The 57671-nt window shown below is 31.1% G+C and carries 56 protein-coding genes (1 of these 56 running past the window's edge); 50 read left to right on the plus strand and 6 right to left on the minus strand.

What is annotated here, in order from left to right; genetic code table 11:
* The first annotated feature begins 276 nt into the window (after nt 1-276).
* From CLOBL_RS03855 to CLOBL_RS03880, 7 genes are all read left to right on the plus strand, one after another.
* On the plus strand, nt 277-1116 hold the full coding sequence (locus tag CLOBL_RS03855; protein WP_077857808.1) for an ABC transporter substrate-binding protein: 840 nt from the start codon (nt 277-279) through the stop codon (nt 1114-1116).
* Nucleotides 1113-1259: a winged helix-turn-helix transcriptional regulator gene (locus tag CLOBL_RS03860; RefSeq protein WP_077857809.1), complete on the plus strand. Its 147-nt coding sequence runs from the start codon at nt 1113-1115 to the stop codon at nt 1257-1259. The genes CLOBL_RS03855 and CLOBL_RS03860 overlap by 4 nt, the downstream gene beginning before the upstream one ends.
* Before the next feature lie 72 nt (nt 1260-1331).
* Nucleotides 1332-1895, plus strand: coding sequence for a nitroreductase family protein (locus CLOBL_RS03865; protein ID WP_077857810.1), 564 nt, complete (start codon nt 1332-1334; stop codon nt 1893-1895).
* A gap of 180 nt (nt 1896-2075) precedes the next feature.
* Complete coding sequence (locus CLOBL_RS27850) at nt 2076-2216, plus strand: hypothetical protein (RefSeq protein WP_179117677.1); 141 nt, start codon at nt 2076-2078, stop codon at nt 2214-2216.
* An 87-nt stretch (nt 2217-2303) separates the two neighbouring features.
* Nucleotides 2304-2726: a VOC family protein gene (locus tag CLOBL_RS03870; RefSeq protein WP_077857811.1), complete on the plus strand. Its 423-nt coding sequence runs from the start codon at nt 2304-2306 to the stop codon at nt 2724-2726.
* A gap of 352 nt (nt 2727-3078) precedes the next feature.
* Nucleotides 3079-3933 carry an oxidoreductase gene (locus tag CLOBL_RS03875; RefSeq protein WP_077857812.1) on the plus strand — a complete coding sequence of 285 codons (855 nt, stop codon included), beginning with the start codon at nt 3079-3081 and terminating at the stop codon, nt 3931-3933.
* Between the two features lie 156 nt (nt 3934-4089).
* A complete protein-coding gene (locus CLOBL_RS03880) occupies nt 4090-4962 on the plus strand; it encodes an AraC family transcriptional regulator (protein WP_207652348.1) in 873 nt (290 codons plus the stop codon).
* Nucleotides 4963-5263: 301 nt separating this feature from the next.
* Here CLOBL_RS03880 and CLOBL_RS03885 read toward each other — a convergent pair whose 3' ends face one another.
* Together CLOBL_RS03885 and CLOBL_RS03890 are read right to left on the minus strand one after the other, a co-directional pair.
* Nucleotides 5264-6709, minus strand: coding sequence for a serine hydrolase (locus CLOBL_RS03885; protein ID WP_077857813.1), 1446 nt, complete (start codon nt 6707-6709; stop codon nt 5264-5266).
* A gap of 31 nt (nt 6710-6740) precedes the next feature.
* Nucleotides 6741-7289, minus strand: a complete 549-nt coding sequence (locus tag CLOBL_RS03890; RefSeq protein WP_077857814.1) for a MarR family transcriptional regulator — start codon at nt 7287-7289, stop codon at nt 6741-6743.
* Nucleotides 7290-7572: 283 nt separating this feature from the next.
* Here CLOBL_RS03890 and CLOBL_RS03895 point away from each other — a divergent pair, with 283 nt between their 5' ends.
* From CLOBL_RS03895 to CLOBL_RS03955, 13 genes are all read left to right on the plus strand, one after another.
* On the plus strand, nt 7573-8166 hold the full coding sequence (locus CLOBL_RS03895) for an MBL fold metallo-hydrolase (RefSeq protein WP_077857815.1): 594 nt from the start codon (nt 7573-7575) through the stop codon (nt 8164-8166).
* A gap of 177 nt (nt 8167-8343) precedes the next feature.
* Nucleotides 8344-9171 (plus strand): methyl-accepting chemotaxis protein, encoded by an 828-nt coding sequence (locus CLOBL_RS03900; RefSeq protein ID WP_077857816.1) that lies wholly within the window; start codon nt 8344-8346, stop codon nt 9169-9171.
* Nucleotides 9172-9466: 295 nt separating this feature from the next.
* Entirely contained in the window at nt 9467-10621 is a 1155-nt protein-coding gene (locus CLOBL_RS03905; protein ID WP_009171211.1) for a PucR family transcriptional regulator ligand-binding domain-containing protein, read from the plus strand.
* A gap of 383 nt (nt 10622-11004) precedes the next feature.
* Nucleotides 11005-12516 carry a methyl-accepting chemotaxis protein gene (locus tag CLOBL_RS03910; RefSeq protein ID WP_077857817.1) on the plus strand — a complete coding sequence of 504 codons (1512 nt, stop codon included), beginning with the start codon at nt 11005-11007 and terminating at the stop codon, nt 12514-12516.
* Nucleotides 12517-12919: 403 nt separating this feature from the next.
* Nucleotides 12920-14245, plus strand: a complete 1326-nt coding sequence (locus tag CLOBL_RS03915) for an aminotransferase class III-fold pyridoxal phosphate-dependent enzyme (RefSeq protein ID WP_009171209.1) — start codon at nt 12920-12922, stop codon at nt 14243-14245.
* Between the two features lie 14 nt (nt 14246-14259).
* Complete coding sequence (locus CLOBL_RS03920; protein ID WP_077857818.1) at nt 14260-15411, plus strand: iron-containing alcohol dehydrogenase; 1152 nt, start codon at nt 14260-14262, stop codon at nt 15409-15411.
* A 183-nt stretch (nt 15412-15594) separates the two neighbouring features.
* Entirely contained in the window at nt 15595-16410 is an 816-nt protein-coding gene (locus CLOBL_RS03925) for an ABC transporter ATP-binding protein (RefSeq protein ID WP_077857819.1), read from the plus strand.
* A 2-nt stretch (nt 16411-16412) separates the two neighbouring features.
* Nucleotides 16413-17189, plus strand: a complete 777-nt coding sequence (locus CLOBL_RS03930) for an ABC transporter permease (protein WP_009171206.1) — start codon at nt 16413-16415, stop codon at nt 17187-17189.
* 71 nt (nt 17190-17260) lie between these two features.
* A complete protein-coding gene (locus CLOBL_RS03935) occupies nt 17261-18028 on the plus strand; it encodes an ABC transporter permease subunit (protein ID WP_009171205.1) in 768 nt (255 codons plus the stop codon).
* Between the two features lie 30 nt (nt 18029-18058).
* Nucleotides 18059-19114: an ABC transporter substrate-binding protein gene (locus CLOBL_RS03940; RefSeq protein WP_077857820.1), complete on the plus strand. Its 1056-nt coding sequence runs from the start codon at nt 18059-18061 to the stop codon at nt 19112-19114.
* A gap of 205 nt (nt 19115-19319) precedes the next feature.
* Nucleotides 19320-20687 carry a dihydropyrimidinase gene (gene hydA, locus CLOBL_RS03945; protein WP_077857821.1) on the plus strand — a complete coding sequence of 456 codons (1368 nt, stop codon included), beginning with the start codon at nt 19320-19322 and terminating at the stop codon, nt 20685-20687.
* Between the two features lie 88 nt (nt 20688-20775).
* Nucleotides 20776-22278, plus strand: a complete 1503-nt coding sequence (gene preA / locus CLOBL_RS03950) for an NAD-dependent dihydropyrimidine dehydrogenase subunit PreA (protein ID WP_077857822.1) — start codon at nt 20776-20778, stop codon at nt 22276-22278.
* A gap of 44 nt (nt 22279-22322) precedes the next feature.
* The gene (locus CLOBL_RS03955; RefSeq protein WP_009171201.1) at nt 22323-23546 is read left to right on the plus strand and encodes a Zn-dependent hydrolase; all 1224 of its coding nucleotides are present in this window, start codon (nt 22323-22325) and stop codon (nt 23544-23546) included.
* A 52-nt stretch (nt 23547-23598) separates the two neighbouring features.
* Here CLOBL_RS03955 and CLOBL_RS27855 read toward each other — a convergent pair whose 3' ends face one another.
* On the minus strand, nt 23599-23772 hold the full coding sequence (locus CLOBL_RS27855; protein ID WP_179117678.1) for a hypothetical protein: 174 nt from the start codon (nt 23770-23772) through the stop codon (nt 23599-23601).
* A 182-nt stretch (nt 23773-23954) separates the two neighbouring features.
* Between CLOBL_RS27855 and CLOBL_RS03960 the strand changes: the two genes are divergently transcribed.
* On the plus strand, nt 23955-24719 hold the full coding sequence (locus CLOBL_RS03960) for a zinc dependent phospholipase C family protein (protein ID WP_077857823.1): 765 nt from the start codon (nt 23955-23957) through the stop codon (nt 24717-24719).
* Between the two features lie 230 nt (nt 24720-24949).
* Nucleotides 24950-25819, plus strand: coding sequence for a hypothetical protein (locus CLOBL_RS03965; protein ID WP_077857824.1), 870 nt, complete (start codon nt 24950-24952; stop codon nt 25817-25819).
* A 190-nt stretch (nt 25820-26009) separates the two neighbouring features.
* Here the strand turns inward: CLOBL_RS03965 and CLOBL_RS03970 are convergent, their stop codons facing one another.
* Entirely contained in the window at nt 26010-26903 is an 894-nt protein-coding gene (locus CLOBL_RS03970) for an SDR family oxidoreductase (RefSeq protein ID WP_077857825.1), read from the minus strand.
* Nucleotides 26904-27235: 332 nt separating this feature from the next.
* Between CLOBL_RS03970 and CLOBL_RS03975 the strand changes: the two genes are divergently transcribed.
* Complete coding sequence (locus CLOBL_RS03975; protein WP_242953782.1) at nt 27236-27826, plus strand: TetR/AcrR family transcriptional regulator; 591 nt, start codon at nt 27236-27238, stop codon at nt 27824-27826.
* Between the two features lie 99 nt (nt 27827-27925).
* Here the strand turns inward: CLOBL_RS03975 and CLOBL_RS03980 are convergent, their stop codons facing one another.
* Nucleotides 27926-29071, minus strand: coding sequence for an epoxide hydrolase family protein (locus CLOBL_RS03980; RefSeq protein ID WP_077857827.1), 1146 nt, complete (start codon nt 29069-29071; stop codon nt 27926-27928).
* Nucleotides 29072-29349: 278 nt separating this feature from the next.
* Between CLOBL_RS03980 and CLOBL_RS03985 the strand changes: the two genes are divergently transcribed.
* The 20 genes from CLOBL_RS03985 to CLOBL_RS27865 all read left to right on the plus strand — a co-directional run bounded on the left by CLOBL_RS03985 (nt 29350) and on the right by CLOBL_RS27865 (nt 46472).
* Nucleotides 29350-30204 (plus strand): AraC family transcriptional regulator, encoded by an 855-nt coding sequence (locus CLOBL_RS03985; protein WP_077857828.1) that lies wholly within the window; start codon nt 29350-29352, stop codon nt 30202-30204.
* Nucleotides 30205-30606: 402 nt separating this feature from the next.
* The gene (locus CLOBL_RS03990; protein ID WP_077857829.1) at nt 30607-31392 is read left to right on the plus strand and encodes an electron transfer flavoprotein subunit beta/FixA family protein; all 786 of its coding nucleotides are present in this window, start codon (nt 30607-30609) and stop codon (nt 31390-31392) included.
* A gap of 19 nt (nt 31393-31411) precedes the next feature.
* Nucleotides 31412-32350 carry an electron transfer flavoprotein subunit alpha/FixB family protein gene (locus tag CLOBL_RS03995; protein ID WP_077857830.1) on the plus strand — a complete coding sequence of 313 codons (939 nt, stop codon included), beginning with the start codon at nt 31412-31414 and terminating at the stop codon, nt 32348-32350.
* Between the two features lie 298 nt (nt 32351-32648).
* A complete protein-coding gene (locus tag CLOBL_RS04000) occupies nt 32649-34184 on the plus strand; it encodes an L-lactate permease (protein WP_077857831.1) in 1536 nt (511 codons plus the stop codon).
* A 154-nt stretch (nt 34185-34338) separates the two neighbouring features.
* Nucleotides 34339-35772: an FAD-binding oxidoreductase gene (locus tag CLOBL_RS04005; RefSeq protein WP_077857832.1), complete on the plus strand. Its 1434-nt coding sequence runs from the start codon at nt 34339-34341 to the stop codon at nt 35770-35772.
* Between the two features lie 74 nt (nt 35773-35846).
* Nucleotides 35847-36986 (plus strand): acyl-CoA dehydrogenase, encoded by a 1140-nt coding sequence (locus CLOBL_RS04010; protein ID WP_077857833.1) that lies wholly within the window; start codon nt 35847-35849, stop codon nt 36984-36986.
* 264 nt (nt 36987-37250) lie between these two features.
* A complete protein-coding gene (locus tag CLOBL_RS04015) occupies nt 37251-38267 on the plus strand; it encodes a MerR family transcriptional regulator (RefSeq protein WP_242953783.1) in 1017 nt (338 codons plus the stop codon).
* Between the two features lie 192 nt (nt 38268-38459).
* Complete coding sequence (locus CLOBL_RS04020) at nt 38460-38918, plus strand: hypothetical protein (protein ID WP_179117679.1); 459 nt, start codon at nt 38460-38462, stop codon at nt 38916-38918.
* Nucleotides 38919-39199: 281 nt separating this feature from the next.
* Complete coding sequence (locus tag CLOBL_RS04025; RefSeq protein ID WP_077857836.1) at nt 39200-39877, plus strand: SGNH/GDSL hydrolase family protein; 678 nt, start codon at nt 39200-39202, stop codon at nt 39875-39877.
* Nucleotides 39878-39997: 120 nt separating this feature from the next.
* Nucleotides 39998-40204 carry a hypothetical protein gene (locus CLOBL_RS27425; protein WP_143323835.1) on the plus strand — a complete coding sequence of 69 codons (207 nt, stop codon included), beginning with the start codon at nt 39998-40000 and terminating at the stop codon, nt 40202-40204.
* A gap of 78 nt (nt 40205-40282) precedes the next feature.
* Nucleotides 40283-40978 carry an amino acid racemase gene (locus tag CLOBL_RS04030; protein WP_077857837.1) on the plus strand — a complete coding sequence of 232 codons (696 nt, stop codon included), beginning with the start codon at nt 40283-40285 and terminating at the stop codon, nt 40976-40978.
* A 31-nt stretch (nt 40979-41009) separates the two neighbouring features.
* Entirely contained in the window at nt 41010-41444 is a 435-nt protein-coding gene (locus CLOBL_RS04035) for a GNAT family N-acetyltransferase (RefSeq protein ID WP_077857838.1), read from the plus strand.
* Between the two features lie 69 nt (nt 41445-41513).
* The gene (locus CLOBL_RS28445; protein ID WP_242953784.1) at nt 41514-41885 is read left to right on the plus strand and encodes a class I SAM-dependent methyltransferase; all 372 of its coding nucleotides are present in this window, start codon (nt 41514-41516) and stop codon (nt 41883-41885) included.
* Nucleotides 41875-42210, plus strand: a complete 336-nt coding sequence (locus tag CLOBL_RS28450) for a hypothetical protein (protein WP_242953785.1) — start codon at nt 41875-41877, stop codon at nt 42208-42210. Before CLOBL_RS28445 ends, CLOBL_RS28450 begins: the two co-directional genes overlap by 11 nt.
* Nucleotides 42211-42305: 95 nt before the next feature.
* Nucleotides 42306-42839, plus strand: a complete 534-nt coding sequence (locus CLOBL_RS04045) for a GNAT family protein (RefSeq protein ID WP_077857839.1) — start codon at nt 42306-42308, stop codon at nt 42837-42839.
* Between the two features lie 277 nt (nt 42840-43116).
* Nucleotides 43117-43917 carry a hypothetical protein gene (locus CLOBL_RS04050; RefSeq protein WP_077857840.1) on the plus strand — a complete coding sequence of 267 codons (801 nt, stop codon included), beginning with the start codon at nt 43117-43119 and terminating at the stop codon, nt 43915-43917.
* A 191-nt stretch (nt 43918-44108) separates the two neighbouring features.
* The gene (locus CLOBL_RS04055; protein WP_077857841.1) at nt 44109-44726 is read left to right on the plus strand and encodes an Ig-like domain-containing protein; all 618 of its coding nucleotides are present in this window, start codon (nt 44109-44111) and stop codon (nt 44724-44726) included.
* Nucleotides 44727-44940: 214 nt separating this feature from the next.
* Nucleotides 44941-45786 (plus strand): ABC transporter substrate-binding protein, encoded by an 846-nt coding sequence (locus CLOBL_RS04060; RefSeq protein WP_077857842.1) that lies wholly within the window; start codon nt 44941-44943, stop codon nt 45784-45786.
* A gap of 106 nt (nt 45787-45892) precedes the next feature.
* Nucleotides 45893-46063, plus strand: a complete 171-nt coding sequence (locus CLOBL_RS27860) for a hypothetical protein (protein WP_179117680.1) — start codon at nt 45893-45895, stop codon at nt 46061-46063.
* A 259-nt stretch (nt 46064-46322) separates the two neighbouring features.
* Nucleotides 46323-46472, plus strand: a complete 150-nt coding sequence (locus tag CLOBL_RS27865; protein WP_179117676.1) for a hypothetical protein — start codon at nt 46323-46325, stop codon at nt 46470-46472.
* Between the two features lie 257 nt (nt 46473-46729).
* Here the strand turns inward: CLOBL_RS27865 and CLOBL_RS04065 are convergent, their stop codons facing one another.
* On the minus strand, nt 46730-47050 hold the full coding sequence (locus CLOBL_RS04065; protein WP_077857843.1) for a helix-turn-helix domain-containing protein: 321 nt from the start codon (nt 47048-47050) through the stop codon (nt 46730-46732).
* A gap of 147 nt (nt 47051-47197) precedes the next feature.
* Here CLOBL_RS04065 and CLOBL_RS04070 point away from each other — a divergent pair, with 147 nt between their 5' ends.
* From CLOBL_RS04070 to CLOBL_RS04105, 7 genes are all read left to right on the plus strand, one after another.
* A complete protein-coding gene (locus CLOBL_RS04070) occupies nt 47198-47752 on the plus strand; it encodes a flavodoxin family protein (protein WP_077857844.1) in 555 nt (184 codons plus the stop codon).
* Between the two features lie 327 nt (nt 47753-48079).
* Entirely contained in the window at nt 48080-48529 is a 450-nt protein-coding gene (locus CLOBL_RS04075; protein WP_077857845.1) for a hypothetical protein, read from the plus strand.
* A gap of 442 nt (nt 48530-48971) precedes the next feature.
* Nucleotides 48972-50975, plus strand: a complete 2004-nt coding sequence (locus CLOBL_RS04080) for a KUP/HAK/KT family potassium transporter (protein WP_077857846.1) — start codon at nt 48972-48974, stop codon at nt 50973-50975.
* 641 nt (nt 50976-51616) lie between these two features.
* Nucleotides 51617-53296 carry a potassium-transporting ATPase subunit KdpA gene (gene kdpA, locus CLOBL_RS04090; RefSeq protein ID WP_077857847.1) on the plus strand — a complete coding sequence of 560 codons (1680 nt, stop codon included), beginning with the start codon at nt 51617-51619 and terminating at the stop codon, nt 53294-53296.
* 34 nt (nt 53297-53330) lie between these two features.
* On the plus strand, nt 53331-55394 hold the full coding sequence (gene kdpB, locus CLOBL_RS04095; protein ID WP_077857848.1) for a potassium-transporting ATPase subunit KdpB: 2064 nt from the start codon (nt 53331-53333) through the stop codon (nt 55392-55394).
* A gap of 63 nt (nt 55395-55457) precedes the next feature.
* The gene (locus CLOBL_RS04100; protein ID WP_077857849.1) at nt 55458-56084 is read left to right on the plus strand and encodes a K(+)-transporting ATPase subunit C; all 627 of its coding nucleotides are present in this window, start codon (nt 55458-55460) and stop codon (nt 56082-56084) included.
* A 160-nt stretch (nt 56085-56244) separates the two neighbouring features.
* A protein-coding gene (locus tag CLOBL_RS04105; protein WP_077857850.1) for a sensor histidine kinase KdpD crosses the window boundary here: on the plus strand, nt 56245-57671 show its 5' portion. 1291 nt of this gene lie beyond the right edge of the window; only the first 1427 of its 2718 coding nucleotides appear in the window; its start codon is at nt 56245-56247; its stop codon lies beyond the right edge, outside the window.

Consider the following 57671-nt stretch of genomic DNA (forward strand, 5'->3'; position numbering starts at 1 on the left):
TAAATATTTATGAAAAAAATTATTATCAACTTTGTAACTTTATTATAATTGGCTAGTGTGTCAAAATAATGACAAATTTAAATCTAAATTATAATATGTAAAAAATACGTAGTAAAATTTTAACCAAAATAAATAAAGAAGTGAAGAGAAAATACAAAATAAATAGAAAGGTAAAAAGGTGTTTGCATTTAAAATTTTCAAAGCACGAATAAGTCATATTTAAATTTCAAACAATAATTATAAAAAATAATTAGAGTTTTAAGGAGATTTTTACTTATGAAAAAAATATTCACTTTAATTGTTATTATAGGTATTATTGCAATAATTGGATGTGATACGAATAGTAGTAAAATCGCAACAACCAATATTGCACCAGCAAGGGATAGATTACAAACAATAAAAGAAAAAGGGACACTAACTTTTATTTCAGCAGATGCCCCGCCTTTTGCTTATATAAATACTGAAACAAATAAGCTAAGTGGAATTGATGCTGATATCATAGCTGAAATTGCAAAGCGACTTGGAATTAATAAAATTGAAGAAAAGAAAATAAAATTTGCAGATCTATTAAACCAACTAAATACTGATGATAGTATAGATCTGGCAGCAGATGGAATATATATAACTCCTGAGCGTGAAGAGATAGTATCATTTACTCAGCCACTATATAAGGAATCAGAAGTTGTTATTGTTCCAAAAGTTTCAAAAATTAATTTTAAGGATGATTTGAAAAATGCAGTGGTTGGAACTATAAGAGGTACGAAATTTGCGGATTTAATACAAGATTGGAAGAAAAACAACTTAGTAAAAAATGTGCTGTTTTTCGAATATAGTCCTAATTTATTGAATGCTATAAATAATGGGGAAATTGATGCAGGTGTATCTGATTCTGCTTTGGTAAAATATTCTTTAAAAAATAATAGTTTTTATTTAAAGATATTAAGGGATTATATTCCTGAAATACATGGACTTGTAGGAATAGCAGTTAAAAAAAGCGATATCACATTATTAAATGCTTTAAATGAAAAAATTAATGAGATGAAAGCAGATGGTACGTTGTATGCGATTCTTGTAGAGAATGGATTAGATAAAAGTAATACGATTTATAATCAATGATTGAAGAGGGGATTATTGACCGCATTGATTTTAATAAAAAGCCTTTACATGTGGAGTATAAGCTATCTACTTTAGGTGGAAGTTTAAAACCAGTTATTGAAACAATAAAGCAATGGGGACATTTGTATAAAGAGCAAGTATAGGAACTTTTTTGTTCGTACTGTTCATATAAAAAAAGTCGTTATATAATAGTTTTATGAAGGAGCTGATATTATATGAAGACAGTCTTAGAAGTTATAAAAGAAAGAAGATCTATAAGATTTTTTAAAGAAGAACAGATAAAAGAAGAAGAGTTAGAGAAAATTTTAGAGGCTGGTTTATGGGCGCCGTGTGCAGGAAATCTACAAGCGGTAAAATTTGTTGTAGTTCAAGATAAGAGATTAAATGATGAATTGGGAAAGATAAATAGAGAACTTTTCGGAGCTGCAAGGAGAAGCGATAAATCAAGTGGAAGTATTGCTGATGATGATAGTATTAAAAGTGCTTTTTATAAAGCTCCTGTAGTAATTTATTTATTTGCACCAGATAATTATCCTTATGCAATTCAGGACTGTTTTGTTGCAAGTCAAAATATTATGCTTGAAGCAGCAGAAATAAATATTGGTTCTGTTTGTATTTCAAGAGGAGAAAAAACATTTGAAACTGAATTAGGTAAGAAAAGTAAGGAAAAATGGGGATTAGATAGTACTTATCAATGTCATAGTATAATTCCTCTTGGTTACATATCTAAAAATGGTAAACCGCAGCCAAGAAAAGAAAATAGAATTATTTTTGATTAAAAAGATTTATGTATTGTTTGAAATTTAATAACGTATTTAAATATCACATTATCGTAGTAATAGATAGATAATGTGATATTTTCAGGTGTTAATAAATATGCAATTATTTTGTGTAGTTCGGAAAAGTCTGCTCGAGCACTACACTATATACTTATTAAATATTAGGATAATACGTTTAAAATGTTAAATTCATCAGCTATCTATGGTAATGGCATTGATAATGTGGTTTGGGAGAATTTTATTATTGAATCTAATGGAAAGCTAAAATTAGAGCGAGACACTCCATACATACATACAGGTGCAGGAATTCTTATAGAGTAGTTTCCTAAACAAGGAAACTAAAATTTCTTTAAAGTTAATTGTAAGCTAATCAGCGTGTAAATTCTAATGGAATAAGGAGGTGAAATAATGGTTCAATCAGTTGTTCATATTGCTTTAGTAGTAAAAGATTATGATGAGGCAATTGAATTCTATACAAAGAAACTTCATTTTACATTAGTAGAAGATACATATCAACCTGAGCAAGAGAAAAGATGGGTAGTAGTATCGCCACCAAGTTCAAATGGAACAACAATATTACTGGCAAGAGCATCTAAGCCAGAGCAAGAGCCTTTTATAGGAAATCAAGCAGGAGGAAGAGTTTTTCTTTTCTTAGGAACTGATGATTTTTGGCGTGATTATAATGAAATGAAAAAAATAGGAATAGAATTTGTTAGAGAGCCTAAAGAACAGGATTATGGAACAGTAGCAGTATTTAAAGATTTATACGGGAACTTATGGGATTTGGTTGAGTTCAATAAAAATCATCCAATGTTTAAAAGAGTTAAATAAATTACAAAAATAACTTTACATCTTCTTCGTAGCTATCTTTTTCAAACATTTGTATCCTCCTAGTTTTTTTATAATACTATATCAAAGCTAAATTACTAAATCAATTTAGTTAGCTTTGATAGCAGTTATTTTGTGAAGTTATAAAAAATATTGTAACTATCCATAATATGATGCTTGTAGAAATTATGAAAAAAGCAATTATGGATGAGCAGAGCAGGTTGAATGGTTATTGAATTATTAATATGAACTTAATTGACAAATAAAATGAACCTCAGAGAAAAGCTTTAATAAGATATCTCTGTTATTATAATCACATTAGTTATAAAAACTGATGTGAAAGGAAAGATGTAAAATGACAAGACAAAAAGTATGGTTTATTACAGGTGCTTCTCGAGGCTTTGGATTTGAGATTACCAAAGCTGCATTGGCTGCAGGGGATAAGGTGGTTGCAACTGCTAGGAGCATGAAAGGAATGGATCCAATTGAAAAACTAGGGACGTCAGAAAATGTTTATACAACATTATTAGATGTAACGGATGAGCAGCAAGCAAAGGAGGCAGCAGCAAAGGCAATTGAGAAATTTGGTAGAATAGATGTATTAGTGAATAATGCAGGTTATGGTTTGCTTTGTGCTGTAGAAGAGGGAACTTCACAGGAAGTAAAGAGACTTTATGAGGTTAATGTATTTGGTCTTTTAAATGTAAGTAGAGCTGTTCTTCCATATATGAGAAAGCAACGCTTTGGTCATATAATTAATTTATCCTCAGGGGGAGGATTAAGTGGTTATCAAGGCTGGGGGCTATATGGATCAACAAAATTTGCTGTTGAGGGTATAACTGAAACCATGGCAATGGAGCTTGTACCTCTTGGAATTCATGCAACTGCAGTAGAACCCGGTTTCTTTAGAACAAATTTCCTAGATAAAACATCTCTTGCTCATTCAGTAGCTATAATTGATGATTATTCAGAAACTGTAGGTAAGATGAGAGAATTAGCAGGAGAGTTAAATAGAAGACAACCTGGAGATCCTGGAAAACTTGCACAAGCTATTATAAGCATTTCAAAGGCTAATAAGCCTCCAGTTCATTTGCCTCTTGGAAGTGATACAATTGATATTTTTAGAAATAAGGTAAAAGATTTCGAAAAAGAAATTCAGCAATGGTATGATATTATTATAAGTACCAATCATGATGATGTGACAGTTTAAAATCAATTAGAAGCATTCGGCTATATTAAAGGTATTTATAATATAAGAAATCTAGGGCAAATATTTCTTGATTGGGAAGATAATAATGTATTATCATTTAGCTTAGTAACAATTTGATAAGTATTACTTTGCATTCTAATAAAAGGGGTGAAAAAAGTGACTGCTTTATTCAAAAGGGTAGTGAAGGCACCAAAGGATCTAGCTAGTATTACAATGTTGAAGCTTAAAGGATTATCAGTTATAGGTGCATGTATTTACTCAGGTGTAAAAACTGGAACTATGTATCTGCAAGATCATGTCCTTTTATTTGTTCTAGAAGGAACATACATAGTTAGATTTGGAAAGAAGGAATATAAAGTTAGGAAAAATGAAATGGTATTACTGCAGAAAGCAATTGTCATAGAATATGAGAAATTCGGAGAATCCGATTCTGAGTATGCATTGGATTATATGATGTTTTTTCTAAAAGATGAATTGTTAAATGAATTTTTAAACATGTCTAATATCAAATATTCCTATCCTTCAGTACCTATTCCAGTTACAGTGCACTCTGCCACTGAACGACTACAAAGCTATATAGCTTCGCTTAAACCTTATTTTAAAGAGTCTAAAGAAGTTAGAGATGAGCTAGTAAAGCTTAAGCTTTTTGAGCTATTATTTAATATTGTAGATGCAGACGAGAAACTTTTATATCAATTTTTACAGCTTAAGCGCAAAGAACCTTCGAGCATTGTTAAAGTGATAGAGGAAAATCTTATGAATCCTGTATCATTAAATGATCTTGCATATTTATCAGGAAGAAGCTTATCAACCTTTAAGAGGGAGTTCCAAGCTATTTATAATGAACCAACATTCCAATGGATTCGCAATCGTCGGTTAGAGAAAGCAAAAGAATTATTAATGAATTCGGGATTATCCGTAACTGATGTTTGTTTTGCTACGGGTTTTGAAAATGTAGCACATTTTTCTAAGAGTTTTAAGAAAAAGTATGGAATTCCCCCGTCAGAAGTAAAAGAATCATTAAATTAATTAATAATTAAATTTAATTTCATAATATCCGAGATATAAATAGCTTTATTATATTTCAATTTATCTGGCTGAATAAAACTATTAAAAATTATGCATATATAATTTTTAGTATTGGTATTGTATTTGTAAATTGAAATTCAATACCAATACTAATTAGTTAATCTATATTTATAATACTCTTGTACTTTGTTTGAAACTAAACTGTATTGATATAGTGTAATCAATAAGAGATTTAACATAGATAAATTTTTTAGAAAAGAATCAGTATTTATAAATGCTGCATACAATATTTATACTATCCTTATTGACATTTCATAAACAAAATTTCCTTTACAGTCTGCTCGAAAGGTATTGAAACACTTTTAATATATCCTGTGCTATCATAATTAAATGTCACATCAATCAAGGAATATTCCATCACTATCATGGTAAAAATGTCATAGCATTTATGATTAAGTGTAGATTCCATATTATTATAAATTAATTTTAAGCTATTATCTTTCACTTCGATTTTTAAAGAACCATATCCTGGATTTTCATATATACCTTTATATTCTTCAAGGGAGTGGGACGGAGATAAGTTTTCTTTTTTAGAGCTTTTTGTAGGTTTAGTAGCAGATTTCATTGCTTTTAACATCTTTTCAGCTTCAGCTTGTAGTTTTTCACTAAAATCACTATGGTCATATCCTAAAAGCTTGTCATATATATGGTATGCTATAGGCATTGCACACACGGGATTATTTAAATTAGTAAGAATAACTACGCCAATATTCTCATCTGGAAGAAAACTTGTATAGGAGCAAAATCCATCTATATTTCCACCATGGTTAACGTGTTTTCTTCCTCTATATGCTTCAACAAACCAGCCTAAGCCATAAGATGAAAATTGTAATTCATCAAACTTTAAAGGGATTAGCTCACAAGGGAGTTGAGGTGAATGTAACTCACTTATAGTTTTTTCAGATATAATTTGTTTTCCGTTTACTTTACCTTTATTCAAATGAAGGCTAAGCCATTTTACCATATCAGTCAAATTTGAATTCATAGAACCAGCAGGAGCAACAGCATCTAGTTTTCTAAAGTCTATCTCATTAATTTCTTCACCTTTTTGTGCATAGGGCTTACTGTAATCAGAAGACTTTTTTGAAACATCCACTGAGAAATTTGTGCTACTCATACGAAGCGGTTCAAGAATTCTTGATTTCACAAATTCTTCCCATGTCATTCCTGTAACCATTTCAACAAGGTAGCCAGCTATGGCATACATCAAATTATTATATTGCCATGTTTCTCTGAAATCTTTACTAAATTCCAAGTATTTAATTCTATCTACCAGCTCTTTTCTGCTTAAAGAAGGGTTGGTATACCATAAAATATCATGTCTAGGTAATCCAGAACGATGACAAAGCATGTCCCTTAATGTAAGATGTTCCTCAGCATATTTATTTTGCATCTCAAAACTAGGCATGTATTTTTTTATAGGGGTATCAAGATCAAGCTTACCTTCATCTACTAATATACCTATTGATAGTGAGGTAAAAGATTTACTTGCAGAACCTATAGCAAATAAAGTATCTTTTGTGACATTCAAATTTTTTTTGACATCGCGAAGACCTAATCCAGTGCAGTATATTAATTCATCATTTTTAATAATACCTACTGCCATTCCAGGAATTTTCCATTTCTTCATGTATTCAGATAAGAAATCATCAAGATCTTGAAAGTTATTCGATATATCATTTTTCATAATACTATACCATCCTTATTTATTAAATTTTTTATTTTCTTTCATTTCTTGTTCTTTCAAATTCGTTTAATGCTCTCTTTTGTATTTCTTGTGCATCCTTACCCATATCAAATTCAGCTTCTTCTTCAAAACCATCTTGTTCTTCGCCATCAAATCTATATAATTTCTTTAATAACGTCCATAAGATTTCCATTTCCTCAATGGAAAAGCCTTTAGAAAGCATACCAAAGAACTCCATCGATTTTTCGGCACCTATCATCATGGCATCTGTTCCAGCTTTAGTAATTTTTACATTAACTGCACGTTTATCATATTGGCTTGGTACAGTAATGACATATCCTTTGCTCTCTAAATTAGTAATTAATTGTTTTACACTCTGCTTTGTTGTACCTAGTTTTTTAGCAATATTATTTAGAGTTGTTTCATTTTCAGGCAAATGAATAATAGCAACCATTGCCATAAGCTGTCTACTAGTTAAAGGCTCACAATATTCATCACCTTTAATTTGAATTTTATTAGTAAGAGAAAACAGAGTTGCATATATTTGTTGTATTAAAAAAAGCGCTTTATAGTTATCCATAAAATATCTCCTCCTTAGTTGGACAATATACTGTCTAAAATTACGATAGCATATTATTCCAATATAGTCAATATACTGTCTAATTACTTTTATAAAACTGTTTTATCATCAAATGAGTAAGATAGACTTATCATCAGATGAAGATAGTTATTGACTTTACAGTAGAAAAGTAATAAGGTTTTATCTATACAATTTAATCTTGAGTTACTTGCAGCCAGTCTCGAACTTTATCAAAATTACAGAAATAGTACTCTATATAATTATAAATGGATGGTGGTTTAAAATGGCAAAATTATTTTATCAAGGACATGGAAGTTTTAGAATTGTAACAGACAATGAGACCGTTATTTATGTAGATCCATATGCAGGAGAAGGATATGAACTTCCTGCAGATATTATATTGGTTACACATGAACATGGGGATCATGCAAATGTGGAATTAATTACTCAAAAAGAAGATTGCAAAATTCTAAGGGCAGAATCTATGCTTATAAATGGAGAATATAAGAATGTAACTATCGAAAATATAGAAATAGAAGCAGTTCCAGCTTATAACAAAAATCATGATATAAATGAATGTGTAGGTTATTTAATTAAAACTGATGGTGTGAAAATTTATGCAGCAGGGGATACTTCAACAACAGAATATATGAAAACAAATTTGTGTAATGAAAATATAGATTATGCGCTATTACCATGCGATGGTTTTTACAATATGGATGTAAAAGAAGCAGAAAAGTGTGCAGAAATTATAAAGGCAAAGCATGCTATACCGATTCATACAAAACCTGGTGAATTATTTGATATAGAGGTAGCTGAAAAGTTCCAGCCTTCAAATAGGTTAATTGTAAGAGCTGGAGAAGAAATAGAATTATAATGATAATTTTTAGATAGTTTAAAATATAATGACATTAGGCATTTTAAATAAATTTTAACTTTAGCTTTAACTTTCCTTATGCATGTACTATAATTGTAACGACTATTTAATATATAAATGGATAATTTCAAAATAACATATTAAATAGTATTATATACATACAAGGTGGTATTTTAAATGTTAAAAAATGATTTTGGAAGTAGTGCATTATATAGTATTTATGATGCAATTCCATATATTGAGACTTTCTTTGATAATGATATTGAAATAATGTTAACAGACAGGGAGAAGGTATTATATTACAAAGGAAGCAAAGAAATACAGTTTGGTATTAAAGAAGGAGATCCTGCTGGAGATTTTGTTGTAAAGGCTATGAATGCTGGGAAAACTTTAATTGAAGTAATTCCTGAAGATTTCTTAGGTGTAGCCTTTAAATCATATATGATTCCAGTAAAGGAAGAAGATAAGGTTGTAGGTTCAATTGCCATTGGTAGAAGTTTATCTAAGAAAAATTCAGTAACTAATATTACAGAAACATTAATTGGATCAATATCAGAAATATCGGGAGGAATATGTGATATTTCTGCAGGCTTTCAAGAATTAGCAGGCATGAATTCAGAAATAGTTAATGAAACAAATAATGCTAATGAAATGGCCAATCATACGGATCAAATAGTTGGATTTATAAAAGGAATTGCTTCCCAAACAAATCTGTTGGGATTAAATGCTGCAATTGAAGCTGCAAGAGCAGGAGAGCAAGGAAAAGGCTTCAATGTTGTCGCAAAGGAAATTAGAAAATTATCAAGTGAATCCAATCAGTCTATAGGAAAGATTGAAACAGTAATAAGAGACATATCAAGTGCTGTAAAAACAATAAATAACAAAGTGATTAATGTTAATAATATATCAGATAAACAATTAGCAGCCATAGAAAAAATAACAGGTTCAATTGAAAATTTAGAATCTACTGCAAAATTGTTAAGTAAATTATCTGAAGAATTATAATTGCTGATATTATATGGAGATTCTAATTAAATCCATACATTTTAATGGACTCTGTAAGGATTTAAACTGCAATTTGCTATAGATCATATAAACAATTGTATTTTCTTAATTGCAGCATGTATATTAATTTTTTCGTAAAGTAAATATTAAAACAAAAAGGATATTTTGGTGATTATCAAAATATCCTTTTTATATATTCAAATTGTAAAATAAAAATCTTAGTTATTAAAAAAATTTATTTATGATATAATAAGCATAAAAAATTTCGGATTTTATCCATTGGTGGTGAAGAAAAATGTCAGTTACTGTAGGAAAACTGTTTGGAAATGGAGCTGTTTTATATCAGATGAAATTGTTAGCTGGTCAAAAGGGGCTCAATAATCTTGTGGAATGGGTTCATATTATTGAAAACGATGAGATTAGTGAGTTTCTTCATGGAAAGGAAGTTGTATTTACTTCTGGTATTCTAAACACTAATGATGAATGGTTATTAGAATATGCAAAAAAGCTATATAGTGTTGGTACGAGTGCTTTTGTTGTAAATATTGGACCATATACAAAATCAATACCACAAAAAGTAATAGAATATTGTGATGCTGTCAATTTGCCGCTTTATACTATTCCATGGGAAACGCGGATGGTAGATGTAACAAGAGATATATGTTATCGGATTATGAAAAGCGATGAGACAGAAGCGAGTATTGCAACTACAATTAAGAACATAATTTTTAAAATAGGTGATTTAGATACATTAATTCTACAGATGGAGAGATATGGGTATTTAAGAGACAGCCGTTTCTGTTTTATTGCAATATCTTTTGAGAACAGTCAGAATAGCGATGAAGATTATAACATGAAAAAAATAAAGATGTATTCAGAAAGAATTGCTAGAAGTATTCATCAATTATATATTTCATTTTCCTATAATGATTGTTGCATTTTAGTTCTTGTAGATTATAGTGATTATGATATTGATAATTTTGTAAACACTTTCTTAAAGAATTGGGATGATGGTTTGTGGGAAATACATTTAGGCATTAGTGAAAATTTAAATGATATTAAAGTGCAGGATGAGAATTTTAATAAGGCATTAACAGCTATGAAGATGGCAAAAAAGAAAGACAAGAAGGTTATTTATTATAAAAAACTTGATATTTATAAGCTGCTTTTAAATTCTAAGGATAAAGAAGTGCTAAAAGAATATTATGAAGATACCTTAGGGAAATTAGAAAAATATGATAAAGAAAATAATACTGATTTAGTTGATTTTATGTATATGTACTTAGAAAACAATGGGAGCCAGAGTCTTGTAGCCGAAAAGCAGTATATTCATAGAAATACAGTTAACAATCAATTGAAAAAAGTTGAAAAGATTACGGGATATAACCCGTTAGATTTAGAAGAAAAACTAAGGTTCTATTTAGGATTTTATATTAAAGATCTGCTATAGATTTACAATAGCTTGTAACTCATCACTTTTAACTCATAATTAAGTTAAGGCACTATCAAATAAATACAAGTCCGATTGCAAGGATATTTTGGACTCATTATTTATTTTCATGTGCTAAGTGTGCATGTGCACAGATTAATATGGTCATTTGCCTGCTTAAAAATATAAAAAATATGTGTATAATTTATATTATTACAAATGGAAAAAGGTAGCAAAGGAGCTTATTCATAGAATAAGCTCCTTTTTAAATTAAAAAGCTTTAAAAAAGTGGAATTAAAGATGAAAGGGTGAGAATTTAATTGAATTGTAGAAAAAAACTTTTAAAGTTAAGAGTATATGAGTTACCAGAGAATTAAAATTTAAAGAATAGGGAAGTGATAAAGATGAATATTAATAGTTTAAATTTAGCAGAGTTAATTATAATACTGGTATTAATGGGATTACTTATAATAAAAAATTGGAGGAGTAAAAAACTTAAAAGTGAATATGATATGGCAGTTCAGAAAATAGTTTCAGGAAATTTTTCATTTGATCTAACAAATGAAAAAGAAATTAATAATAATTTTATAAAAATAACTAAGAAGCTGTTGTTTTGGGTATATAGCACTTTAAAATCATCAACAGAAATCTCAGAGCAGGTAAAGCAGGTAAATAAATCCTGCATGGAATCTATAAGAACGTCTGAAGAAATAAAGAGCAAGTTTGCTGAATTTGATGAGAAATCTAAATCAACCCTCAGGCATTTGGAGGAATTAAATAAACTATCAATAGAAACTTACAATTCTCAAGAAAAAATATATAATTTATCTAATAATGCGCGTGAAACTGCAAATAATACAGAAAATAATATAAAATCAGGAAGCAATACAGTTGAGATTGCGGTTAATATACTTGAGGATATGAATGTACATATAGAAAATTTAACAAATCATATGGGGAGTTTATCAAGTATAACCAATAGGGTTGATGATATGGCTCAATTAATAAATAAGCTTTCTTCTAATATTAATCTGCTGTCATTAAATGCGGCTATTGAGGCAGCAAGAGCTGGAGAGGCAGGAAAGGGCTTTGCGGTTGTAGCGTCTGAAATTGGCAAATTGGCTGATGAAAGTTCTGAATATGCAAAAAATATTAAAAGCAACATATCTGAAATAAATACAAGGACAAATGAGGTGGTTGATGCTATGAGCATATTATCTCAAAAGAGGACAGAAGCTCATGAGTCAACAAATTCAATTAAAAATTATTTTAATGATATTAATAGTGAAATTATGGAAATAACAACGTCTATACATACGGTGTCTGGAAAAATTAAAGAGGGATTGGACTTTAATAGAGAGATTAAAACAACTTCAGAGGATGTTTCAAACTTCTTCGAAGAATTTATGGCCGAACTCGATTTAATAAATGAAGATATTAAGTATCAAAATAAGTTAGAAAATGATAATGCTGAAAGCTGCAATAATATGCTAAACTCCATAGAAAACATGCTTAAGTTTACTCAAGAGTTTGAAAATATAATAGCAGATAAACTTGTTAGCAAATGCAGGATGATTTCTGAGAAATTAGTGAAAGGAGATTTAAATAAAAATAATATAAATAAATATTGTGAAGAAAATGGAATATCAGAAGTTTATATAACCAACGACGATGGGGTAACAATTATGACTAATAATGCTCCAGCCATGGGCTTTAGATTTACAGAGGACGAAACATCTCAATCACATGTATTTAGAAAAGTCCTTGAAGATAGGAATTCTATAGTTACACAAAACTTTCAGAAAAGAGACCTAGATAATAGATATTTTAAGTATGTAGCTGTTTCAAGAAAAGACTCAAAAGGAATAGTGCAGGCAGGCTTAGATGTTGAAGATATATTAGCTTTAAAGATATGATAAGGTATAAAAACAAAAAAGGTGAGGCGTGTTTCAATTTACAATGACAATTAGGCACATGAAAATAAATAACGAGTCCCAAATGCCTTGAAAGTGGACTTGTTATTTATTTGATAGTGCCTTAAGAAATTTTATCCTAAATTGTTCATTGTAAACTATAAATTGAAGAGCAGCCCAGCCTTTTTTTACTATGAGTTCATAATTTATAACTCTCAATTGAGTTAAGTGTGCAACTGCACAAATAAGATTAGTCACTTATTTATTGAAACGGAGTATAAGCCATTATATAATAAGTACAAGTTAAAGAAAAAACGAATTTATATAGGAAAACAGCAACGGAGCTTGTTCACTTGAATAAGTTCCGTTTTTTATTTGCATAAGTAAAGTAAGGGGAGTGTTTAAAATGAATAGTGAAGAAATTAAAAGTACATTAAAAAAATATAATTTGCAATCTTGGAGTAAGCAAAGAAATATAAATCCAATTCCAATAGAAAAAGCTGAGGGAATTTACTTCTGGGATTATGATGGGAATCGTTATTCAGATATGTCATCACAACTTGTAAATATGAATCTAGGCTTCGGAAATAAAGCCATAGGAGATGCAATTAAAGAACAGGTTGATAAATTTTGCTTTATAGGCCCATCTTATGGAGCTGAATCTAGAGCAAAGCTTGCAAAAAAAGTAGTTGAACTAATGCCTGACAACATGGGAAAGGTATTTTTCACAAATGCTGGTGCAGAATCAAATGAAAATGCTATAAAAATTGCAAGAATGTTCACTGGAAAGACAAAAGTTTTCAGCCGTTACCGCAGCTATCATGGATCTTCTTTTGGATCAGGAAACCTAACAGGAGAACCTAGAAGATATGCATTAGAACCAGGAATTCCAGGATTTATAAAATTCTTTGATCCATATATTTATAGAGAACCAATTGAATTTGAATCTGAAGAAGCAGCTACAAAATATTATTTAGCAAAACTTAGAGAACAAATTATTTATGAAGGGCCAAATAGTGTGGCAGCTATAGTGCTTGAAACTATTACAGGATCAAATGGTGTAATTATTCCACCAAAAGGATATCTTCCAGGAATCAGAGCATTATGTGATGAATTTAATATACTTATGATCTGCGATGAAGTTATGACAGGTTGGGGCAGAACTGGTAAGATGTTTGCTTTTGAAAATTTTGATGTAAAACCAGATATAGTTACTTTTGCAAAAGGTGTTACCTGCGGATATGTTCAGCTTGGTGGTGTTGTTGTAACTAAAGAAATTGCAGAATATTTCGACGATAATCTATTATCTTGTGGTTTAACATATAGTGGACATCCTCTAGCTTGTGCAGCAGGAGTTGCTACAGTAAATTATTATGAAGAAGCAAATATATTAGAAAATGTTAATACAGTAGGTAAAGTGCTTGGTGAAAAATTAGAAGCTATGAAAGCCTCTCATCCAAGTGTTGGAGATGTAAGATATATAGGATTATTTTCAGCAGTTGAACTTGTAAAAGATAAAACAACTAAGGAACCATTAGTACCATATGGCAAAGATCCGGAAGGAATAATGGGAAAAATAATTGGTCTTTTAAAAGAAAGAGAATTTATGACTTACTCTCATGAGAATATGATATTAATTTCTCCTCCGTTAATAATTACTAAAGAACAATTAGAAGAAGAACTTGCAAAATTCGATGAGGTGTTAAGCATCGTAGATAAAGAATATATTTAGATGAGGTGAATTAGATGGCATATGAATTTAGTTTACCAGGACGTACAATTCTTGGAGATAACGCATTAGAGGCCAGTGAAAATGTGATAAAGACTTTTGGAAAAAAAGCATTTATAGTTTCAGGAAAAAATGTGACTAAAGCGGGGACAGTTAAAATCCTTACAGACTGCTTAACTAAATGGGAAATTGATTTTGAAGTGTTTAATGACATTACAGGTGAACCAACAGAAGTTATGATTGAAAGTGGTGTAAAAGCGTATAAGGCAGCAAAGTGTGATTTCTTAATAGCCATAGGTGGAGGAAGCCCTCTAGATAGTGGTAAAGCAATTGCAGCAATGACAAAATTAGAAGGCGAGATATGTGATTATATGGGAAAATCAATAGAAGGAGATTTTCCCAAAATGGTGCTAATTCCAACTACAGCAGGCACAGGATCGGAAGCTACAAAATTTACGGTAATCACAGATTCAAAGAAGAATATCAAAATGCTTCTAAAGGGAGAAGCATTGCTACCAGATTTGGCAGTTATTGATCCTAAGTTTTCACTCACAGCACCAAAAGGCGTAACAGCAGCAACTGGAATGGATGCACTTACACATGCAGTAGAAGCATATACTTCTAAAAAAGCAGGCCCATTAACAGATACTTTTGCTTTAGCTGCTATTAAAAGAATTTTTGAGTATTTACCTCTAGCTTATTTAAATGGTCAAGATAAAAAGGCAAGAGAAGAAATGGCTATAGCAGCTTATGAGGCAGGAATATGTATAAATAATTCTTCTGTAACAATAGTTCATGGAATGAGTAGACCTATAGGAGCTAATTTTCATGTAGCTCATGGAATTTCAAACGCTATGCTTATAAAGGAATGTTTAACTTATGTTTTAGATGGAACCTATAAACGTTTTGGAAATATAGGAAGAGCAATAGGTGCAGCAGACGAAACAAAAAGTGATAAAGAAGCAGCAGAAGCTTTTTTAGAAAAACTTAAAGAACTATGTGATATATGCGAAATTCCTACTTTAAAGGAATATGGAATTAATAAAGAAGATTTTGATGCAGTAGTAAATAAAATGGCCCAAGATGCCATTGACAGTGGAAGTCCATCTAATACAATAAAAGAGGTTACAAAAGAGGATTTATTAAAAATATATAGTCAGCTATGGTAGAAATTAAATAAAAACTAATAATAAAATTTTCTTAGATTATTAAAAAATATAGAACAATTGCAACGGCGCAAAACCTAAAAAGTTTTGCGCCGTTTTTTAATTGAAAGAAAGCTAGCAGCTTTAATTCAAAATTGTTAATTGTTAACTGCAAATTGTTAACTTGAGAAAAGGAGGTTTAAATTGATGAATACAGCGATAAATAAAACTGAACTTCCAAATTCAATGGAAGAAAATATAGAAATAAAAATAGAAAATTTAAGTATGGTTTACCAAGATAAAAATGGAGGTGAGCCAGTAACAGCACTTAAAAATGTAAATTTAGAAGTTAAGGAAGGCGAATTTATTTCACTTCTTGGACCCTCAGGTTGTGGTAAAACAACTTTACTTAGAATAATAGCTGATCTGCTTCAGCCTTCAAGTGGAAAAGTAACGGTAAGAGGACAAACTCCGAGAGATATAAGATTACAAAAAAAATATGGAATAGTATTTCAAAACCCAGTTTTATATGATTGGAGAACAGTTAGAAGAAATGTATGTATGCCTATGGAACTTTTAGGAATGCCTAAGCCTAAGCGTACAGAAAGAGTTACAGAAATGCTCGATTTAGTTGGACTCACGAATTTTGGAAAACATTATCCTTATGAACTTAGTGGAGGAATGCAGCAAAGAGTTGGGATTGCCAGAGCACTTGCAATTAATCCAGAAATACTTTTAATGGATGAACCATTTTCAGCCTTAGATGAATTTACACGTGAGAAGCTTCATGAGGACTTACTTAATATATGGACAAAAACAAAAAAGACTGTAATATTTGTAACTCACAATATTTCAGAAGCAGTATTTTTATCAGATAAAGTGGTAGTGCTTTCACCACATCCAGGACGTGTTTCAGCAGTAATTGATATTGATATACCAAGACCAAGAAACATGGAATCAAAACAAACAACACAATTTTATGATTATATAACAAAGATTCGAAATAGCTTTGAGGGGGTGTAGCCATGATAGATAAGAAAGAAAAATATAAGGTTAATTTAGTCTGGACTATTGGAATTATTCTAGTTTGGGAATTAATTGCTTTCTTTCTAGACAAAATAGCTAAAGATCCTATGGCAGCATCAAAATTGCCATATCCTCATGAGGTTGTAATATCAATTACTCAAAATTTTACAGAACTTGTGGGAGCAGCTGGATTGACTTTTTCAAGAGCAGTCATGGGTTTTGCTCTTGGAACAGCCATAGGGGTTGTGTTAGCAATAATTATGAGTTTATCAAGGGTTGTTGAAAAAATATCTTTGCCATACCTTATTGTATCGCAAATGGTACCTGTTTTAGGGCTGGCGCCTATTATCTTCACTCTTGTAAAAGATATGGATGCATCAAGAATAATAATTGCAGCCTACATCACGTTTTTTCCAGTATCCATAAATATGTTAAGTGGATTAAACAGTGTTGATAGCGAAAAGAAAGAATTACTATATTCTTACGCAGCAAAGAAAAAGAGCATTTATTACAAACTTATGATTCCATATTCTCTTCCATATTTATTTGCAGGCTTAAAAATAGCAGCACCAATGTCAATTACAGCTTCTATTTTAATAGATATGCTTGGCTCAAGCGGAGGAATTGGAGTAAAGCTTCTTTATTCTTTATATTCAGGAACAAAAGATGTATTTTGGGCTTCAGTGGTGACAAGTGCTCTTATGGGTATTATTAGTTATTTCATTGTTATCTTAGCTGAAAAAATTTGTATGCCTTGGAGAAAACAAATTACATAAAACGCGTAAAGAGATAATTGTATTAGAAATTATTAGTTTTGGAATACTTCTTAAAGAAAGGGGATCAATATATGGGAGAAAAAATTAAAAATGTTCTATGGCCATTAGGCTTTGGAATTTTAATAATAGCTATTTGGGAATTAGGTTTTATCCATAGTGCCTTGGGTTTTAAGCCTTTTCAACTACCAATACCTTCACAGATAGTAAAAACGCTGCAGAGTAATTTTTCTAAAGCGATATATGATACTTCGGTTACAGTATCAGGAGCATTAGTGGGAATGGCTTTAGGCTGCATAATTGGTTTTATTGTTGCTCTTATAGCTACTCAGTTTCCAAAGTGGGGTTATACAGGACTTACAGTAATATCAGCCTTTAATGCAATTCCAATTGTTGCATTATCGCCTATAATGAATCGCTGGTTTACCAGTGGATTTGCACAAAAGGTTGGAGTCGTAACAGTTGTATGCATGGCTGCAATGGCAATTAATGCCTATCGTGGTTTAAATGACTTAAAACCATTTTCAAAGGATCTGTTAGAATCTTATGCAGCATCCAATAAAATTATATTTTTTAAACTTCGTCTGCCTAATTGTCTTCCAAGTATATTTACAGCATTGAAAATTAATGTTGCGGCAGCAATAATGGCAGCTATGATAAGTGAATATTTTGCTTCCTCAACTTCAGGTATTGGCTTTGGAGTAAAAGATAATTTAAGAAAAGGAATGATGGCAATGGGGTGGTCTTACATAGTTATGGCAGCTGTAATTGGTATTGTTCTATACTCAATAATTATACTGGTAGAACGCAGAGCTATAAAATGGCATGCTTCACAAAGATAAAAATTTTATTTAATAGGGAGGAATTTAATTATGAAAAAAAGATTATTAGCTTTATTTACAATGATAATGATGATGACTGCAATGCTTATAGGATGTGGATCTAATTCATCCTCATCAGGCTCGTCAAATTCAGGTGACACGGCAAAGACAAGTGACGGAGGACTTCAAAAAGTAACACTTCAATTAAAATGGCTTCCACAATCACAATTTATGGGATACTATGTTGCAGCAGCAAAAGGTTACTATAAAGATGAAGGAATTGATCTTCAAATTCTTCCAGGTGGAAGTGACATTATTCCAGAACAAAACGTATATAACGGCGTAGCAGATATTGGAGTTAGCTGGGTATCAAGTTTAATGACATATCAAGCTCAAGGCTATAATTTACAAGAGGTTGCTCAAACCTTCCAAAAGTCAGGTATGTTACTAGTATCTAAGAAAGAAAAAGGAATTACTTCACCAAAAGATTTAGCAGGTAAAAAAGTTGCTAACTGGTTTGGTGGAAATGAATATGAACTTCTTGCATTACTTGCAAAATATAATCTAGACAAAGATAAAGATTTAAAGCTTGTGCAACAAGACTTTACAATGGATCAGTTAAAAGAAGGCTCTGTAGATGCAGCTTCAGCAATGACATATAACGAACTAGGTTTAGTACTTGAAGGTGGAACAAGCAAAGACGACTTAAACATAATAGACATGAATGATGAAGGCGTTGCAATGATGGAAGACTGTCTATTTGTAAATTCTGATTGGGCATCTAAAAACAAAGATTTATTAGTTAAGTTCTTAAAAGCTTCAATCAAAGGTTGGCAGGATGCAGTTAAAGATCCAGAAGCAGCAGGAAAGACAGTTTACGATGTTGATAAATCAGTATCTTTAGATCACCAAGTATACATGGCAAAAGAAGTTGCAAAACTTGTAGCTCCAGAAGGATTTGATACTTCAAAGATCGGACAAATCGATATGAACGCGATTAAACAGACAGGAGATTTCTTAAAGAAATACAATAAAGATCTAGCTAAAGATCCAGTAGTTGATGATACTACATTTACATCAAAATATTTGGATGAAGCTGAAAAATAGTTATGAATTATAAATTATAAGTTATGAATTATTAGTGACAAGTTATTAAGTTAAGGATAGAAGTTTTAAGTCAGGTTTAAAAATTTTTAATTTAAATTTTAAAGATTATAGAAATATAATTTTGAAAAACTTAAGGCTTTTCTTCCTTAACTTATCACTCATAACTCGTCACTTATAACTAAAAAAGGTTGGGAGGAGAATTTTTATGGATTTAATTATTAAAAATGGGACTATTGTAACACCATCAGAGTCTTATATAGCTGATATAGGTGTAAAGAATGGGAAAATAATAGCAATTGGAACTGGTTTTTCTGAAGAAGGTGCTACGGTAGTAGATGCAAGGGGAAAGTTAGTATTACCAGGTGCCATTGATGCTCATACACATTTAGCAATGCCATTTGGAGGAACAGTTTCAGCAGATAATTATCTTGCAGGAACAAGAGCAGCAGCTTGTGGTGGTGTTACAACAGTTTTTGATTATCCAATGCAAAGAAAAGGAAGTGGGATAATTGAAACCATTGAGTCAAGAAAAGATATCTGTGATGCTGAAGCCTGCGTAGACTATGCATTTCACTGCTGTATAACAGACTTAAATGGCGGCGCTATTTTAGATGAATTTGAAGCTGCTGTTAATTATGGAATTACAAGCTTTAAATGCTTCTTAGTATATAAGAAGGAAGGCATGATGGTAGACGATGGAACTTTGGTCAAAATATTATTAAAAGCAAAAGAAACAGGTGCTATTACTAATATTCATGCAGAGAATCCAGATGTAATTGACTTGAATATTGAAAAATTCTTAAAAGAGGGCAAGACTTCAGCCTGGTATCACTATTTAAGCAGACCAGAATTTGTAGAAGCAGAAGCTGACAAGAGGGCAATTCACTGGGCTAAATCGGTGGAAGCACCATTATATATAGTTCATATGGCAGACAAAGAAGGCTTGGAAGCAGCTATAGCTGCAAAAAATGATGGTCATGAGATTTATATAGAAACATGTCCACAGTATTTGGAATTTACCTGTGATGTATATAAGAGAGAAGATGGAAGAAACTTTGTATGCTCACCACCAATGAAAGGTCAGGAGAGCCAGGATGCACTTTGGAAGGCAATTGAATCAGGTGCTATAGATACTGTAGCTACAGATCACTGTCCATTCCAAAGCTATGAAAAAGACTGGGGAAAAGATGATTTTACAAAGATTCCTAATGGTTGTGCGGGGGTAGAAAACTTATATCCTTATATGCTTTCAGCAGCAAATGAAGGGAAAATAACTTTTAATCGTGCAGTTGAATTATGTTCGTTTAATCCAGCTAAAATATTTGGATGCTCAGATAAAGGATCTTTAGCAGTTGGAAAGGATGCAGATATTGTAATTTATGATCCAAATAAAGATTTCACAATTTCAGTAGATAACATGCATTCAGATTATGATCACACTATTTGGGAAGGAAAGAAACTTCACGGATATCCAGTAAAGACCTTTGTACGTGGAAATTTAGTATATGATGATGGAAACTTTGTTGGAAAGCCAGGGTTTGGACAATTTGTAAAGAGAGTAGGACGTAAATAGTAAGGCAGACGAAAGAAAATAGGCAAGGTTACTTACTTGTTATTTCTTTGATAATGCTTAAACAGGCAGATAATTAGGAGGAATGGAAATGAGTAGTTTATTTAATAAGGATATTTCTATTAATGAATATGTGTCAGGGTGCCTTTTATGTAATGAAGCACCTTGTAGTAAAGCTTGTCCCCACATGCTTGAGGCGGATAACATTATTCGTTCTTTAAGATTTGAAAACAAGGCTGGGGCAGTGAATAAACTGCCACATCCGCTTCCTTGTGAGACTTGCAAAGGAAAACCATGCAAAGAAGCATGTTTAAAAGGAAAAATTAATGAACCAGTACCAATCGATAAAATTATGAAAGCAATTGCAGCTGAACCTAAAGTAAAAGAGGAAGATGTTGATTTATCTATAGATTTTTGCGGTGTTCATACTGAAAACCCATTTTTCCTTTCTTCATCAGTAGTTGGAAGCAATTATGAGATGGTGGCTAAGGCTTTTGATATGGGATGGGCGGGAGTAGCTTTTAAAACTATCGGTATGTTTGTACCAAAAGAAGTTTCTCCAAGGTTCGCAGCTTTAACTAAGGAAAATTTACCTTTTATAGGTTTTAAAAATATAGAACAGATTTCAGATCATACATTAGAAGAAAATATTCAGTTTTTAAAACAGTTAAAGAAAGATTATCCAACTAAAGTCATTGTTGCATCAATTATGGGACAGAATGAGGAAGAGTGGACTAAGCTTGCAAGGCTTATGACAGAAGCAGGAGCTGATATCATAGAATGTAATTTTTCGTGTCCGCATATGACAGGTGAAGGTTTAGGCTCTGACGTTGGACAAAATCCAGAATTAGTTGCTTTGTATACTAAGGCAACTAGAAAAGGAACTCATTTGCCAATACTTGCAAAGATGACACCTAATATTGGCAACATGGAAATACCAGCAATGGCTGCAATGAAAGCAGGAGCTACAGGAATTGCTGCTATTAATACAATTAAGAGTATTATGAATATAGATCTGGAGAGCTTTGAATCTGCGCCAAATGTAGAAGGAAAGTCAAGCGTTGGAGGGTATTCTGGAAAGGCAGTAAAACCAATAGCATTAAGGTTTATTCATAATATGAAGGTCTGTGAGGATTTAAAAGATGCACCTATAAGCGGAATGGGTGGTATTGAAACGTGGGTAGATGCAGCTGAGTTTTTGGCTTTAGGCTGTGAAAATCTACAAATAACTACTTCAGTTATGCAATATGGTTATAGGATTATTGATGATTTGATAGGTGGAATGAAATTATATTTAAGTTCACAAGGTTATAAAAGTGTAGGTGAAATAATTGGGAAAGCCTTACCTAATATTGTTCCAGCAGATGAGCTTGAAAGAGACGGTATATGCTATCCAAAATTTGATAGAGAAAAGTGCTTAGGTTGTGGAAGATGTTATTTATCATGTTTTGATGGAGGGCATCAGGCTATAAAAATGGATGAAAAGACAAACAAACCTATGCTTATAGCAAATAAGTGTGTTGGATGTCAGTTATGTTCTACTGCCTGTCCAGTTAATGCAATCTCACCAGCCAAAAGAGTAATAAAAAAATAAAGTTTTTTAAATAGATTAAACGGATTTAAAGGGAGGATATTGATATGATTACATGTAATATTGAAAGAATGGACGATAAAATTAAAACTTTTAGCAAGTTTGGTGATACAGGAAATGGAGGTATAACAAGATTATCTTTATCTCCAGCAGCTTTAGAAGCTAGAGAAGAATTTTGCAAAAGGTGTAAAGCCCTTGGAATGGAAATAAAGACAGATGATATGGCTAACATTTATGCAACAATTAAAGGTGAAGCAGATTTACCAGCTATTATGATGGGATCGCACGCGGATTCAGTTAAACAAGGAGGAAATTATGACGGTATTCTAGGTGTTCTTACTGCTTTAGAGGCAGCAGAAACCATAGTTACAGAAAAAATACCTCATAAACATCCAATAACAGTAGTTATATGGACTAATGAAGAAGGTGCTCGTTTTGAACCAGCAATGATGTCATCAGGAGTCATAACAGGAAAATTTGATAAAGATGTAATGCTTGCATCTACAGATACAGAAGGGGTTACATTTAAAGAAGCTTTAGAAGCTAGTGGATATATGGGAGAACCTTCTAATAGAATGACTCCTGAAAAATATATGGCATTAGTAGAGCTTCATATAGAGCAAGGACCAGTCTTAGAAGATGAGAAAATTGATATAGGCGTTGTTGAAGGTGTCTGCGGTATGATTAACTACGAATTTACATTTGTAGGTCAGGCTGATCATGCAGGAACAACACCAATGAAATATAGAAAAGACGCGTTATATGCAGCAGTAAAAACAATTCAATATCTCCATGATGAACTTGATAAACTTGACAGTAAGCTAGTATATACAACAGGAAAGATTTCAGCGCATCCAAATATTCATACTGTTATTCCTGACATCGTAAAGTTCACTTTAGATGCTAGGCATCAAGATCCAGAAGTGATTAAGCAGGTTCTTAGCATTATTAAAGCTATTCCTAAGGTAGTTGAGAAATGTACAGCAAGCTATGAGGAAGCATGGTCACGTAAGACAGTTCATTATTATCCTGAATTTATAGATTATGTTGAAAAGAACGCCAAGGAATATGGATACTCCTCAATGAGAATGTATAGTGGTCCAGGCCATGATGCACAATTCATTACAGATGTCATTCCAACTACAATGATTTTTGTTCCAAGTAAAGATGGACACAGTCATTGTGAAAAGGAATTTACACCTGTTGAAAACTGCTGGAAGGGTGCAAATGTATTATTACAAACAATATTAGATATAGATAAAAGTAATTAAGAGTTAAGTATAAAAGCCAATCTTATGACGTTAATGCATAAGATTGGCTTTTTTATTTAGTTAAGTCTTTTATTGAAGTACTTTTTAATGAAGGTCTCTTTTCAATATCAACTATTCCTAAATTATAGGGACCATAAGCGATTATAGAATCTAGATGACTATCTGTAACAGCATTCATATCATTAATTTTGATATTTTTGTTAGAATCTTTATATTTATCGAACATAACTATACCTCCATGAATTATTCTTTTGAATCCATATATATATATATATTTTGCCCAATAGGATGTTTAAAAATACAATATAATAAAATTATTTATATTAAAAGATTAGATTCTTTACGGATAATAGTCAGATTTATGTTTATAATAACTTTAGCATAAGTATATTAATAGGAATGGTGATTATGGATACTCTAGAAAAATCTTATTCATATGTATTTAAAGGCATATTAAAAGCTGTAAATCCTATAAAGAAAAAAATAATAAAGACTGAGTGTAAAGTTCATAAATTCATAAATGTTCAGGCCGTAATAATATTAAAAAATGATGGACATATAGAAGCACATAAAATTATGAACTTATATATAGATGATATAAATGCAGGAGTAGTTTGGGCTGATCAAGATCTAAAAAGCAATAATCATTTTTATAATCCACATAAGGACAAAGGACTATATGGAAGCAGCAATGCAAAAAAGGAATGCATATCATACTACGCAAAAGCTCTTGATGATTATTTTCATGGTGATATTAGAAGTTCGATGTTCTATTTAGGGGCAGCTTGTCATTTAATTCAAGACTTAACAGTTCCACAGCATGCTAACGTTAATTTATTAGATAATCACAGAAGTTATGAGAATTGGGTAATTAGAATGCATATACATTATGATGAATTCAAAATAAAAGAAGGAGGAATATATTTTAATTCTCTAAATCAATATATTATTTCTAATAGCAAAAGAGCTATAAATATATATAGAAAGCATTCTCATGTGAAAAATAGGAATGTAAGGTTTCGTCTGATTACTTCTAGGATACTAACAATGGCTGAGGCTACCACTGCAGGTTTAATGTTTAAATTTTATAAAGACATAGAAGAAATTAAGTCCATTAGAATTACTAAGCAGAAAAATTCTTTTGAGGATATTATAAGGAGATTAATAAGTTAATTGGAATATATAATATTAATTAGCATATTTTTTTACAAAATATGCTATAATTAATTTATGATAGCAAAGTTTTCTAATATTATGAAAGTAAATATGTATGATGATAAAAGGACGTAATAGTAAGATTTGTTATGGATTATAAATTTTAGGGATTGTGTTATTTTTTATTGGATTAAATTTGTAGATGTATTTAAATAGTTATGAAGGCTTATTTTTAGGAGGAGAGTTAGGTGAGTAAATGCATAGAAGATTTACAAAATGCTGACACTTTAAAAAAGAGGACGAAGAGATTAAAAATAGGAGTTTTAGTTACTATAATAATAATTATATTTGGAACTATAGGAGTATTAAAATATAAATCAAATAGAGCTTCTACTGATAATTATTTATCATTAAATACAATAATTAGTACATTTGATAAAGGAGGTCTAATTCTCAAAGAAGATAAGTTAAAGTCGCCAGAGGATTTTGCTTTAAATGAAATAAAACCTGCTATTTTTAATATAGGAGATAGGAAGGATACACTTCTAATATATATTTTCAAGTCTTTTTTAGAACGAGATGAAATACTAAGACAAACTGATAAGTTTAACAATCCATTTTCTATAGAACAAATTCCTTTTAAAGCTAAGAATGCACTTATTGTTTATATTCCTTATGAATTACCAAAAACCGAGGAGGAGTATGCACCTATTAATAAACTGATAAGTTCAATTTCTTCTACAGTGTTTAAGCAATTAAATGATGGTAAAGAGAAAGTTTATAAAGGAGAAAGTGCAAACTGGGAGGGAACTTTTACTTTTAAATACTACGAATATTGGCTTCAAGATGAAAAGGCGATTCATTATGATAGTTACAGTTGGACATTCCCAGAAATCAAGTATAAAATGCCTGATATAAATGCCGTGGGTCCTATTACGTTTGAATATAAAGCTGGTAGCGAAAGTGGTAAATCCACAGGTATAATGCTTAATGAAGATGGACATGCTGATTTGGGAAGCGGAGGCGGTACTGGCCCAATACCAAGGGAAAATGAAGAAGTAAGTTTCACTATTAAATGGGAAGATAAAGAAGAGCATATTGTATTAAAGCCTCAATAATAAATGACAAAAATATTACAAAAGAATGTTCAAAGAAGAATATTACTGAGGCTGAAATTTAGAGTACCCAATTGAAAAAATAAGTGGAGTTTTTACAAAAATGGACTGCTAATATTGCAGTCCATTTTTTGCATATATTCTTTTAATAATTTGCTATTTTCTGAAATAAAAAAGCTCTTATTGTAAATGTCTACTCCATGGCAATATTCTGAATTAGTTCAAAATGCGTAGGCTGCCATCCAAGTCTTTCTTGGGTTAAAGCGTTGGATGCAGGAATATCTGCAGCAATAAGCTGACCTAGAGGTCCTCCCAAATGATTAACTGATTCCTCTGAGGAGATAGATTTAACTGGCAGGTTAAGGCGACGGCCGATAGCTTCCGCGATTTCTTTAAAAGGTATTCCCTCATTTGCTACTGCATGAAATATTGACCCAGCTGGTGCTTGTTCTAGTGCTAGTCTGTAAAGCTTAGCAGCATCAAGTCTGTGAACAGCTGGCCAGCGATTGGAACCATCGCCTACATAAGCTGAAAAGCCTTTGCTGCGAGCTATCTCAATAAGCATAGTAACTAAGCCATATCGTTCACCATCACCATATACTATCGGAGCAGGCCGAACTACTGAAGCACGTACACCTTTAGATGCCAGTGAAAGTGTCAATGTTTCTGAAGCAGTTCGAGGACCTGCAGTTAAGCTTGAACTAGCCTTATCATCTTCTGTTAGTAAGAAGCCAGGCTTGATGCCGGCAGTTCCAAATGTCACCACTAATGGTTTATTGGATCCTGCAAGTGCACTGCCGAGTGCATCTATAGCACGGCGATCAGTTTCACAGCAAGCAGCAAAATTTGTAATAAAATTGTCATGATCAAAAGCTGCATGAATTACGCCGTCTGCTGAAGACGCTCCACTGCGAAGGCTTTCTAGATCCTCCAAAGATCCACGATGAGCTGTAGCTCCAGCAGCAGTAAGCGACGCAGCTGATGAATCTGACCTAGCAAGACCTATTACCTCATGTCCTGCACCAAGTAGTTCTTCAACGATTTTAGAGCCTATAAATCCTGTAGCGCCTGTAACAAAAATACGCATATTAAATTCCACCTTTCAAGTTATATTTATAATATTATAAGTTACAGATTATACAAGACGTAACTTATAATGTGATTATATCATTATATATTTTAAGTTACAAGTTATTTTATATGTAACTTATGATGAAATGAATTTTCATTTAAGAGGAATTAGAGATTTAAAGTGATACTAAACACTGTCACAAGTATATATAATAAACATACTGACTTAAATAGAACTATTAAAACCAATGAAATATCAATAGATCTTGAATTAAAAATCAGTTACATTCAATGTAATTTGAAACATAAAGTTAAAAATGATATAATTAAAAATAAAATAAGAAAGCGGTGATAAATTTGGATAAGATCTCCTTAGATAAAGAAATAATTCTTGATGCAACAGAAGAAGTCATTCGCCGTTTCGGACCAGATAAAGCGAATATCACTGATGTAGCAAAATTATTGAAAGTAAGCCACGCTGCTATTTATAGATATTATAATGGAAAAACAGCCCTATGGAATGCTGTTACTGAGCGTTGGCTTACGCATTTGCATGCTCCGTCAAATGACATATTAAAAGAAGATAGTCCTGCAGATGTTAAACTTAGTAATTTACTAGAAAGCTTTGTTGAGGCTAAACATCACAGTTCTATCAATGATCCGGAAATGTTTGCAAATTACATAAAATTAGCACAAAGCTCAATGGAAGTGATAGAGAAGAGCAAAGAAGAGGGAATTAACTGTATTGAAAAGATTATAGTACAAGGAATTACAGAAGGTATATTTTTTACAGAATCTCCTGATCAAGAGGCAAGAGCAGTATATCTTGCAACAAGTGTTTTTATATATCCAAGCTCATTTGAAGATCCTGATCGAAAACAAAACATACAATCTGTTGTAAAGCTTCTAATAAGAGGACTTAAAAATCCTAATATATGAATACTTTATAAAATTAAAGACATAGAGAAAAGCAAATCTCTATGGCTTTAATTTATATCTTAGAATATTACTCTGAAGGAGCATTGCGTAACCACTTTTTTACCTATAAACTTTAAAGAATGCGCGAATTTCTTCAGCGAGAGGTTCAGGATCTTCCATAGCAGTAAAATGTCCACCCCTAGGCATTGTAGTCCATCGAGTGACATTTAAATGGTTCATAGCCCATTTTTTTGGTGGCAGCAATACATCAGCTGGGAAAAGCGCTATACCTGTTGGTACATCTATGTGTCCCATTGGTGGTAATGAATGTACATTTTCATAATATGCATTTGCTGATGAGCGTATAGTATTTGTGATCCAGTAGATCATTATATTAGTGAGAAGTTCATCTTTACTAAAGCTTTTATTTAAATCACCATTACAATCACTCCAGCCACGGAATTTTTCTATAATCCATGCAGCCAAACCTACAGGCGAGTCAGAAAGTCCGTAGGCGATGGTTTGAGGTTTTGTAGATTGAATAGACATATAACCTCCCTCATTTGAAATCCAATCAGAGGCATTTTTCTCATATTGTAATTCTTCCTCTGAAAGTTCTGGTCCATTCTGAGAAGCCGTAAGATTTCTAATAATACCGATATCTGTTAGATGGATTCCTATTAGAAGTTCTGGATGGTTTAATGCCAAGTATCTTGTAACCCCTGAACCCATATCTCCGCCTGCAGCAGCAAATTTACTATATCCAAGCTTTTCTGTCATTAGTTTAACCCAAAGCTCAGAAACACTATAATTGTTCATGCCACTATGTTTTGAAGCACTAGAAAAACCAAAGCCAGGTAGTGAAGGGACGATTACATCAAAAGAGTCTTTAGGATCACCGCCATAACTTGCAGGATCAGTAAGAAGGGGGATAATCTTTTGATAACGTATGAAACTATCAGGCCATCCATGAGTAAGTATAATTGGTGTTGGATTAGGCCCTTTACCTTTTTCGTGTATGAAGTGAATATCTATTCCATCCACATTACAGCGAAAATGAGAAAAACGATTTAATTCTTTTTCTTGTGCACGCCAGTCAAATTCATCCTTCCAATATGAAACAAGTGATTTTAAATAATTTATGTCAGTACCCCGCTCCCAATCTGAGCCTTCTATTTGATCAGGCCAGCGTACATGCGCGAGCCTGTATTTTAAATCATTAAGTACCTCATCAGATGCTTGGATATGGAATTTTTCAATAGACATAATAATTCTCCTTTCATTAAGCTATGGTGAAATTAGTTAATCATAGCTTTTCTTCAGTGATTAATAATACGTATTATTTAGAAAATGTTATTTAGTTCTTTAATAATAGTTTATCATTTAGAAAATATGATACAATGTGATAAATGAAGCTTTTAACTATACTATTTGTAAAAGTATAGTTAAAGAGATAATAAAACTATTTGCCCTTAATTAATGAAAAATATCAATGTCAGTTTGAATTAATTATTTATTTTAATGTGCCCAATGGAGGAATGTTTATGCCACAAGAGGATCGTCACAAGAATAGAACAGTATATATTGAATTTATTGCAGATGAAAATTTTATAAATCTTCCTTATAGGGAGCGGTTAACTATAACTTTTATTACGAGTGGAAGCATGCATTTACAATTGAATGATAGTTCTATAAAAATTGCAGCTCCAAGTATCCTTTGTTTATCGATGGAGGATAAAATACAAGTTCTTGAAAAGTGTAATGTAGCTTCTCAATCATTTTGTTTTCATCCTGAATTTTTTAATACAGCTCATTTTTCAGAAACTAATGGTTATCTGTCAACTAATCTAAAAATAAAAAGAGGTCTTTCACTTTTTAAAAAAGACAATATTAATACCGGGGTATATACTGCAATTGAGAAAGCCTATCCCAAATTATATGAGTGGTTTTTTATTATTGGAACTGAGGTATATGCACAGAGTGATTCTCTTTGGGTGTGCAGAATAAAAAAGTATTTAATACAAATCCTTGGTTTACTTGAAGAGTTAAACCATCATAGTGAAAAATTGCCTGTCAACTTAGCTTTAGAATATATATACATAAACTATTCTGATAAAATAACTTTAGAAGATTTAACAAGATATGCTCATTTGAATCGAGTGTCATTAAATAGAATGTTTCATGATTTATATGGATGTACAGCCATGGGGTACTTGCTTTCATATCGCTTAAAAGTAGCAGAAGATCTTTTGACTCATACAGATATGAGTTTAAATGAAATTGCAAATGCTACTGGATTTGAGTATGATACATATTTTATAAAACAATTTACTGCTAAGAAAGACATAACACCAACAGAATTTAGGAAGGCTTCGCGGGAGTTTTCAAAACAGCAATAATAAATTTTAAGCTTATAAAAGGATCGAGAAAATAAATTTGTATTAAATGAAGAGAATATTTACGCGCAGAATAAAATTGCTGCGTGTTTTTTTGTATATTATTTTTACTTTATTTACATTATAGGATCAGGGAAGGTCTGAATTTAGGGCTTTTACAATATTTAAAAGAATAATTTTATAATTTTAGGGAAATATTATGAAATTATTTTTAAATAAATCATTGAAGTATTCGTTTTCATGTGGTAAAATTTATTTATGAATTGGTATGACCAATTTATAATGCTGTGTGTAGAATGTAAATAGAAAAATAGTTATGAAATGATGTTTCTAACTATTCAAACACACAATGCTTTTATAAAAAAACACTTTAACAAATATAAAGGGATAAAGGAGAGGGAAAGTATGAATATTCTGTTATGTGTGAAGCAGGTTCCGGATGATTCCATTGAAATTCATTTGGATAATGAGAAGAAAAAACCTAATCTAAATGGAGTAAGCTTGGTAGCAAATGCATTTGATACGTATGCATTAGAGCTAGCAGTTCGTTTTGTTGAGGCTAATGGTGGAATGGTTAGTGTATTAACTGTTGGAGCTGATGATTCTTTAAACACATTAAAAAATTGTCTTGCTGTAGGAGCTAAAGAAGCATTTTTTGTAAAAGATGATTTATATGCAGATTTAGATGCTATGGGAACAGCTGAAGTCTTGGCAGATGCTATTCATAAGATTGAAAAAGACAAGGGTGAAAAATTTGATTTAATTCTTTGTGGAAAGGAATCTACAGATGAAATTACTGGTCAAGTAGGAGCTATGCTTGCTGAAAAATTAAAAACAGGTTTTATTAGCAGTGCAATTGAAATAGCTTTGAAAGATAATGGAATGGAAGTTCATCAAGAAACTGAAGAAGGATATAATTTAGTTTCTTTAGAATCTCCAGCTGTAATCACAGTAAGTAAACCAGATTATGATCCACGTTATCCTACTATTAAAACTAAGATGGCAAGCCGTAAAGCGGTAATTCCAACTTATTCAGCAGCAGAAATTGGAGAGGTAAAACAAGCAAAAGTACATTGCATTCAATATGTTGCACCTCCTAAGAAAGAGGCTGGTATCAAAATTCAAGAGAAAGATGCTGCAATTGCAGTAAGTGCTGTTATAGAGCAAATGAAAAAAGATAAAGCAATCTAATTAAGGAGGAAAAGAAAGTATGAAAGCATTATTGTTTATTGAAACAGATGGAGAAAAAGTACTAGGTGGAAGTCTCGAACTTATTAGTGCAGTAAAGGCATTAGATGCGGAAGCAGCAGCTCTTATAGTAGGCAGCAGGGCAGCTTCAGATACAGTGGCAGATTTAGGGATTCCAGTTATTTTTATAGATGCTGCTACAGATTGTGATACATTAACAGAAGTATTATCAGAAACTGTTAAAGAACAAAACCCAGATATTATTTTATTAGCAAACACAACAGCAGCTAAAGACATTGCACCACGTATTGCGGGACGTATGAGTTTAGGATGCGTAAGTGATGTAATAGGAATGAATAAAACTGATGACAAAGTTATATATACTAGACCAGCTTATGGTGGAACAATTTTAGAACATATTGAAGTAGATGGTACAGCTGTAGTTACAGTTAGAAATGGAAGTTTTCCAAAACCAGAAGCTGCTTCAAATGCAGGAGTTACAGAAAAGAAGATAGAAATTTCAGCTGATGCCATTAAGGCAAAAATTATTGATACAGTAAAAGAAATTTCTGAATCAGTTAATTTAGAAGAGGCTGAGGTTATTGTTTCTGGTGGACGTGGAATGGGAAATGCAGAAAATTTCAAACTTGTTGAAGAATTAGCTAGTGTGCTTGGTGGTGTAGTTGGTGCAACAAGACCAGCTATTGAGGATGGATGGATTTCTCGTGCACATCAAGTTGGACAATCAGGAAAGATTGTAGCACCAAAACTTTATATTGCATGTGGTATTTCTGGAGCAACACAACATACATCTGGAATGACAGGTTCTGGTTATATTGTGGCAATTAATAAAGATGAGGAAGCTCCAATTTTTGAAATTGCTAATGTAAGTATTGTTGGAAATGTAACAGAGATTCTTCCAGTTATGATTGAAGAAATGAAAAAAGTAAAAGCAGAGTAAAGTTTTTTTCCAGATAAGAAAAGAGTTACCGTACTAAAAAATTATTGCGATAACTTAGAAATAAATCTCAATTCACAAGAAAATGAAATTATATATAAAATTTCACACTTGTATACTTAGAGAATTATTGAAAAAACATAAATGAATAAGAAACGCAGTATATAAAAAATAATTAAATCCGAATATATGTAAAAGCAGTATTAAACAGCAAGTGGGAAAATAAATAATCATGATGTAGTGGTCATACCAATTGTAAAAAGGTTATACCATTTGAAAAATGTATAAGGAGGATAAAAAAATGCTGTTTTTTAAATTTTTAATGGCCATATTACCAATCCTTTGGCTTATAATTGCACTTAGCGGATTAAAGATGCCAGGTTATAAAGCCTGCTCTATTGCACTTGTTCTTACAATGTTTTTAGCTATTTTTTTCTGGAAATTAAATGTGGTTTATGCTGCGACAGGGGTATTAGAAGGAATACTTAACGCATTGTGGCCAATCTGTCTAGTTATTATTGCAGCTTTGTTTACGTATAATTTAATCTTACGTACAGGTGCGATGGATTTCATAAAAGAAATGTTAGCTGGAGTTTCTGTGGATAAAAGGGTTTTAACATTAATTATTGGATGGGGATTTGGGAATTTTATGGAAGGTATGGCTGGCTTCGGCACAGCGGTTGCTATTCCAGCGTCTATGCTTGCTGGTCTTGGATTAAATCCATTTTCAGCAGTTCTAGCTTGTTTGGTTGCTAACACTACTCCAACTGCGTTTGGATCAGTAGGAATACCTCTAGTAACAGTTTCTGCAGTAACAGGGGTTGGAGCTGGCGCAATAGCCGCAAGTACGGCAATAATTGAATCGATTCTTATCTTTATCAGTCCATTTATTATGGTTTGCATTGTAGGTGGTGGAATAAAGGCATTAAAAGGCGTATTTGCTATTACATTAGTTGCTGCATTATCATTTACAATACCTGCTTATATTACAGCAACTTTACTTGGACCAGAATTACCGGATATAGTAGGATCTATTTGCTGTATGGTGTGTACAAGTGTTGCAGCAAAAGTATTTAATAAAAAACCTCAAGATGAATATTGCATTAAAGTTGATAATGCAAAAGAAGCAATAACTTTATCATTTGGTAAAGCAATAAAAGCATGGTGTCCATTTATTTTGATATTCATAATGTTAATGGCTACATCAACATTAGTTCCACTACTTCATAATGCTATTGCAGTATTTAAGACTAGTGCAGTTGTATATGCTGGAAAAGGTGGAAGCACGTTAACTTTTAGTTGGATTAATACACCAGGTATTATTATCTTTATTGCTGCAATTATTGGCGGTCTTGTTCAAGGAGCAAAAGTATCACTGATGTTTGAGGTATTACTTAATACATTAAAAGCAAACTGGAAAACAATTGTTACAATTTGTGCGGTTATGTCAACAGCAAAGGTAATGGGTTATAGTGGAATGATTTCAGATATTGCAAGTCTTTTAGTTGTAGTTACAGGAGGCGCATATCCGCTAATTTCCCCATTAATTGGAGCTATTGGAGGATTTGTCACAGGTTCGGGAACATCAACCAGTGTTTTATTTGGAGGATTACAAGTACAAACAGCACAAAATCTTGGACTTTCTGGAGCATGGATGGCGGCAGCAAATACTCTTGGAGCAGGTATCGGAAAGATGATTTGCCCTCAAAGCATTGCAATTGGTGCAAGTGCAATTGATAAGTCAGGTTCGGAAAGTAAAATTTTAAGAAGTGCATTTAAGTATTTTGTATGTTACGTAGTTATTGCTGGAATAGTATGTTTTATAGGTACGCTTTAAAGTAATTTACAGTTGGCAGTGCACAATTTACAGGTAAGGAAGAAAAGCTTACAGCTTTTCGAAAAAATAAATAATTTTAAAAACTCCATTGTAAATTTTATACGAAATTGTAAATTGTAAACTGAATAAGTATATTAGAAGGGAAATGATTGTTATGGCTGAGTATAATAAATTAACAGAAGAATTAATCTCAAAATTACAGGAGGCAGCTCCAGGGCATATTTTAACAGGTGCTGATATAAATGACGACTATAGTCACGATGAAATGCCTATCTACGGAAAAGTAGCTCCACAAGTTGTGTTTATGGCACATTCTACAGAAGAAGTTGCTGCAGTAGTAAAAATATGTAATGAAAATAAAATACCAGTAACTCCAAGAGGAGCAGGCACAGGACTTACAGGTGGAGCAGTTCCACTACTTGGAGGAGTTTTGATTGATATTACAAAAATGAACAAAATAATTTCTTATGATTTAGAAAATTTTGTTGTTCATGTAGAAGCTGGAGTTCTATTAAATGACCTTGCAGAGGATTGTTTAAAACAAGGATTATTATATGCTCCAGATCCTGGTGAAAAATTTGCTTGTTTAGGTGGAAATGTTGCAACAAATGCTGGTGGAATGAGAGCCGTTAAATACGGTGCAACACGTGATTATGTACGTGCGATGACAGTTGTTCTTCCAACAGGAGAAATCACTAAATTTGGTGCTACAGTATCAAAAACAAGCTCGGGTTATAGCCTTTTAAATCTAATGATTGGTTCAGAAGGTACACTTGGAATTATTACAGAACTTACATTGAAAGTAATGCCAGCGCCAAAGGTAGTAGCAAGTTTAATTATTCCTTTTGAAAATTTAGATGATTGTATTTCTACTGTTCCAAAATTTAGAATGGAACACATGAATCCACAAGCGATAGAATTCATGGAAAGAGAAATTGTTTTATCTAGTGAAAGATATATTGGAAAGAGCGTATTCCCACAAGTAATTGATGGAGTTACCGCAAATGCTTATTTACTTGTTACTATAGATGCAGGTAATGAAGATGAATTAAATAATCTTATTGAGCAAGCAAGTGAAATAGTATTAGAAGCTGGAGCAATTGATGTTCTTGTAGCTGATACACCTGCAAAAATAAAAGATGCATGGGCTGCACGTTCAAGTTTCTTAGAAGCTATTATGGCAGAAACAAAATTGTTAGATGAATGTGATGTTGTAGTTCCAGTAAATAAAATCGCTCCGTATCTTGCTTTTGTAAATAAAACTGGTGAAGAGTGTGGATTAACTATTAAGAGTTTTGGACATGCAGGAGATGGAAATCTTCACATATACCAATGTAGTAACGATTTAGAAGAAGAAGAATTCAAAACAAGAGTTGATAAATTCTTCAAGATCATTTACGAAGAAGCAATCAAATGCGGTGGACTTGTTTCAGGAGAACATGGAATTGGAAGTGGAAAGATGAGCTACTTAGCCGATAGTGTTGGAGAAGTAAATATGGAATTAATGAAAGGCATTAAAAAAGTGTTTGATCCAAATTCTATCATGAATCCAGGTAAAGTATGCTGTCCAATTGATGGCTTAAATTAATAAATATCAAAAATACGATTGATATCCCATAAAAGAAAAAAAGGAAAAGATGAAAAGGAAGGTAGGAGATTAATATGAATTTTAAACAAGATGAAAACCATGAACAATTACAAGAAATGTATAGGGATTTTGCAGAAAATGAGGTAAAACCAATTGCAAAAGAAATTGATGAAAGCATGCGTTTTCCAGAAGAAAATGTAGCCAAAATGGCTGAAATGGGCTTACTTGGAATTCCATTCCCTGAAGAATACGGCGGAGCTGGAATGGATACCTTAAGTTATATACAATGTGTAGAAGAATTATCTAAATGCTGTGCAACAACAGGTGTTATTGTTTCAGCACATACAAGTCTTTGTGCAACACCAATCTACACATACGGTACAGATGAGCAAAAAGAAAAATATTTAAAACCACTTGCTTCAGGTGAAAAATTAGGTGCCTTTGGATTAACAGAACCTGTTGCTGGAACTGATGCTTCTATGCAAAAGACAACAGCAGTATTAGACGGAGACCACTATGTATTAAATGGAAGCAAAATATTTATTACCAATGCAGGATTTGCAGATATATATATTGTTCTTGCTATGACAGATAAGAGCAAGGGAACAAAAGGTATTTCAGCATTTATAGTTGAAAAAGATTTCCCAGGTTTCTCTGTTGGAAGTCATGAATTAAAGATGGGAATCCGTGCATCTTCTACTTGTGAATTATTCTTTGATAACTGTATAGTTCCAAAAGAAAATCTTTTGGGAGAAGAAGGCAAAGGATTTAGCATTGCAATGGCAACTCTTGATGGAGGACGTATTGGTATTGCTGCACAAGCTCTTGGTATTGCAGAAGGTGCAATAGAAGAAACTGTAAAGTATGTTAAGGAACGTGTTCAATTTGGGCGACCTATCGCTCAATTTCAAAATACACAATTTGAACTTGCTCAGATGCGTGCAAGTACAGAAGCTGCAAAGCTTTTAGTATATCAAGCTGCATGTGCAAAAGATGAGCATGAGAAATTCACGCATTTAGCTGCTATGGCAAAATTGGTTGCCGCTAGAAATGCAACTGATGTAACAAGCCGATGCTTACAATTATTTGGCGGCTATGGATATACAAGCGATTATCCAATTGAAAGAATGATGCGTGATGCCAAAATAACAGAAATCTATGAAGGAACATCAGAAGTACAAATGATGGTAATTTCAGGATGGATGTTAAGATAATAAACAATTAATTAATATGCCCTCTAGTTAAACCTATTATATAAATTAAGAAAATAGCAAGTTCAACTATAAATATAGAGAACTTGCTATTTTTTTATGTTTATAGATACACAATTGAAGACTTAGACTTATGTGATGATTAAATGTATTAATTTATATCGCATCATTGTATTTTTATGAGAAGTATTTAATAGATTGTAGCAAATTAATATTGACTTTCCCCTGAGGGGAGGATTTAAAATAATTTTGGGAGGAGGGAGAATTTTGAAGATTAGTGAATTTGCTAAAAGATCAGGGGTAACGGTGAAAACATTGCGTTATTATGATAAGATTGGGCTGTTACAGCCGTCTGTAAAAACAGATGTGGGCTATAGAATTTATTGTGATGAAGATTTTATTAAATTACAACAGATTACTACACTGAAATTTATTGGGTTGTCACTTGAAGAAATAGATCAGCTAATAAATGAAAAAAATGAAAGCATAGAAAGTATAATAGATATTCAAACAAGGGCTTTAGAGGAAAATAAAAAACATATTGATGTAGTTCTTATGGCTTTGAATAAAGCTAAAAAACAAATGCAAAATAATGGTTTTTTGGAAATTCAGCAACTTATTGATATTACCAAGATAACAAATATGGAGACAAGAGCAAAGCAGAGGTTTAATAATGCAAGTAAACAATATGTTACTGATAGTTATTACTGGAGGTCTAAAACTGCAGAAATAATAAATGAATTGGTTAAGCCTAATATGGATGATGTGATACTTGATTTAGGGTGTGGTACTGGAAAACAAATTGTTGAACTATCACAAAAAATAAAATTAGCAATCGGTATAGACATTAGTGAGGGAATGATTAGTCAAGCTAAGGAAAATATAAAAAATAAAAATATACAAAATATTAAACTTTATATAGGAACATTTGAAGAACCAAACTTAAATGTAGATTTACATAAAAAAAATATTACAAAAATTATTTCCAACTATGCTTTACATCACTTAACTACAATATATAAACAAAAAGCAATAGAAAAAATGATTGCCATGGTGGGGGAAAGCTTGCAAAGCATTATTATTGGGGATTTAATGTTTTTTGAAAATCCTGATAACTATAGAAAAGAATTTTCTATAGTAGGATATGGTCCAGAAGTAGATTTCCCATCAAGTGTTGAAGAACTAGTGAATTGCTTTTCAAATTCTGGTTTCACAATTGAAGTGCACAAGTTACATCCACTTGTAGGGGTTATTGTAGCAAATAGAAATAAAATTTATAATTAATAAAGATAAAATATCACATATTCAAAATGAATTTGTGATATTTTTTTATTACACAATGATTTATATATTCTGTAGTAAATAATGCTCTATTTGAAAACTGAGTAGTGTGATATTAACAAAATATGCTATAATTTACATGGAGATAAATAGAAATTTGAATTATTAATATTAATTAAAGGAGAATATATAGAAATGAAAAAATCATTTGTATCAGATGAATTTGCTGTTCCAATTATACATAAAACAGCAGATTTTACCATAAGAAAACTTACTGTTTTAGATTTGCATAAGGACTATGAGGCTGTTATGGAAGCCAAAGATCATATTCATGAGATTTATTCGAAAGAATACACAAATGGATGGCCAGAAGATACTTTGACGCTTGAGGAAGATGAGAAGGATTTAAAGCGGCATGAGAAAGAGTTTAATGAAAGAGCTGCATTTGCTTATACTGTATTTGATTTTGAAGATCAAAACTGTTTAGGCTGCATTTATATTGATCCATCAAATTCTCATGATGCTGAAATTACTATGTGGACAAGAGAATCGGTTACAGACGAGCTATTATATAGAACAGTTACAAAGTGGATAGAAAATGATTGGCCATTTGAGAATGTATCTTATCCAGTTTTTGAAGAACTATATTGCTAATAGTATTTGTATAATCTTAAATGAATATTATATGTCTAAAATAATTAGATGATTAGGTGGTAGAAGATTTATAAAATTCAACTTAAAGTTATGAGTTAAAAATAGAAATTTGTTTTTTATGAGATAAACTGTTGAATATACAAAGGGGTCTTTTATTAAATGAACTTTATCTTGAAATGGATAGAAACTAGTTATATAACAAATTGAAAATAAGCATTCAAAAATACCAGATAAAGTCTAATTTAAGGTGAGTTATAGAGAGTGATCTTATAGGAGAACTTATGAATAAAGATATATTTGTAAAAGGCATAAAAATTAAAATCATTGGAGATAGTATTGCTGCTGGCGCAGGTAGTTCTATGAGTTATGAAACTAAAGAACTGATATTCGAAGAAGATAGAACAAAATTCTTTAGAAGAGTAGCACCTAACAGTTGGTGGGGATTATTGGAACGATACTTGCGAGATAATTATAGTACATGTTCTGTTGAGAATAAAGGATGTGGAGGAGCATTTTCGTATCAAATAAATAAATATCTTGATACATTAATTTCAAATGATGATATGTTGATAATTGTTCTGATGGGATTGAATGACCGAAAACTAGATAATGGAATGGAAGAATTAAAGACTAATTGTGAATGTATTGTTGATCGATTGATTAGTAAAGGAAAAATAGTGGTTTTGCTAACCCCTACACAATCAGTTAATAGTAATGAGTATTATCTAAATAGAATCTATCATACTAATGAAGTTGTTAGAATTTTGCGTGATATTGCAGATAATAAAAAAGTTTTATTGGTGGATAATTATAAGTATATAATGGAATACCTTACAAAAAGTAAATTAGTAATTGAAGATATTATTTATGGTGATGGATGTAGAAATGACGGTTTACATCCATCAGATTATCTACATAAATTGATATTTCAAAATTTAATTGAAACATTACAAATATAAGTAAATATATTTCAAATTACAATTTGTAGAGGTATTAATTGCTATTGATGCGAAGTACAAGCATTAATAGAATTCAATTCCCCTAATGCCATATTAAATAGTACACAATTAGTATGCTATATGAAACGGGAGAAAATTATTGATATTTCTTCTAATATGCATTTTAAAATAAAATCAGAAAAAATAGATGAATATAAAACAGAATACGAAAAAGCTCAAGAATCATTTTATGAAATTATTGAAAAAGTACATCCTGAATTATCAGCTGAAGAAAAGCAAGAGAGAACAGATGAAGGATTATCCAATTTAATGGACTCTATTAAATGACAAAATTCAGAAGTATGACACTTTGAAAATATGTTATTAGGATTAATTGAAAGATAAATTGTAATAGAGGAGGTAGACATGAAAAAGTTAGGTTTAATTGGCGGAATGGGACCAGAATCAACAATTCCATACTATCATGACATTGTATATGGAGTTCAAAGCAAAATTGGGAAAAAGTTCTTTCCTAATCTGACTATTGAGAGTGTGAATGTTTTTGATATCCTTAACATGTGTGAAAGGAAAGAATATGAGGCGCTTATCAATTATTTAATGATAGCAATCAATAATTTGAGAGCCAGCGGTGCAGATTTTATAGCTTTATCGGCAAATACACCACACATTGTTTTTGATGAGATTCAGAAGCGTTCGCCTATCCGACTTGTGAGTATTATTGAGGTTGCTTGTGATGAAGCAAAACGACGTAATATATCTAAAATAGGGTTGCTAGGAACAATCTTTACTATGAATGGAGAATTTTTTAAAAAGCCATTTTTAAAAAATCATATAGAAGTCATAACCCCAACTGATGAAGAAAAGGATTTTGTCAATCAAAAGATTTCTCAAGAGTTAGAATTAGGTATTGTCAAGGAAGAAACTTTATCAGCATTTCTGAAAATTGTGCAGAGAATGAAAGATGAAAATGGAATACAAGCAATTGTTTTAGGCTGTACTGAATTGCCATTGTTGTTCAAAGGAGTTAAAACACCGGTAGATTGTTTAGATACAATGCAGATACATATTCAAACTCTTGTTAATATGATTATAGAGGATTAAATCAAATTCCAATTTGCAGAGGTGATAGTAAATGGAGATAAAGAAAATACTGCAATCCGAAAAAGCAAGCGCTATGCATTTTGTATGGAATGTATTTTTAGAATTTGAAGCACCTGATTATGTGGATGAAGGTATAAATACATTTCATGATTTTATAAATAATGAAGAAGCAGTAAATGGTCTTGAAATTTATGGCACATACGAAAAGGAAAATCTTGTCGGTATTATAGCAACAAGAAATAATGGCAATCATATTGCATTATTTTTTGTACATGGAAAATATCACAGGCAAGGAATTGGACGAAAATTATTTGAGACAGTTCTAAAAAATAGTACCTCAAAAATAATTACTGTCAATTCTTCACCGTATGCAATCGAGATTTATCATAAACTAGGATTTATGGACAGTGATATAGAACAGACAAAAGAAGGTATTAGATTCACACCGATGAAATATCAAAAATAATATAAATTTACTGATTAATTGAATGAATTACAATTTAAGTTTAGGATATAAATAGTAGAGGGGATATAAATGGATAGTGCAAATATTCCAGTATGGGAATTACTTCAAAAGCAAATGATATGGAAACAGTTAAGTTTTATATATAATAAAAAGGTATTAGATTTTGGAAGTGGAAAAGGAATTACGGCTTCATATTTTGCTAATGATAATGAAGTTATTGCAATAGAGCCAGATGATGAAATGCTATTAAAAAGAATCACTGAAAATAATTATACTCAAATACATGGAGATATTCGAATTTTAGAAGAATTTGAAGACGAATATTTTGATGTTATATTATGTCACAATGTCTTTGAATATGCTTTAGAGAGAGAAGAGATTACTAAGAAATTCGCAAGAATTCTAAAAAAAAGATGGAGTATTATCTTTAGTGAAACATAATCGATCAGGAAGAATCATGCAGATGGTTGTTTTATTAAATAATTTTGAGCATGCAAACGAATTGTTAGAAGGAAAGAGTGGGAAGGCAGAAAAATTTGGAGATATTCATTATTATGATGATATGGATATTTTAAAGTGGTCAAGTGATTTTAAAATAGAAAAAATATTAGGGATTAGAACCTTTTGGGATTTACAACAAAATCAAGAGAGACAAAAAGATGAAGAATGGCAAAAGCAAATTCTTTCTATGGAGCAGAGAGTTTGTGACAAAGAAGAATTTAAATCAGTTGCCTCTTTTCACCATTTGATACTTCGAAAGAAATAATAGAGTCATCAAAATAACTAAAATATGAAAAATAACTTTTAAAAGTATAATTAATTTATGTATTATAAATAGCAATTTTAAAGAAAGTGACATAGATGAGAATGGAAACTTGTAGAATAATTCTTCGCAGTTTTGAAAAGAAAGATTTAAAGGACTTAAATGAGTATTGTAGTCAAGATGGAGTTGGAGAGATGGCTGGATGGAAACACCATTGCAGCCTTTTAACTTCAAAAGAAGTACTTCATAGAAATATTAAAAATAATAACATTTTTGCAATAGAAAATAAAGAAAACGGAAAAGTGATTGGTCATATAGCAGTGAATAGTGATTCTGAGAATGGAAGAGAAGATACAAAAGAATTAGGATTTGCACTGAATCGTAACTATCAGAATCAAGGAATTATGACAGAAGTAATTTATCAGATTTTAGATTATTTATTTTCTGGTGATATAAAATACGTATATGCTTGTTGTTTTCAAAATAATCAACCATCTAAATGGTTGATTGAAAAATGTGGTTTTACTTTTGAACAGGAAGGTTCATTTTATTCAAAATCTCTTAATAGAACTTTTAAATCATTTGAGTATGTTTATAGTAAAAATGATTGGCAGCTACAGAAGAGCCATTAATAAATTGCAATTTAAGATTTGGTGCTATGAATTTTATTGATAATATAATATTTATGCTGATGAAAAACATCTTGGGCATATTTGTATTTTGTAATAATATTTTAAGAAAAAATTAAAAGATTTGTCAAACAACTATCAAAAATTAATGGTAATATTGGTTATGGTAGAAAAATATCTTTCTGTTAAGGTATATATAAGCCTAAGAGGGACTAAGTAAAATAAATATTAGCTAAAGAAAAGATATTATCAAGAAAGATAATTTAGAAGGGACGATTTAATGGAAATCTTAAAAACACTACTATTACAACCAATAATAGAAACAATTTATTTAACCGGAATGATTATTTTAATAGGGTTTATACTTGGAATATTAAGGAATGGTTCTCTGAGAAATTTTCAAAGAAGTTTTGGACCTAATGCAGTAATGGTTACGGGTTTTATTGGAGTTCCAGTACATGAACTCAGTCACGCTATACTTGCATTAATTTTTAGACATTCTATAAAAGAGATGAAGTTACTTCAAAGGCCAGATGGAAGTGGGACTTTAGGATATGTTAGACATTCATATAATCAAAATAGTATTTATCAGCAAATAGGAAATTTCTTTATAGGGATAGCGCCAATTTTTGGAGGATTAATATGTATAATATTGTTAATGAAGTTTTTACTTCCTAGTTCTTATGGTGAATTTATAAAAATATCCACTAGTAATATTAATATTAGTAATTTAAACATAAAGATCATTGAAAGAATATTAAATTCATATTATGGGCTTATAAAAACTATATTTACATATTCAAATTTAAAAAATCCTATGTTTTATATATTCTTGTTTTTATCTATATGTATATCTTCACATATATCCTTAAGTAAAGCAGATATAAATGGGGCGTCAAAAGGTCTATTTATTATGTTTGCATTGATAATTCTATTAAATATAGTTGGACTAACCAAGTATATATCAATGGCTGATATCATTAGATATAATGTAATGTTAACTGGTTTTCTTTTAGTTGCACTAATATTTTCTTTAATTACATATGTCATAAGTGAGATAATTGCATCATTAATACGATAGACAATTTTACTCTTAAAAAAGCATCTAACCACTACAACTTTTTGTAGTGGTTAGAAATATTAAAGGTTCATTCTATGTAGCATATATTGTTATTTTCTAGAATTTTGATTATTATCTTATAATTGTAATAAGTAGATGATAATGCTAAAATATATATAAAAAAATATATATTATAAGGGGAATAAAATAATATGTTTAAAAAAGTAGGAAAAAAGGTTATAAAATTATTAGTTGTAATTATAATGTGTATAAACTTAGTGCCAACGTCAATGGCATTTGCATCAACAACAAGAGTAACAGGAATAACTTTAAGTAACTCAAGTTTAAGTATAGCAAAAGGGAATACAACAACACTAACAGCAACAATAACTCCAAATACAGCAACTAATAAAACCGTGAAATGGGAGTCAAGTAATACAAAGGTCGCTAAAGTAGATAGTAATGGAAAAATAACAGCAGTATCTAAAGGGACAGCAACAATTACATGTAAAGCAAAGGATACAAGTAAGAAAAAAGCAACATGTAAAGTAACTGTAACAAGTACATCAACATCTAAAATAACAGGAATAACATTAAATAAGTCAAGCTTAAGTATAGCAAAAGGGAATACATCAGCATTAATAGCAACAATAGCTCCAAATACAGCAACTAATAAAGCAATAAAGTGGAAATCAAGCAATAAAAAGGTCGCTAAAGTAGACAGTAATGGAAAAATAACAGCAGTATCTAAAGGAACAGCGACAATTACATGTACAGCAAATGATGGAAGCAAAAAGAAAGCAACATGCAAAGTTACTGTAACAAAATAGATAATCTAATAGAGTGATGTAGAATTATAAATACCAGCAAATTATTTGCTGGTATTTACTCGTAATAAGAGAGATTATATATTATATAGCTTAAGTTGTTATAAAATAATACAGTCAGTAATTTTGGCTGTATTTTTTTAAAACGTGAATAATTTAAATCTCAATCAAAGAAAATAACTATAAACTGAATATACTTTGGAGGGGATTTTTACTAATGAAAAAAATGTTTATTTTAATAGTTATTGTAATTGTTATTGGAATAATAATTAAATATAGTGCAGTTATTAATGGTAGTATTACAGTAGATAATTCAATTGAAAAAAATAGATTACAAATAATTCAAGAAAAAGGAGTAATAACTGTTGCATCAGCAAATGAAGTTCCATTCTTTCATGAAAATTCCCAAGCAGATAGTTTGGTTGGAATTGATGCTGATATTATAAAAGAAATTGCAAGAAGACTTGGAATCAATAAAATTCAGATGAAGGAAGCATCATTCAAGGATTTATTAAGTAAATTAAATAGTGATAGCAGTGTGGATATATCCGCTAATGGAATATATATAACTTCTGAACGCGAAAAAATTGTATCTTTTACGCAGCCATTGTATAAGGAATCAGAAACTGTTATTGTTCCCAAAGCCTCAAAAATTAATTTTAAAAATGATTTAAAAAATACATTGATAGGGGTAGAAAAAGGTACGAGTTTTGAAGAGTTGGCACAAAGTTGGAAGAAAAATAATTTGGTGAAAGAAGTGGTGATTTTTGAGAATATACCTGATTTATTGGATTCTATAAATAGTGGAAGAGTTGATGCAGGATTAGCGGATTCTGTGGTTATAAACTATTTTTTAAAAAAAGAAACAAATCTTTTTTTGAGAACACTTAAGGATTATACTCCTGAATTGCAAGGAATTATAGGAATAGCAGTTAGAAAAAATGATATAGCATTATTAAACGCATTAAACGAAAAAATTACAGATATGAAAACAGATGGTACACTGTATTCTATTCTTGTAGAAAATGGTTTAGATAAAAATAATGTGGTTAATATTAAATAAAAGTAGGTTATGTATAGTCTACCTTTATTTTTTTGCCTAATTTTAATCACAATAATTTAAATACAGCATATATATGGTAGGTATAAGTGTAAAAGGGGTGAGGAAATTGGGTAATATAATAAAAATTAATATGTATGTAAAAATGAAAAAAGGAGAAAGTACTAAGTTAAGCTTGAAAACAATAGAAGAAATTATATCTAGATATAAGAGCTGGTTAAAGAAAACAAATAGAGAAGATCGAATAGAAAACTACAAAAAATTTATACAAACTCAATAATTATTTCTAGAGAGCAATAGATATATTGTTCAAAATTATTACTTTCTAGGATCAAATTTATATGTATAACAAAATACATATACGAAAATAAGAAATGGTTTATTGAGGTATAATAAGCCATGATGATGTAATTATAAAAAAATCTGAAAATTAATTTAAATGACATATTTCTGTCACAGTTATAGGTTATAATATAAGGCATTAGTTGAATATAAAAAAATTTAACTTTAACATAATATAATGCTAAGGCGGTGAGTTTGTGAATAAAACGACTAATGGGAAGAAGGTCATGGAAATTATAAAAGGCCTTTCAGAGGAGCAGCAAGAGGTTATATTATATTTGTCAGAAATATTCGAAGGGGAAGAAGAAGCAGTTTTAGAGTATTGTAGAAAAGAGTTTGTTGATTAATAGTACAGTCATTAATTTGACTGTATTTTTTTATATGTAATATCGAACTAATTAAAAAAGGATAACTTGTATAAGTGATAACAAGCTATCCTGAGTTATGAGTTATGTATATTTATAAAATAGGGGGAATTAGAATAAGTTTTAAATAACTTACGATATTATTATAAACAATAATTGTCTTAGTATTGTGTCAAAATGATTAAGTTAATATAAATATTATATTAAAATAAAATTAAGTTTACATCTGCAGGGTTATATTAAACAGATGGATGTTTATAGTTATAAGCTTCGTCTCCCCATTTACCAAGATACTGTAAAACTCCTATGAGTTTTTGACTAAGTTCTGATAATTCATATTCTACTCTTGGTGGAATTTCATTATATTGACGACGAATAATAAGACAGTCTTCTTCGAGTTCTTTTAAGTTTTTTGATAACATAAGACTAGATATACCAGTAACTTTTCTCTGTAGTTCATTAAATCTAATAACTCCATTTTGTGACATGGTCCAAATGATTAACAGTTTCCATTTGCCGCCTATAATTTTTAAAGCATATCCTATGTAAGGGTTTTTCATAAAGCAACCTCCATTACTTATATAAATATTAGTAACTAAACATTTTTTGCGTACTTGTTGATTTATATGTTACTTAATATAATGAAGTTAGTCAATAGATAAGTGAATTGACTGAACAAATTTTTATATTAAAAGGAGAGAGATGAAATGTCAAAAGTAGTTATTTTTAACGGAAGTCCAAGAAAGAATGGATATACTGGAAAATTATTAGAACAAGTGGCAAAGGGAGCAAAATCTAAAGGTGCTGAAGTTATAGAATTTGATTTAAATGATCCTGGAATACGTGGATGTCAAGGATGTATGTATTGCCGTACCCATGACGGATGTGCTGTTAAGGATTATTTACAACCAATGTATGAAGCTATTAAGGAAGCAGATGCTATTGTGTTTGGTTCTCCAATTTATTATTATAAAATTACAGGGCAAGCAAAGGTCTGGTTTGATCGTACATTCCCAATGCTTGGAAATGATTACAAGCCAAAATATCCAGGTAAAAAATTAATAACAATATTTGCCCAAGGAAGCCCAGATCCTAAAATAGGAGCAGAGGGTGTTAAATATGCTAATAATATGTTAGAAGAATTAGGCTGGAAATTAGAGGATAGTATTCATTACTGTGGAACTAGTCACAATCCTGATCTAGCAGTGTTTGATGAGTTATCTTTAAGAGCATTTAAAGATGGAGAAAATTTAGTAGACTAAATTCTTATAAATTAGTCTATTGATTGTCAATAAATCTGATGTAAATAATTAATAGAATGGAATGAATTTGATTTTGAAGGGAAATATAATAAAATGGTAATACGTTAATTACATTTTATTTTTCAATAGAGGCAGATTAGGTAGAAATACTTAATGTGCCTTTATTTTATTATTCTCTAGAAATAATAATAAACACTTGGAAAATTATAATGCCGTTTTAATACTTATTAAATTAAAATTTTTAAAACTTATAACAAATTAAGTTGATTAACATAGTATATAAGTAGAGAATACTGATTTAGCGATTAATAGCAGGAGGAAATAAAAATGAGTAACTATTATGAATATGAAGATAAATATGATAAACATGAAAAATATGAAAAATGCGATAAGCATGAAAAATATGATAAATGTGAAGAATATGATAAACACGATAGATGTGAGGAAAAGGAAGAGAAAAAAGAAAATTGCTTTGAAAAAATAGAATGTCCAACTGCCGAAGCATTAGAAGAAGCTTATAAGGCAGCTATTAAAAAAGCATATTATAAAGGTATTGAAGTAGGAGAAAAAAATGGATTCCATAAAGGCTATGAAGAGGGCAAAGAAGAGGGCTTCAGCGAAGGATGTAGAAAAGGTGAGCAAAAGGGATTCTATGAAGGATATGCAAAAGGCAAAAACGAGGGACTTCATGAAGGATATGAAAAAGGATTAAAAGACGGATGTAAGAGAGTAAAAGAAAAAGCTTTAAATTGTATAGATAAAATTGAATGCTGCTAATAAGCAACTTTATGCTTAAACTAGTAGAAGAATTTATTTCATATAGATAAATCTTTGATTAATAATTTAATGCCATATATAGCTTAATTATAAGTTATTTATTTTTTTGAGCAGTAGTTAGGATTAGTCCATCTACTGCTTCATTGTTAACTAAATAATTTCTATTCTAGATTTTAATATAGTAAAGATTTTAAAGAAATGAAAGCTTCGAAATAAGAGAGTAGGTGGGAATTTTTAAAGCTCCAGGTTGGTTATAAAATTTATTTGATTTTGTCTGAATTTGTTCATGTAAACGATGTTGAGGGCGTAATTTTGACAATTTGTTTCATTATCTAACTTTTAGTAATTTGACTACTATTTTTCATAAATGATATTATAATAATTAGTGTTAAAACAAGGTATACTATATTTATAATTATATTTCTTGAAAAGGAAGGTTTATATGAAATCAACTAATAAACATAATAATGTTACTAAATTAAGTTTAGGGGGAGTCTTAGTAGCACTAGGTGTAGTGTATGGAGATATTGGAACATCACCACTTTATGTAATGAAATCAATTATTGAAGGCAATGGTGGGTTAGGACATATATCTGAAGAATTTATTATTGGAGCTTTGTCTCTAATTTTTTGGACAATAACAATTTTGACAACAATAAAATACGTCTTTATAACATTAAAGGCAGATAATAAAGGTGAAGGAGGAATTTTTTCTCTTTTTACATTAGTACGTAATCGTGCAAAATGGCTTATTATTCCAGCTATGATTGGTGGAGCTGCATTACTTGCTGATGGAATGTTAACACCTGCTGTAACTGTAACGTCATCAATTGAAGGTTTAAAGCTGATTCCAAGTTTTAATGCTCTTTTTGGCAGAGATCAAGATATAATTATTACAATTGTAATAACAATACTATGTCTACTATTTTTTATTCAACATTTTGGTACTGATTTAATAGGAAAAATGTTTGGTCCAATAATGTTGATTTGGTTTTCAATGCTCGGCATTTTAGGGATTATAGGGCTATCTAATGATTGGACTCTATTACGTGCATTGTCTCCATACTATGCAATAAAAATTCTTTTTAGCAGCGATAATAAATTAGGATTTTTTATTCTTGGAAGCGTATTTTTAGCAACAACTGGTGCAGAAGCTCTTTATTCCGATCTTGGACATGTTGGGAGAAAGAATATTTATGGTTCTTGGCCTTTTGTTAAAATAAGTTTATTATTAAATTACTTTGGTCAAGGAGCTTGGGTACTGGCTGCCAAGAAAAATTCCATGCATATAAATCCAGGAGAATTAAATCCATTTTTTCAAATGGTTCCTCATAGTTTTTTAATTTTTAGTATAATAATTTCAACTTTAGCTGCAATTATTGCTTCTCAAGCATTGATTTCAGGGTCCTTTACTCTTGTTTCTGAAGCTATTAAATTAAACTTATTCCCTAAATTACATATTATGTACCCATCAAGATTCAAAGGGCAGCTCTATATGCCTTCCATTAACAAACTTTTATGGATTGTTTGCGTTGGACTTGTGTTGTATTTTAGAGATTCTGAACATATGGAAGCAGCGTATGGATTATCAATTACAGTTACTATGCTAATGACAACTATTCTTTTGTTTAACTATTTATTAAAACAAAAAATTTCTCCTGTTATTGCTACAAGTATACTTGTTTTCTTTGGTATATTTGAAGGTTCCTTCTTTGTTGCAAATGCTGTTAAGTTTACGCATGGAGGATATGTAGCGGTTTTAATTGCTCTAGTAATTTTATCCCTTATGTACATATGGATTCAAGGTCATTATACTAAGATTCGTTTATTAAAATATGTTAAAATTGAAGATTATAAAGAACAACTAAATCTTTTACGTCAGGATACTGATAGGCCTAAATATGCAACAAACCTTGTATATTTAACTAATTCAGAATATGCTGAAAAAATTGAGAGAAATATAATGTACTCTATTTTAGATAGAAGGCCAAAGAAAGCCGATGTATATTGGTTTGTTAATGTTGTCGTTACTGATAATCCTTACGATGCAGAATATGAAGTAGAGACTTTCGGAACATCATATATTGTAAAAGTCCAAATAAAACTTGGCTTTAGGTTAGAACAAAAATTAAATGTTTATTTACGTCAGATTTCAACCGAGTTGGTAAAAAGTGGAGAAATAGATATTCAATCTAGAAACTACACTATTATTCCTGAACGAAAAGTAGGAGATTTCCGCTTTACTTTAATTGTAGAACAGCTTTCTTATGAAGCAGACTTGAGTACCTGGGAAGCACTTATATATAGAACTAAGTTATTTATAAAAAAATATACTGTAACACCGACAAAGTGGTTTGGACTTGAAACTAGCGATGTTGATGTTGAAAATGTTCCATTATTTTTAAGTAGCTGCAAGCAAGACTTCTTAAAAAGAGTTTCAAAATAGTTTTAACTTAAAAGTTATTTTATTCACTTGCCAAATTTTTCTCACATGCGCTTAAAAAGGCAGATGTGTAAAAAATCTACGGCTCAATAGTAGCTTTAGATTTTGTTCTAAACATGGGTAATAAATTAAATATTAGAACATGAAAAATAATCCTGAAGAGATATTCTTCAGGATTATTTTTTTGCGTGCCAAGCATGGCACGCACTAATAATTAAAAGTTCATGCTTTTACCAAAGGAGAAGAAAAATTAAAGCTAAGAAAGTATAAAGGTTTAGTCATAAACAAATAATAAGTTTAGATTAAAGAAGTTTTCATAGATATCCAAAATCTTTATACAATCTTTATACCAATAGCTATACTTTAATCCAATCTTTATACCGTAAGTAGTATTATTCAATATAGAAAATAAATATCGAAGGGGGAGGAACAATGTTAGATGTTGTATTTTTTACATTATTGATTTTAGGCTTTGGTTCAGTAATCTTTTTTGCTAACTGGTGTGAAAAGCAAGTGAATAAATAGGGGGAATATGTATGTGGATTTTGATTGGAATTATAGTTTTACTATTTGGATATTTGAGTTATGCACTATTTAATCCAGAAAAATTTTAGATAGTTGCAGCAAATTAGGAGGAATAGATTATGGAATGGTTACAAATAATAATAACTTTACTACTTTTCATGCTAATTGTAGTACCACTTGGAAAGTATTTATATTACGTGAGTACTGGGGAAAAGACAGTTGTAGATAAGGTTTTTAATCCAATAGATAACTTTATTTATAAAGTATGTAGAATAAATAAAGAAGAAAAAATGAATTGGAAGGAATATGTGGTCTCAATTATAGCAGTAAATGCGGTTATGGTATTTATAGGATATATAATTTTAAGAGCTCAGGGACTTTTATTTCTAAACCCAAATAAAATAGATGGAATGGAGCAGAGCTTATCTTTTAATACAATTATAAGTTTTATGACAAATACAAATCTCCAAGATTATAGTGGAGAGTCTGGACTTTCTAATTTAAGCCAGATGATAGTTATTATATTTATGATGTTTACATCAGCGGCAACAGGTTTTGCAGCAGCTCTTGCTTTTATGAGAGGAATAATTGGAAAAAAATCAATGGGAAACTTCTTTGTTGATATAACAAGAATTACAACAAGAGTTTTACTACCATTTTCAATAGTAATAGGAATTCTTTTAGTATCTCAAGGAGTGCCACAAACTCTATCTGGAACTAAAACAGTTACAACAATAGAAGGGAAAATGCAGGACATAGCGATGGGACCTGTAGCAGCTCTTGAAGCAATAAAGCATGTAGGTACAAACGGGGGTGGTTTCTTTGGTGCAAATTCAGCACATCCTTTTGAAAATCCTACGCCTTTAACAAATTTAATAGAGTTATTATCTATGATGATGCTTCCAGGAGCACTAGTTTATACCTTTGGTTTAATGCTAAAAAATAAAAAACAAGGCTGGGCGATCTTTGGTGCAATGGCAGGATTATTTATTATAGCACTACCAATATGTTACTTTGCAGAAAAGGCAGGAAATCCAGCTTTAGCACATATCGGATTAAGTCAGGCTATGGGTAATATGGAAGGTAAAGAAGTTAGATTTGGAATAGGACAGTCTTCCTTATTTACTACAGTAACTACAGCTTTTACAACAGGAACAGTAAACAATATGCATGATTCCTTAACACCTTTAGGGGGAGCGGTTGCCCTCATGAACATGATGCTTAATGTTATATTTGGCGGAAAAGGTGTAGGCTTTATGAACATGATAATGTATGCAATTCTTACAGTCTTTTTATGTGGACTTATGGTAGGAAGAACACCAGAGTTTTTGTCAAAGAAGCTTGAAGGCAGAGAAATTAAACTTATAGCTTTAGCTATAATAATTCATCCATTTTTAATATTGATGTTTTCAGCACTGGCTTTAGTTATGCCTGAGGGGTTTGCAGGGATATCGAATCCTGGCTTCCATGGTTTGTCTCAAATAGTTTATCAATTTGCTTCATCTGCGGCTAATAATGGTTCTGGTTTTGAAGGTCTAGGAGATAATACTATGTTTTGGAATACCACAGCAGGAATAGTTATGTTTTATGGAAGATACTTATCCATCATAATTCTTCTTTCAGTAGCGGGATCTTTAGCAGCAAAAAGAAGTATACCAGCGACAGCAGGAACTTTTAGAACTGATAATACAATGTTTGCAGTAACTTTAATGGCTATTGTTTTAATAATTGGAGCTTTAACCTTTTTACCAGCTATAGCTCTTGGACCAGTAGCAGAACACTTAACTTTGTGGCATTGATTATTATGAAATTAGAAGGCAGGGAGAAAATACTATGAGTGATAATAAAAAAGAATCTAAATTTATTACAAAAGATATATTAAATGAAGCAATAATAGAATCTTTTAAGAAGTTAAATCCAAAATATATGATAAAAAATCCTGTTATGTTTGTGGTTGAAGTAGGTTTTGTTATAACTCTATTACTTACCTTTGTACCAAGCTTATTTGGGGATGAGGGTAATAATTTGAGGGCTTACAATTTAATTGTAGCAGTAATACTTTTTATAACAGTATTATTTGCAAATTTTGCTGAAGCAGTTGCAGAAGGACGTGGGAAAGCCCAGGCTGAAAATCTAAAGAAGATGAAAAAGGATACTGTAGCTAAACTTTTAAATACTGATGGAACTACTAAAATAATAAATGCCAATGAATTAAAAAGAGGCGATATAGTTTTAGTTGAAAATGGAGATATAATTCCAAATGACGGTGAAGTTATAGACGGTATAGCTTCTGTAGATGAATCAGCTATAACAGGTGAATCAGCACCTGTTATGAAGGAGAGAGGAGGAGATTTTGCATCAGTTACAGGTGGAACAAAGGTTGTAAGTGACTGGTTAAAAATTGAGATAACAGCAACTCCTGGTGAATCCTTCTTAGATAAAATGATTTCGCTTGTTGAAGGAGCCTCAAGGCAGAAAACTCCAAATGAAATTGCACTTAACACCATACTCGTAAGTTTAACAATTATATTTCTTATAGTAATAGTTGCACTTTATCCAATGGCTCATTATTCTGGAGTTGCTATTTATATTTCAACTTTAATTGCACTTCTTGTATGCTTAATACCAACAACAATTGGAGGACTTCTATCAGCCATAGGTATTGCAGGTATGGATAGAGTTACAAAATTTAATGTTATTGCAATGTCAGGAAAAGCAGTAGAGGCTTGTGGTGATGTAGATACAATGCTTCTTGATAAGACTGGAACCATAACCTTTGGTAACAGACTTGCAGCTGAATTTATTCCAGTTGGAAATGCGGATAAAAGTGAGCTTATAAATTATTCAGTAATATGCTCTTTAAAAGATGATACTCCAGAAGGAAAATCAATAGTTGAACTTGGAAGAAAATTAGGTTCAAATGCCAAAGAAGAAGAATATAAAAATTTAGAATTTATTGAATTTACAGCTCAAACAAGAATGAGTGGAATAGATTTACCAAATGGTTTGAAGGTAAGAAAAGGAGCTTCTGATTCTATAAAGAACCGAATAAAAGAACTTGGCGGAAATATTCCGGAGGATTTAGATGATGCAGTAAATAGCGTTTCAAAGTTAGGAGGAACACCTCTTGTAGTCTGCGTTAATGAAAAAGCATATGGGGTGATTTACCTTAAAGATACTGTTAAACCAGGACTTATAGAAAGATTTGAAAGACTTAGAGAAATTGGAATTAAAACAGTTATGTGTACTGGAGATAATCCTTTAACTGCCGCAACTATTGCTAAAGAAGCTGGTGTAGATGAATTTATTGCTGAATGTAAACCAGAAGATAAAATTGCTGCAATTAAAAAGGAACAGGATCAAGGTAAACTTGTAGCAATGACAGGGGATGGAACTAATGATGCACCAGCTCTTGCTCAAGCAGATGTAGGGCTTGCAATGAATAGTGGTACTACAGCAGCTAAAGAAGCAGCTAATATGGTTGATTTAGATTCAGATCCAACAAAGATTCTTGAAGTTGTTGAGATAGGAAAACAGCTTCTAATAACAAGAGGAGCTTTAACAACTTTTAGTATAGCTAATGATGTAGCTAAATATTTTGCTATAATTCCTGCTATTTTCACTGTGGCTATACCTGAAATGCAGGTTATGAATGTAATGGGACTTTCAACTCCATATAGTGCTATACTTTCAGCATTAATATTTAATGCAATAATAATACCATTACTTATACCAATAGCAATGAAGGGGGTAAAGTATAAACCAATGAAGGCAGAGACTATGCTTCTTAGAAATATGCTTATTTTCGGAGGTGGAGGAGTACTTGTTCCGTTTATAGGGATTAAAGTAATTGATGTTATTATTACTCCATTAGTTAGGATTCTTAATATTGGATAATTTATTCAGTTACCAGTTAACAATAAATAACAGTATGCATTTCAAGAAAAAGGAGATTTTTATATGAAAATAATTAAAAAATCTATTGGTATAAGTATTATGTTTATGGTACTTTGCGGGCTTATATATCCTCTTTTTATGACAGGAATAAGCCAGCTTATATTTAATAATAAGGCTAATGGCAGCATGGTAAGCCTGGATGGTAAGGAAGTTGGCTCTGAGCTTATAGGACAAAATTTTACAGATCCAAGGTTCTTTAGAGGAAGAGTTTCAGCTGTAAATTATAACACTTATGCAGAAGCAGATACTGTGCCAGATGAAAGCGGAAAAGCAGCCTACAGCGGAGTAGCATCAGGATCTCAAAATTTAGCTCCATCGAATGATGCACTTAAGGAAAGGGTTCAAAAAGATATAGATGATTTTTTAGCAGCTAATCCTGGAGTTAAAAAAGAAGATATTCCTACAGATTTGCTTACAAGTTCAGGTTCAGGATTAGACCCTGATATAAGTCCAGAGTCAGCAAGAATTCAAATACCTGCAGTTTCAAAGGCATCAGGAATAAGTGAAGCAGATCTTCAAAAAATAGTTAATAAATACACTGAAGGCAGAACACTTGGAATATTTGGTGAACCAAGAGTAAATGTTCTAAAAGTCAATATGGAAATAGCTTCAATTTTAAATACAAAGTAATTTGGGTTTTGAACTCATTTTACTTTTATATTATTATTAGAGGATATATAATTTCATTAGGCGGAAGGCGCAATCAAAGAAATAATAAAACAGTATGCTGGGCTATTATTTTCTTTCATGTGCCTAAGCTAAAATTAAAGAAATGTTAGGAGTGATTTAAATAGATATAAATGAAAGGCCAGATCCACAGTATCTTTTAAATCAAATAAAAAAAGAAGAAAATGAGTCTTCAAGAGGAAAATTAAAAATATTTTTTGGTTATGCAGCAGGTGTTGGAAAAAGTTATGCTATGCTGGTGGAAGCTCATGATGTGAAAAGGCTTGGCAAAGATGTAGTAATTGGTTATATAGAACCACATGCAAGAACAGAAACTATGGCTTTAGTAAATGGAATTGAGAATATAGGCGTTAAAGTTATTAATTATAGAGGGGTAACTTTAAAAGAATTTGATTTAGATAAAGCATTAGTTAGAAAACCTGAGATAATACTAGTAGATGAACTTGCCCACACTAATGCTGCTACTGAAAGGCATAGAAAAAGATGGCAGGATATAGATGAACTTTTAGAGGCAGGAATAGATGTTTATACGACTTTAAATGTTCAGCACATAGAAAGTTTAAATGATATAGTTGAAAGTATAACTCATATTGCTGTAAGAGAAACAATTCCAGATAAGGTATTTGATGATGCTGATAAGGTTGAGTTAATAGATATTGAACCAGATGAGCTTTTAAATAGATTTAGTGAGGGAAAAGTTTATAGTAAAGAACAAACAATGAAGGCCTTTAATAATTTCTTTACTAAAAATAATTTGTTTGCTCTTAGAGAAATAGCCTTAAGGAGAACTGCAGACAGGGTAAATTATGAAGTGGAAAGTGTAAGATTATCAAAAAGCCAGATAACTGTAATGCCTACTTCAGATGTAGTTCTTGCATGTATATCTCCTTCACCATCTTCTTTAAGAGTTATAAGAACGGCAACAAGAATGGCTGAAGCGCATCATTCAAAATGGATTGCATTATATGTTGAAGGTACAAAATCTAAAAATTTAGGTAAAGAAGATAGAGAAAGGTTAAATTCTCATTTTAATTTAGCTGAGCAGCTTGGTGGCGAAGTAGTAACTGCATACGGTGATAATGCGGTTGAGCAAATAATCCAATATGCAAAGTTCAGAAATGTAACTAAGATAATTATAGGTAAAAATCATAAAAAACCAAATAATTTATTTCATTTTTATGCAAAAGATATTGTTGATAAACTTATGGAATCTAATTCCTATATAGATGTATATGTTATCCCAAATTCAACTTTTGACAAGAAAAGAGAAAAGACTATAAAAAAGAATAAATATAGCTCTAAGATATCAAAAAAAGAAATTTTAATAGCAGTTTTAATAATGTTAATTACTACAATAGTTGCATTATGCATTGATTATTTAGGATTCAGTACTGCTAACGTTATTATGATTTTTATATTAGGGGTTATTATTGTAAATATAAAGACAAGGGGATACATCTTGGGTTTTATCTGCTCAATTGTGAGTATACTTTTATTTAATTATCTTTTTACAGAGCCAAGATATTCTTT

Origin of the sequence: Clostridium sp. BL-8 (assembly GCF_002006495.1) — a bacterium.
Classification (GTDB): domain Bacteria; phylum Bacillota; class Clostridia; order Clostridiales; family Clostridiaceae; genus Clostridium.

What these genes read in the sequence shown, in the direction of transcription:
- CLOBL_RS03930 (WP_009171206.1), top strand. Translation starts at nt 16,413, where the DNA reads ATGATAGATAAGAAAGAAAAATATAAGGTTAATTTAGTCTGGACTATT.
- CLOBL_RS03925 (WP_077857819.1), top strand. Translation starts at nt 15,595, where the DNA reads ATGAATACAGCGATAAATAAAACTGAACTTCCAAATTCAATGGAAGAA.
- CLOBL_RS03955 (WP_009171201.1), top strand. Translation starts at nt 22,323, where the DNA reads ATGATTACATGTAATATTGAAAGAATGGACGATAAAATTAAAACTTTT.
- CLOBL_RS03995 (WP_077857830.1), top strand. Translation starts at nt 31,412, where the DNA reads ATGAAAGCATTATTGTTTATTGAAACAGATGGAGAAAAAGTACTAGGT.
- kdpB (WP_077857848.1), top strand. Translation starts at nt 53,331, where the DNA reads ATGAGTGATAATAAAAAAGAATCTAAATTTATTACAAAAGATATATTA.
- hydA (WP_077857821.1), top strand. Translation starts at nt 19,320, where the DNA reads ATGGATTTAATTATTAAAAATGGGACTATTGTAACACCATCAGAGTCT.
- CLOBL_RS03875 (WP_077857812.1), top strand. Translation starts at nt 3,079, where the DNA reads ATGACAAGACAAAAAGTATGGTTTATTACAGGTGCTTCTCGAGGCTTT.
- CLOBL_RS03860 (WP_077857809.1), top strand. Translation starts at nt 1,113, where the DNA reads ATGATTGAAGAGGGGATTATTGACCGCATTGATTTTAATAAAAAGCCT.
- CLOBL_RS03865 (WP_077857810.1), top strand. Translation starts at nt 1,332, where the DNA reads ATGAAGACAGTCTTAGAAGTTATAAAAGAAAGAAGATCTATAAGATTT.
- CLOBL_RS03905 (WP_009171211.1), top strand. Translation starts at nt 9,467, where the DNA reads ATGTCAGTTACTGTAGGAAAACTGTTTGGAAATGGAGCTGTTTTATAT.
- preA (WP_077857822.1), top strand. Translation starts at nt 20,776, where the DNA reads ATGAGTAGTTTATTTAATAAGGATATTTCTATTAATGAATATGTGTCA.
- CLOBL_RS04035 (WP_077857838.1), top strand. Translation starts at nt 41,010, where the DNA reads ATGGAGATAAAGAAAATACTGCAATCCGAAAAAGCAAGCGCTATGCAT.
- CLOBL_RS04020 (WP_179117679.1), top strand. Translation starts at nt 38,460, where the DNA reads ATGAAAAAATCATTTGTATCAGATGAATTTGCTGTTCCAATTATACAT.
- CLOBL_RS04030 (WP_077857837.1), top strand. Translation starts at nt 40,283, where the DNA reads ATGAAAAAGTTAGGTTTAATTGGCGGAATGGGACCAGAATCAACAATT.
- CLOBL_RS03890 (WP_077857814.1), bottom strand. Translation starts at nt 7,289, where the DNA reads ATGGATAACTATAAAGCGCTTTTTTTAATACAACAAATATATGCAACT.
- CLOBL_RS03910 (WP_077857817.1), top strand. Translation starts at nt 11,005, where the DNA reads ATGAATATTAATAGTTTAAATTTAGCAGAGTTAATTATAATACTGGTA.
- CLOBL_RS03855 (WP_077857808.1), top strand. Translation starts at nt 277, where the DNA reads ATGAAAAAAATATTCACTTTAATTGTTATTATAGGTATTATTGCAATA.
- kdpA (WP_077857847.1), top strand. Translation starts at nt 51,617, where the DNA reads ATGGAATGGTTACAAATAATAATAACTTTACTACTTTTCATGCTAATT.
- CLOBL_RS04050 (WP_077857840.1), top strand. Translation starts at nt 43,117, where the DNA reads ATGGAAATCTTAAAAACACTACTATTACAACCAATAATAGAAACAATT.
- CLOBL_RS03895 (WP_077857815.1), top strand. Translation starts at nt 7,573, where the DNA reads ATGGCAAAATTATTTTATCAAGGACATGGAAGTTTTAGAATTGTAACA.
- CLOBL_RS04010 (WP_077857833.1), top strand. Translation starts at nt 35,847, where the DNA reads ATGAATTTTAAACAAGATGAAAACCATGAACAATTACAAGAAATGTAT.
- CLOBL_RS03980 (WP_077857827.1), bottom strand. Translation starts at nt 29,071, where the DNA reads ATGTCTATTGAAAAATTCCATATCCAAGCATCTGATGAGGTACTTAAT.
- CLOBL_RS04075 (WP_077857845.1), top strand. Translation starts at nt 48,080, where the DNA reads ATGAGTAACTATTATGAATATGAAGATAAATATGATAAACATGAAAAA.
- CLOBL_RS27850 (WP_179117677.1), top strand. Translation starts at nt 2,076, where the DNA reads ATGTTAAATTCATCAGCTATCTATGGTAATGGCATTGATAATGTGGTT.
- CLOBL_RS03990 (WP_077857829.1), top strand. Translation starts at nt 30,607, where the DNA reads ATGAATATTCTGTTATGTGTGAAGCAGGTTCCGGATGATTCCATTGAA.
- CLOBL_RS04045 (WP_077857839.1), top strand. Translation starts at nt 42,306, where the DNA reads ATGAGAATGGAAACTTGTAGAATAATTCTTCGCAGTTTTGAAAAGAAA.
- CLOBL_RS27425 (WP_143323835.1), top strand. Translation starts at nt 39,998, where the DNA reads ATGAAACGGGAGAAAATTATTGATATTTCTTCTAATATGCATTTTAAA.
- CLOBL_RS04005 (WP_077857832.1), top strand. Translation starts at nt 34,339, where the DNA reads ATGGCTGAGTATAATAAATTAACAGAAGAATTAATCTCAAAATTACAG.
- CLOBL_RS04070 (WP_077857844.1), top strand. Translation starts at nt 47,198, where the DNA reads ATGTCAAAAGTAGTTATTTTTAACGGAAGTCCAAGAAAGAATGGATAT.
- CLOBL_RS03970 (WP_077857825.1), bottom strand. Translation starts at nt 26,903, where the DNA reads ATGCGTATTTTTGTTACAGGCGCTACAGGATTTATAGGCTCTAAAATC.
- CLOBL_RS03915 (WP_009171209.1), top strand. Translation starts at nt 12,920, where the DNA reads ATGAATAGTGAAGAAATTAAAAGTACATTAAAAAAATATAATTTGCAA.
- CLOBL_RS03985 (WP_077857828.1), top strand. Translation starts at nt 29,350, where the DNA reads ATGCCACAAGAGGATCGTCACAAGAATAGAACAGTATATATTGAATTT.
- CLOBL_RS04065 (WP_077857843.1), bottom strand. Translation starts at nt 47,050, where the DNA reads ATGAAAAACCCTTACATAGGATATGCTTTAAAAATTATAGGCGGCAAA.
- CLOBL_RS28445 (WP_242953784.1), top strand. Translation starts at nt 41,514, where the DNA reads ATGGATAGTGCAAATATTCCAGTATGGGAATTACTTCAAAAGCAAATG.
- CLOBL_RS04100 (WP_077857849.1), top strand. Translation starts at nt 55,458, where the DNA reads ATGAAAATAATTAAAAAATCTATTGGTATAAGTATTATGTTTATGGTA.
- CLOBL_RS03885 (WP_077857813.1), bottom strand. Translation starts at nt 6,709, where the DNA reads ATGAAAAATGATATATCGAATAACTTTCAAGATCTTGATGATTTCTTA.
- CLOBL_RS03900 (WP_077857816.1), top strand. Translation starts at nt 8,344, where the DNA reads ATGTTAAAAAATGATTTTGGAAGTAGTGCATTATATAGTATTTATGAT.
- CLOBL_RS03940 (WP_077857820.1), top strand. Translation starts at nt 18,059, where the DNA reads ATGAAAAAAAGATTATTAGCTTTATTTACAATGATAATGATGATGACT.
- CLOBL_RS03870 (WP_077857811.1), top strand. Translation starts at nt 2,304, where the DNA reads ATGGTTCAATCAGTTGTTCATATTGCTTTAGTAGTAAAAGATTATGAT.
- CLOBL_RS03960 (WP_077857823.1), top strand. Translation starts at nt 23,955, where the DNA reads ATGGATACTCTAGAAAAATCTTATTCATATGTATTTAAAGGCATATTA.
- CLOBL_RS04000 (WP_077857831.1), top strand. Translation starts at nt 32,649, where the DNA reads ATGCTGTTTTTTAAATTTTTAATGGCCATATTACCAATCCTTTGGCTT.
- CLOBL_RS04080 (WP_077857846.1), top strand. Translation starts at nt 48,972, where the DNA reads ATGAAATCAACTAATAAACATAATAATGTTACTAAATTAAGTTTAGGG.
- CLOBL_RS03935 (WP_009171205.1), top strand. Translation starts at nt 17,261, where the DNA reads ATGGGAGAAAAAATTAAAAATGTTCTATGGCCATTAGGCTTTGGAATT.
- CLOBL_RS04055 (WP_077857841.1), top strand. Translation starts at nt 44,109, where the DNA reads ATGTTTAAAAAAGTAGGAAAAAAGGTTATAAAATTATTAGTTGTAATT.
- CLOBL_RS03920 (WP_077857818.1), top strand. Translation starts at nt 14,260, where the DNA reads ATGGCATATGAATTTAGTTTACCAGGACGTACAATTCTTGGAGATAAC.
- CLOBL_RS04025 (WP_077857836.1), top strand. Translation starts at nt 39,200, where the DNA reads ATGAATAAAGATATATTTGTAAAAGGCATAAAAATTAAAATCATTGGA.
- CLOBL_RS04060 (WP_077857842.1), top strand. Translation starts at nt 44,941, where the DNA reads ATGAAAAAAATGTTTATTTTAATAGTTATTGTAATTGTTATTGGAATA.
- CLOBL_RS27855 (WP_179117678.1), bottom strand. Translation starts at nt 23,772, where the DNA reads ATGTTCGATAAATATAAAGATTCTAACAAAAATATCAAAATTAATGAT.